Source organism: Primorskyibacter flagellatus (assembly GCF_048268605.1).
Classification (GTDB): Bacteria; Pseudomonadota; Alphaproteobacteria; order Rhodobacterales; family Rhodobacteraceae; genus Primorskyibacter; species Primorskyibacter flagellatus.
Window position 1 is genome coordinate 1 of sequence record NZ_JBLWVF010000025.1, and the last position, 40,567, is coordinate 40,567.

Annotated in this window: 42 protein-coding genes and 1 pseudogene; 20 read left to right on the forward strand and 23 right to left on the reverse strand. The window is 61.0% G+C overall.

The features are described 5' to 3' along the window. Positions 1 to 187: 187 nt before the first annotated feature. Together ACN0WV_RS17655 and ACN0WV_RS17660 are read left to right on the forward strand one after the other, a co-directional pair. A pseudogene (locus ACN0WV_RS17655) lies at positions 188 to 1,136 on the forward strand (IS5 family transposase). A gap of 178 nt (positions 1,137 to 1,314) precedes the next feature. Next, positions 1,315 to 1,638 carry a DUF2269 family protein gene (locus tag ACN0WV_RS17660; RefSeq protein WP_417607600.1) on the forward strand — a complete coding sequence of 108 codons (324 nt, stop codon included), beginning with the start codon at positions 1,315 to 1,317 and terminating at the stop codon, positions 1,636 to 1,638. Positions 1,639 to 2,449: 811 nt separating this feature from the next. On the opposite strand, the gene ACN0WV_RS17665 is transcribed toward ACN0WV_RS17660, so the two are convergent. From ACN0WV_RS17665 to ACN0WV_RS17710, 10 genes are all read right to left on the reverse strand, one after another. Beyond that, the gene (locus tag ACN0WV_RS17665; protein ID WP_417607537.1) at positions 2,450 to 3,421 is read right to left on the reverse strand and encodes an NAD(P)-dependent oxidoreductase; all 972 of its coding nucleotides are present in this window, start codon (positions 3,419 to 3,421) and stop codon (positions 2,450 to 2,452) included. Between the two features lie 102 nt (positions 3,422 to 3,523). Continuing rightward, complete coding sequence (lhgO, locus tag ACN0WV_RS17670) at positions 3,524 to 4,747, reverse strand: L-2-hydroxyglutarate oxidase (RefSeq protein WP_417607539.1); 1,224 nt, start codon at positions 4,745 to 4,747, stop codon at positions 3,524 to 3,526. 111 nt (positions 4,748 to 4,858) lie between these two features. Further along, positions 4,859 to 4,981 (reverse strand): hypothetical protein, encoded by a 123-nt coding sequence (locus ACN0WV_RS17675; RefSeq protein ID WP_417607541.1) that lies wholly within the window; start codon positions 4,979 to 4,981, stop codon positions 4,859 to 4,861. Between the two features lie 9 nt (positions 4,982 to 4,990). Further along, positions 4,991 to 7,033 carry a TRAP transporter large permease subunit gene (locus tag ACN0WV_RS17680; protein ID WP_417607543.1) on the reverse strand — a complete coding sequence of 681 codons (2,043 nt, stop codon included), beginning with the start codon at positions 7,031 to 7,033 and terminating at the stop codon, positions 4,991 to 4,993. Positions 7,034 to 7,140: 107 nt separating this feature from the next. Next, entirely contained in the window at positions 7,141 to 8,169 is a 1,029-nt protein-coding gene (dctP, locus tag ACN0WV_RS17685) for a TRAP transporter substrate-binding protein DctP (protein ID WP_417607545.1), read from the reverse strand. Positions 8,170 to 8,221: 52 nt separating this feature from the next. Continuing rightward, entirely contained in the window at positions 8,222 to 8,605 is a 384-nt protein-coding gene (locus ACN0WV_RS17690; RefSeq protein WP_417607547.1) for an AtuA-related protein, read from the reverse strand. Next, entirely contained in the window at positions 8,602 to 9,975 is a 1,374-nt protein-coding gene (locus tag ACN0WV_RS17695) for an acyclic terpene utilization AtuA family protein (RefSeq protein WP_417607549.1), read from the reverse strand. The genes ACN0WV_RS17690 and ACN0WV_RS17695 overlap by 4 nt, the downstream gene beginning before the upstream one ends. A 186-nt stretch (positions 9,976 to 10,161) precedes the next feature. Beyond that, positions 10,162 to 10,809, reverse strand: coding sequence for a GntR family transcriptional regulator (locus ACN0WV_RS17700; RefSeq protein WP_417607551.1), 648 nt, complete (start codon positions 10,807 to 10,809; stop codon positions 10,162 to 10,164). 31 nt (positions 10,810 to 10,840) lie between these two features. Continuing rightward, positions 10,841 to 11,632 (reverse strand): HpcH/HpaI aldolase family protein, encoded by a 792-nt coding sequence (locus tag ACN0WV_RS17705; RefSeq protein WP_417607552.1) that lies wholly within the window; start codon positions 11,630 to 11,632, stop codon positions 10,841 to 10,843. A gap of 55 nt (positions 11,633 to 11,687) precedes the next feature. After that, on the reverse strand, positions 11,688 to 12,785 hold the full coding sequence (locus tag ACN0WV_RS17710) for an Ldh family oxidoreductase (protein ID WP_417607554.1): 1,098 nt from the start codon (positions 12,783 to 12,785) through the stop codon (positions 11,688 to 11,690). 486 nt (positions 12,786 to 13,271) lie between these two features. Here ACN0WV_RS17710 and nrdR point away from each other — a divergent pair, with 486 nt between their 5' ends. After that, on the forward strand, positions 13,272 to 13,739 hold the full coding sequence (gene nrdR, locus ACN0WV_RS17715; RefSeq protein WP_084354205.1) for a transcriptional regulator NrdR: 468 nt from the start codon (positions 13,272 to 13,274) through the stop codon (positions 13,737 to 13,739). Then, positions 13,736 to 14,842, forward strand: coding sequence for a bifunctional diaminohydroxyphosphoribosylaminopyrimidine deaminase/5-amino-6-(5-phosphoribosylamino)uracil reductase RibD (gene ribD, locus ACN0WV_RS17720; RefSeq protein WP_417607558.1), 1,107 nt, complete (start codon positions 13,736 to 13,738; stop codon positions 14,840 to 14,842). The genes nrdR and ribD overlap by 4 nt, the downstream gene beginning before the upstream one ends. A gap of 74 nt (positions 14,843 to 14,916) precedes the next feature. Here ribD and ACN0WV_RS17725 read toward each other — a convergent pair whose 3' ends face one another. From ACN0WV_RS17725 to ACN0WV_RS17735, 3 genes are all read right to left on the reverse strand, one after another. Continuing rightward, complete coding sequence (locus ACN0WV_RS17725) at positions 14,917 to 16,932, reverse strand: capsular polysaccharide biosynthesis protein (protein WP_417607560.1); 2,016 nt, start codon at positions 16,930 to 16,932, stop codon at positions 14,917 to 14,919. Between the two features lie 10 nt (positions 16,933 to 16,942). Then, positions 16,943 to 18,088: a polysaccharide biosynthesis/export family protein gene (locus ACN0WV_RS17730; RefSeq protein WP_084354208.1), complete on the reverse strand. Its 1,146-nt coding sequence runs from the start codon at positions 18,086 to 18,088 to the stop codon at positions 16,943 to 16,945. Positions 18,089 to 18,184: 96 nt separating this feature from the next. After that, the gene (locus ACN0WV_RS17735; protein WP_417607563.1) at positions 18,185 to 19,495 is read right to left on the reverse strand and encodes a capsule biosynthesis protein; all 1,311 of its coding nucleotides are present in this window, start codon (positions 19,493 to 19,495) and stop codon (positions 18,185 to 18,187) included. A gap of 90 nt (positions 19,496 to 19,585) precedes the next feature. On the opposite strand from ACN0WV_RS17735, the gene ACN0WV_RS17740 reads away from it, so the two are divergent. Further along, a complete protein-coding gene (locus ACN0WV_RS17740) occupies positions 19,586 to 20,173 on the forward strand; it encodes a riboflavin synthase (protein ID WP_417607565.1) in 588 nt (195 codons plus the stop codon). A gap of 79 nt (positions 20,174 to 20,252) precedes the next feature. Here the strand turns inward: ACN0WV_RS17740 and ACN0WV_RS17745 are convergent, their stop codons facing one another. The 3 genes from ACN0WV_RS17745 to ACN0WV_RS17755 all read right to left on the reverse strand — a co-directional run bounded on the left by ACN0WV_RS17745 (position 20,253) and on the right by ACN0WV_RS17755 (position 22,314). After that, entirely contained in the window at positions 20,253 to 21,311 is a 1,059-nt protein-coding gene (locus ACN0WV_RS17745; protein ID WP_417607567.1) for a YeeE/YedE family protein, read from the reverse strand. Positions 21,312 to 21,542: 231 nt separating this feature from the next. Further along, entirely contained in the window at positions 21,543 to 21,878 is a 336-nt protein-coding gene (locus ACN0WV_RS17750; protein ID WP_084354212.1) for an ArsR/SmtB family transcription factor, read from the reverse strand. Between the two features lie 61 nt (positions 21,879 to 21,939). Then, entirely contained in the window at positions 21,940 to 22,314 is a 375-nt protein-coding gene (locus ACN0WV_RS17755; protein WP_417607569.1) for a hypothetical protein, read from the reverse strand. A 71-nt stretch (positions 22,315 to 22,385) separates the two neighbouring features. Here ACN0WV_RS17755 and ACN0WV_RS17760 point away from each other — a divergent pair, with 71 nt between their 5' ends. The 7 genes from ACN0WV_RS17760 to soxB all read left to right on the forward strand — a co-directional run bounded on the left by ACN0WV_RS17760 (position 22,386) and on the right by soxB (position 27,843). After that, positions 22,386 to 23,123, forward strand: coding sequence for a cytochrome c biogenesis CcdA family protein (locus ACN0WV_RS17760; RefSeq protein WP_084354213.1), 738 nt, complete (start codon positions 22,386 to 22,388; stop codon positions 23,121 to 23,123). 21 nt (positions 23,124 to 23,144) lie between these two features. After that, positions 23,145 to 23,726: a thioredoxin family protein gene (locus tag ACN0WV_RS17765; RefSeq protein ID WP_417607572.1), complete on the forward strand. Its 582-nt coding sequence runs from the start codon at positions 23,145 to 23,147 to the stop codon at positions 23,724 to 23,726. 120 nt (positions 23,727 to 23,846) lie between these two features. Then, positions 23,847 to 24,326 carry a sulfur oxidation c-type cytochrome SoxX gene (gene soxX / locus ACN0WV_RS17770; RefSeq protein WP_417607574.1) on the forward strand — a complete coding sequence of 160 codons (480 nt, stop codon included), beginning with the start codon at positions 23,847 to 23,849 and terminating at the stop codon, positions 24,324 to 24,326. A gap of 27 nt (positions 24,327 to 24,353) precedes the next feature. Further along, positions 24,354 to 24,770: a thiosulfate oxidation carrier protein SoxY gene (soxY, locus tag ACN0WV_RS17775; RefSeq protein WP_084354216.1), complete on the forward strand. Its 417-nt coding sequence runs from the start codon at positions 24,354 to 24,356 to the stop codon at positions 24,768 to 24,770. An 18-nt stretch (positions 24,771 to 24,788) separates the two neighbouring features. Next, on the forward strand, positions 24,789 to 25,118 hold the full coding sequence (gene soxZ / locus ACN0WV_RS17780; RefSeq protein ID WP_084354217.1) for a thiosulfate oxidation carrier complex protein SoxZ: 330 nt from the start codon (positions 24,789 to 24,791) through the stop codon (positions 25,116 to 25,118). 59 nt (positions 25,119 to 25,177) lie between these two features. After that, the gene (gene soxA, locus ACN0WV_RS17785; protein ID WP_417607577.1) at positions 25,178 to 26,029 is read left to right on the forward strand and encodes a sulfur oxidation c-type cytochrome SoxA; all 852 of its coding nucleotides are present in this window, start codon (positions 25,178 to 25,180) and stop codon (positions 26,027 to 26,029) included. A gap of 116 nt (positions 26,030 to 26,145) precedes the next feature. Then, positions 26,146 to 27,843 carry a thiosulfohydrolase SoxB gene (gene soxB / locus ACN0WV_RS17790; protein WP_417607579.1) on the forward strand — a complete coding sequence of 566 codons (1,698 nt, stop codon included), beginning with the start codon at positions 26,146 to 26,148 and terminating at the stop codon, positions 27,841 to 27,843. A 221-nt stretch (positions 27,844 to 28,064) separates the two neighbouring features. On the opposite strand, the gene ACN0WV_RS17795 is transcribed toward soxB, so the two are convergent. From ACN0WV_RS17795 to ACN0WV_RS17805, 3 genes are all read right to left on the reverse strand, one after another. Next, positions 28,065 to 28,754: a hypothetical protein gene (locus ACN0WV_RS17795; protein WP_417607581.1), complete on the reverse strand. Its 690-nt coding sequence runs from the start codon at positions 28,752 to 28,754 to the stop codon at positions 28,065 to 28,067. Continuing rightward, on the reverse strand, positions 28,744 to 29,826 hold the full coding sequence (locus ACN0WV_RS17800) for a GSCFA domain-containing protein (protein ID WP_417607583.1): 1,083 nt from the start codon (positions 29,824 to 29,826) through the stop codon (positions 28,744 to 28,746). The genes ACN0WV_RS17795 and ACN0WV_RS17800 overlap by 11 nt, the downstream gene beginning before the upstream one ends. A 72-nt stretch (positions 29,827 to 29,898) precedes the next feature. Beyond that, positions 29,899 to 30,339, reverse strand: a complete 441-nt coding sequence (locus ACN0WV_RS17805; protein WP_417607585.1) for a PACE efflux transporter — start codon at positions 30,337 to 30,339, stop codon at positions 29,899 to 29,901. Between the two features lie 203 nt (positions 30,340 to 30,542). On the opposite strand from ACN0WV_RS17805, the gene soxC reads away from it, so the two are divergent. From soxC to ACN0WV_RS17845, 8 genes are all read left to right on the forward strand, one after another. After that, the gene (soxC, locus tag ACN0WV_RS17810; protein ID WP_417607587.1) at positions 30,543 to 31,811 is read left to right on the forward strand and encodes a sulfite dehydrogenase; all 1,269 of its coding nucleotides are present in this window, start codon (positions 30,543 to 30,545) and stop codon (positions 31,809 to 31,811) included. After that, positions 31,795 to 32,976 (forward strand): c-type cytochrome, encoded by a 1,182-nt coding sequence (locus tag ACN0WV_RS17815; protein WP_417607589.1) that lies wholly within the window; start codon positions 31,795 to 31,797, stop codon positions 32,974 to 32,976. The genes soxC and ACN0WV_RS17815 overlap by 17 nt, the downstream gene beginning before the upstream one ends. A 392-nt stretch (positions 32,977 to 33,368) precedes the next feature. Next, positions 33,369 to 34,007, forward strand: a complete 639-nt coding sequence (locus ACN0WV_RS17820; protein ID WP_084354225.1) for an ATP-dependent Clp protease proteolytic subunit — start codon at positions 33,369 to 33,371, stop codon at positions 34,005 to 34,007. A 153-nt stretch (positions 34,008 to 34,160) separates the two neighbouring features. After that, entirely contained in the window at positions 34,161 to 35,426 is a 1,266-nt protein-coding gene (gene clpX / locus ACN0WV_RS17825; protein WP_084354227.1) for an ATP-dependent Clp protease ATP-binding subunit ClpX, read from the forward strand. Positions 35,427 to 35,500: 74 nt separating this feature from the next. Continuing rightward, positions 35,501 to 35,857 carry a RidA family protein gene (locus ACN0WV_RS17830; protein ID WP_417607591.1) on the forward strand — a complete coding sequence of 119 codons (357 nt, stop codon included), beginning with the start codon at positions 35,501 to 35,503 and terminating at the stop codon, positions 35,855 to 35,857. A gap of 88 nt (positions 35,858 to 35,945) precedes the next feature. Beyond that, on the forward strand, positions 35,946 to 36,329 hold the full coding sequence (locus ACN0WV_RS17835) for an NADH:ubiquinone oxidoreductase subunit NDUFA12 (RefSeq protein ID WP_084354231.1): 384 nt from the start codon (positions 35,946 to 35,948) through the stop codon (positions 36,327 to 36,329). Positions 36,330 to 36,333: 4 nt separating this feature from the next. Next, entirely contained in the window at positions 36,334 to 36,786 is a 453-nt protein-coding gene (gene mlaD / locus ACN0WV_RS17840) for an outer membrane lipid asymmetry maintenance protein MlaD (protein ID WP_417607592.1), read from the forward strand. After that, complete coding sequence (locus ACN0WV_RS17845; RefSeq protein ID WP_084354235.1) at positions 36,783 to 37,139, forward strand: DUF2155 domain-containing protein; 357 nt, start codon at positions 36,783 to 36,785, stop codon at positions 37,137 to 37,139. Before mlaD ends, ACN0WV_RS17845 begins: the two co-directional genes overlap by 4 nt. Here the strand turns inward: ACN0WV_RS17845 and aat are convergent. From aat to ACN0WV_RS17865, 4 genes are all read right to left on the reverse strand, one after another. Next, positions 37,103 to 37,738, reverse strand: coding sequence for a leucyl/phenylalanyl-tRNA--protein transferase (gene aat, locus ACN0WV_RS17850; RefSeq protein WP_417607601.1), 636 nt, complete (start codon positions 37,736 to 37,738; stop codon positions 37,103 to 37,105). The two genes, ACN0WV_RS17845 and aat, sit on opposite strands and share 37 nt — an antisense overlap. A gap of 29 nt (positions 37,739 to 37,767) precedes the next feature. Further along, complete coding sequence (gene accC / locus ACN0WV_RS17855; protein WP_417607594.1) at positions 37,768 to 39,120, reverse strand: acetyl-CoA carboxylase biotin carboxylase subunit; 1,353 nt, start codon at positions 39,118 to 39,120, stop codon at positions 37,768 to 37,770. Positions 39,121 to 39,129: 9 nt separating this feature from the next. Then, positions 39,130 to 39,615 (reverse strand): acetyl-CoA carboxylase biotin carboxyl carrier protein, encoded by a 486-nt coding sequence (accB, locus tag ACN0WV_RS17860; RefSeq protein WP_417607596.1) that lies wholly within the window; start codon positions 39,613 to 39,615, stop codon positions 39,130 to 39,132. A gap of 162 nt (positions 39,616 to 39,777) precedes the next feature. Further along, entirely contained in the window at positions 39,778 to 40,311 is a 534-nt protein-coding gene (locus tag ACN0WV_RS17865) for a hypothetical protein (protein WP_417607598.1), read from the reverse strand. Between the last annotated feature and the right edge of the window lie 256 nt (positions 40,312 to 40,567).

The following is a 40,567-nucleotide window of genomic DNA, read 5'->3' on the forward strand; positions in this document are numbered from 1 at the left end:
ACATGTCAGCACCCGATGACGCGCCAAAATCAGCTCTGAAGAATCCTCTTGCGCAAGGGGCGGTTATACATGTTGCACAAGGAGCCTCTGGGATTCACTGTGTGAATTCAGTGTGGTAGCTGACGTGCATGACATATCCGCAAAGACGATCTACAAGACGACGAACTGGCATGACTAAAATCGGGCGCTGCGACAGCGCGGATCGCTAACTGTTTGGTTTGATCCTGCGATGGTGTGGGAGGCTGCGCCATCCGGGAAACGCGGTCGCCAACAGAGCTACAGCGATGCTGCCATACAGGCCTGCCTTACACTGAAGGTTCTCTTTGGCATGGCGCTTCGGCAGACGACCGGTTTTGTTGCGAGCCTTCTGAAGCTGGCCGGGCTCGATTGGTCCGTGCGTGACTTCAGCACCCTCAGTCCTCGGCAAAAGACTCTGGATGTGACGATCCCGTATCGCGGCTCCAAAGGACAGTTGCATCTGCTGATCCCCTCTCGTGACATCACGTTGTGATGCACTGCCGGGCAGTGGACAGCGCCGGGATCAAGGTGGAGCATGAAGGCGAGTGGCATGCCCGCAAGCATGATGGTTCGAAACGACGGGTCGGGCGCAAGATCCATCTCGGAATTGACGAGGAAACACTGGAAATCCGCGCCGTCGAGGTCACCACAAGCAATATCGGCGACGCGCCGATGCTGCCAGAATTTCTGAGCCAGATCGACCCAAGAGATCGCGACCGTCACCGCAGACGGTGCCTATGACACACGGAATTGTCACGACGCCATTGCCGACCGCGGTGCTGCCGCAATCATCCCGCCTCGCCGCAATGCCAGCCCATGGAGCACGACCACCGCCGTTGCCAGGGCACGAAACGAGGCGCTGCGCACCTCGACATATCTCGGTCGGGCGCTCTGGTGGCGCTGGAGTGAATATCACCGGCGAAGCCGTGCCGAAACAAAACCTTTCGGGACATCGCAGCGCGATACCCTGCCGGTCAGCGGATGAATTCCGTGAAAGGATTCGGTCAGCGCCTCATGGCCCGCGACTTGATCGTCAGGTCGCCGAGGTACAGTTCCGTGCGGCAGTGCTGAACCGGTTCACTGCACTCGGGATCACCGTCACAATCGCTGCAGGATAGGTGTGTCTGGGGAAGGGGGCATTGCGCCCATCCAAAACGCCGGAAACAACGGTGTCTTGTGGGGCGGCTTCCAGATGGATCAGGAGCCGGGGCGTGTCCCCATAAGCGCAAGAAGACACCGGTAGAACAGCTGGGCAAAACTGCCTGAACAGGCAACTCGCACCTCCCCCACGTCGAGATCACTGCATTCACCGCGACCGCAGCACTTGTCCAACCGATCACCGGCTACCTTCTTGCTCGAAACGTCGGCTGGTCTTTGCTTGAAGGCTGGGTCGTCCTGTCGCTCGGGCTATACGTCTTTGTCGGGATGTTTTGGCTTCCCGTGGTCTGGATGCAGATACGAATGCGGGATCTGGCGCGCGAGGCGCATGAGGCAGGCAAGGCGCTGCCCGATGAATATCACCGTCTATTCCAGTGGTGGCTCGCCTTTGGGTTCCGGGCATTTGCCGCGGTTCTGGTGGTCGTCTGGCTGATGCTCACGAAGCCCAACATCGGCCAGTGATCTTCGCATCGTTTCGACAAAATCCAAAATAATTGATTTGGGCGCTGCTTTCGTTGGTGGATAAGCGGATCCTCGAATTTAAGAGAGAGATCAGAATCCTTTACAGAAGAGCGGCGTGACACCCACGTCATTCAAACTTGATTTTCAATCTGGGAAATGAGAACAACTTCTTTAAGTTGTTAAGGATCTGATATTATGACAATAAATCCTACCACCCCAGCCAACCCCCTTAAAGCACGTTAGTTTTCACTGGGATAGGCATAGGTCAAGCCGCCGTCCTTGCGTCTCTACCTCGAAGTGGTACACAAACTGGTTCACATCGCGCGCGGTGTAGGGCGTGGGAACCATCGAGAGGGTGGGGGTCCATTTCGTCCGTAGAACCGGAGTCTTCCATTTTCGGTGCCGCTGGCCCGAAATAACAGGCGTCTCGGCGCGCCGGAATTTCTGTCGGCTTCTCTACGCACCCGTGTCCTTTCCGAAGCGGTAAAGCGGTCGTCCGCCCTGCTGCGCGCATCGCCAGTGGCAGGGCTCGCAACTGCTGGGTGGCTTATTGGCCAAGCCTCATCAGGAAGGCCCTGACGGTCCGGCATTGCCGGATTGTGGCTTCGCGATCGGGAAAGATCATATCCGATACGTTGTGAGCGGCGAACCAATTGTACGCTTGGTCAAGTCTTCGCGACATGGCCGACCCGCACCATGGGTCGCAGGACCCTCAACTTGCGTTGAAGCATCTGTTGGACTCCGGGCGTGGTCATCCACTTCTTTCCAAACTTGAGAGGCTCAACGGTTCTTTCTGCGGTGTACGTTCTATCTACCCGTCCACGCCCCTGCCAACAGGAAGCACCACCATCTCGGGGGAAAGTGTTCCGTCCAGATGGTCGAGGATGTTCTGCGCCGACCGCATCGCCATACGCCGCACGCTCTCGGTCGTCATTGCAGCGGAATGCGGGGTCACGATCACACCGGGGTGTTTGAGAAGCGGGTCATCGCGCGCGGGCGGTTCCTTTGCGAAAACGTCGGTCGCGTAGATCGACGGCGTTCCGGTTTCCAGCGCCGCCACCACGGCAGCTTCATCGACCACGCCGCCGCGCCCGGTATTCACCACGATCGCCCCCGGCTTGAGCTGCGCCAGGAGCGTGGCATCGAAGAGGTTGGCGGTTTCGGTTGAAAGCGGCATATGGAGGCTGATCACGTCGGCGTCAGCAACCTCCAAAATATCGGTCGCGCGCCGGTAGCCGTCGGGCAGAGCAGCGTCCTCGGGAAGATACGGATCGAAGATCCGGATCCGCGCTCCGAAGGCCGCTGCGCGCTGTGCATAGGCCCGACCGATCCGGCCGAAGCCGAACACCATCGTCTCGGCGTCGCAGAGCTCCCGCGCGCCGCGATTTTCAGGCACCGTCCAATCGCCGTTCCGCGCCACATGTTGCGCCTGACCAAGATTCTTGCAGGCGGCGAGCGTGAGCATCATCGCGTGTTCGGCCACCGCGACATAGTTGGCATCGGCGGTGATTGCGACGCCGATGCCGAGACTGCGGAGCTGATCGGAGTTAAGGTTGTCGCAGCCGACGCCATGGCGCGAAACCATGCGCAGGCGCGGGGCATTGCAGTAAAGCGCCTCGGCCACGGTGCGGCCGCGCAGCAAGAGGTAATCGGCCTGCGGCATCTGCGCGGCGATTTTCTGCTCGGTCGGCGTTTCAAGATGCACGATCTCGATGTCGTCGCGCGCTTGCAAGAGCGCCATGCCATCGGGGTGGATCGGGTCGAGAACCAAAACGCGGGCCATCATGCGACCTCCCGCTCCGGTATGGGGCGAAAGCCCGGCCGGCCTGGGGCTTGTGGTCGGGTTCTGACCGGGAACGTGGTCGTATTCATGGGGCGATCCTCCTCAATGGGTCAAGACGGGGCGTGCGGCCCCCGGGCGTTCGAGCAGCCGCTGGGCGATGTGTGTTCCGATCGGCAGCGCCGATGTGGCCGCGGGCGACGGCGCATTGCAGACGAAAACGGCCCGTGGCGTGTCGAGAAACAGGAAGTCGTGGATCAGGCTGCCGTCGCGACCCACGGCCTGGGCGCGAATGCCGGCCTCTATCGGCTCCAGATCGTCAAGCTCTAGCGTCGGGCAATACTTGCGGCATTGCGCCAGGTAGCGGCGGCGGAACAGGCTGTTGCGCAGCTCTTCGAGGCCGGGGCGGAGGTTGGCGGCGAGCAACTTCCAGAAGCCCGGGAAAAGCAGCGCATCGCCCATGTCGCGCAGGTTCACCGCGAACCTGTCATAGCCCTCGCGGGCCATGCCCAGCATGGCATTGGGTCCGACGGTGATGGAGCCGTCGATCATGTTGGTCAGGTGAATGCCGAGGAAGGGCAGGTCGGGGTCGGGCACCGGGTAGATCAGGTGGCGCAGTCTGCCCTCCCAGCGCTTTGCCAGGCGAAAATACTCGCCGCGGAACGGCACGATGCGGAAATCGGGGGCAAGACCGGCCATGCGCGCCAGCCGGTCGGCCTGCACGCCGGAACAGACCACGAGGTTGTGCGCGTGCAGCGTGTCCTGTCCGCTGACCCCAACCGTTACCTCCCCGTCACCTTCGCTGAGGCCCGTCACCTCGGCTTGCAGGCGGATTTCGCCGCCCGCAGCGCGGATGTCGGCGGCCATCGCCTCGCAGACGCGGGCATAGTCGACGATGCCGGTGGCGCGCACCAGCAGAGCGCCGAGGCCCGAGATGTCTGGCTCCATCGCCGCCAGCCGTTCGCGGTCGATCCGCTCCACCTCGACCGTGTTCTCGATGGAGCGGCGGTAGAGCGCGTCCATCCGCTCCATCTCGAGCGCATCAGTGGCGACGATCAGCTTGCCGCAGGTCTTGAACGGAATGTCATGCGCGCGGCAGAAGGCCTTGGTAGCCTCGGCACCGTCGCGGCACAGTTCGGCCTTCAGAGAACCGGGTGCGTAGTAGATGCCGGAGTGGATGACGCCGCTGTTGTGGCCGGTCTGATGGGTCGCCAGCCAGGTCTCTTTTTCGAGCACGACCAGCCTTGCGCCGGGCCGCCGCTCCAGCAGTGCCCTCGCCGTCGCCAGCCCGACGATGCCGCCGCCGATCACGCAATAATTAAAGGTCATGAGCGCCCTCGTTCAGGGATGCACCCGGTGGCGAGACCGAGAGAATTTCCCGGTGATCGGCCACCGGGCAGTTGCGGCAGAGCTGGGGGAGGGTCGCCCTGCCGTAAGGTTTCAGCCGATCTGGAGGGACAGCTCGAACATCAACCAGACCACCACCGCGGCCAGGATGAAGCCGGCAATCCAGCTCCAGGGGCGATAGTTCGGGTCTGTGGCTTCGCGTTCGTCAGGTGCCATGGTTCGCTCCTATTGCGAGAGGTATTCCGGAAGGAAAAGGGCGATCTGCGGGAACATGATAACCATCGCGAGACCGATGATCTGCAACACGATGAACGGCAGCATCGCCACGAAGATCTCTTGCAGCTTCACGTCGCTGGGGGCCACGCTCTTCAGCCAGAAGGCGGCGGGGCCGAAGGGGGGCGACAGGAAGTAGATCTGCATGTTCATCACGAAGAGCACCCCGAACCACAGCGCCGCTTGCTCTGGTTCAAGCCCGAGCGCCGGGCCGAGATCCATCACCACCGGCGCAAAGATCGGCACGGTGATGAAGACGATCGCAATCCACTCCATGAACGTGCCCAGCACCATCAACACCGCCATCATCAGCAGGATGATCAGCATCGGGTGCATGTCGAGCCCGGTGAACAGCTCGCGCATGAAGGCGGCACCACCGATGACGTTGTAGATGCCCACGAGGCTAACCGCGCCGAGCACCAGCCAGATGATGGTGCCCACGGTGGTGGTGGTGCGCATCAGCGCGTCGAGCAGCATCTTCCAGTTCAGTTCCATGCGGATCGCGGCGACGATGCAGGCACCGATCACGCCGACGCCCGCGGCCTCGGTGACCGAGGCGATGCCGGCATAGATGCTGCCCATCACCATGCCGATGACCAGCAGCGCCATGATCACCGCGATCAGGCGGTGGCGCGCCAGGGTCTGCTCTTCTCCGGCGCGTTCAGCGATCTCCGAGGAGGTCGGCGCCATTTGCGGCCGGAGCCGGCAGATCACCAGGATGTAGAGGATGTAGAGCGAGGCATAGAGCATGCCCGGTAACGCGCCGGCCATGAACAGGTCGCCGATGCCGACCTGGGCCGCAAGGCCATAGACGATCATGATGATCGAGGGCGGGATCAGCGTGGCCAGAGAGCCGGCGGCGCAGATCACCCCCATCGCCAGCTTGCGATCGTAGCCCAGCCGCAGCATCTGCGGCAGCGCGACGAGCCCCAGCATCACGATCTCGCCGCCCATAATGCCGGTCATGGCGGCCAGCACCACGGCGACGACAGTGGTTTGCACCGCCACGCCGCCGCGCAGATTGCCCGCGAAGATGCTCATCGCGTCGAACAGGTCCTTGGCGACGCCGGAGCGTTCGAGAATGCAGCTCATCAGGACAAAGAGCGGCACCGCGACCAGGGTGTAATGCTCCAGCAGCCCGGTGACGTTGGACGACACCAGGAACAGACCGCGCGGACCGAAGTAGAGCAGCGCGCAGAAAATCGACACCGTCAGTGTCGCCACGCCCAGCGGCATGCCCGTCATCATCAACACCAGCAAGGCAGCAACGATGAAGACGGTAACCCAGCTCAGCGGGAGCGATCGGATATCCATCTCGCGGCCCAGATTGCTCAGCGGCTCCAGCGGCGAGAACAGCGACCAGAAGAAATCGGTAAGGGCGCTGCTGCCGAGATAATGATCGAGCAGGAGCGCCAGGATGCGCAGCGCCAGCACGATGCCGGCAATCGTGACGACCTTACGCCACAGGCGGCTCTTGACATCTTCCAACAGGTTGCCGAACAACTGCACCACATAAAGCACGGTGCCAGCGACCAGGCCGATCTTCAGCATCATCGGCATCGGCGAGTTGAAGCCGCTGCCGGTTCGCTGGACCAGGTCGACAGCCTTCAGCATCGGCGTCAGCGAGGCTTCAAGCAGAATGTAAATCGCGACCGCGCTGACGATGGTGGAGACCATGCCAAGCGCCCGGCGGGTCTGTTCGCTGGCCATGTCGGTGATGACGGTGATGGCGATATGGCGACGATAGAGCGTGACGTAGCCGGCCGAAAGCACCCAGGCCAGGGCGCAGAGCGTCATCACGACTTCAAAGGCCCATTGGGTGGGCGAAGCCAGCACATAGCGGGTGAACACCTCGAAGACGGTGATCGCCGCGCAAACCAGATAAAGCGGGGGGATGGCGTGGCCGATGAAACGGCTCAAATGCGCGATCACGGACGGCATCCGGCCCGGATGGCGGGCGGTGTCGAAATCGAGTATTTCGGTATCGGTCGGCATTCGGTTCTCTCAGCCTCGTCTGCAATGCGGAAAAATCGAGGCGGCGTTCGCCGCCGCCCCGCTGTGGCTCCCCCGCGCCCGAACCCGGACGCAAGGGAGTTGCGGAGTTATTCGAGCAGGCCGGCGTCGCGCAGGTACTGCACCTGTACCTCATAGGCCTCCTGCGCCAGCGGCGAGAGCTTGGCGTAGTCTTCCCAGACCGACTTTGCGATCTCGCGGAATTTGGCCCGGTCCTCGGGCGACCAGTCGATGATTTCCTTTACGTTGGTCCCGCCGGCGCGATCCTTGGCGATGATCTTGTAGTCTTCCAGGTTGGAATAGCGGCGCAGGTCGGGCAACGCGGCCATGTACCAGGTGTTGATCATTTCCTGCTGGGCGGGCGTAAAGGCATCCCATACGTCCTTATTGAAGGTGAGGTACAGGATCGCCTGGCTGTGGATGCCGGGCTGGATCGGGTAGGGGGCCACCTTGTGCAGGCCGGTCGCATGGTTGTTGACATAGGCGCTGGCATCCGCGGCGTCGATAATGCCCTTCTCCAGAGAGGTATAGACCTCGGAGAACGGGATCGGCACCGATGTGGCCCCTGCGCGGCTGAAAAGCTCGGCAGGCAGGCCCTCGGGCGCGCGGATCTTCAGGCCCTTCAGGTCATCGACGCCACGGATCGGCACCGCAGCGGGCAGCGATTCACGGGTGTAGGGGGCGCAGCCGACCACATGCACCATGTTGTCGGAATACTTGTCGACCAGCTTTTGCAGGAACGCCTTGCCGCCGGCATTCATGCACATGGTTTGGCCCTGGTCGGGGGTGTCATAGGCCGCCACCATGTCGGCGAACATGCCGAAGGCCGGGTCTTTGCCGGTCGAACGGCTGACGGCGTCGTGGAACCCGTCGAGAATGCCCATCGACACGGCATCAAGCCCTTCGGCGGCGGGCACCACGGAATTGATCGGCAAAAGCTCCAGCTCGATTTCGCCACCGCTCATCGCGGTCAGGCGCGGCACCCAGACATTCTGCAAATATTGCAGGGTGAAATCGCCTGCATTCTGACTGGTTTGCAGCCGGTAAATCTCGGCCCCGGCCCCGGTGGCCAGACCCGCGGCGAGCGCGGCCGCGCATAGTGTTTTCATGAGTTTCATGTCTCTCTCCTCTCTAAATCTACGTTTTCTGTGCCTGTGCCTGTGCCTGTGCCTATGCCTGTGCGACATCGCCTGGCGAAGCGTCTTCAGCCCAGGGGCTGGCGTCGGCGAGCATGGTTCGGTCGACCCGGACCGGCAGCGCCAGCAGGCGGAACGACATCGTCTTGCCGTGGCCGTCGAGGTTGAGCGCGGTGTTCACGCCGCCTTCCAGCACATCGTCGATGACAAAGTTGAAGGCGTTGATCCGGGGCATCTCGTAGCGGCGAACGGCGGTGGCTCCGCGGTGGCGGAAGACCTCGAGCACCCGCGCCTCGGTGAGCTGCTCGGCCAAAAGCGGCCAGGCCTCGGGCTTGTAGGGGATCACGCTAATATTCAGCCGGTTACCCTTGTCTCCGGCGCGGCCATGCGCGACCTCGTGCAGCGGAACTTCGATCATGCCTGCTCCTCCAGAAAACGCGCCTGCGCCGGAACATCGCGGCGAGGCACCAGGCAGGAGCGCGTGGCGACCCGACGGGTCGTGTGCCAGCGCGCCCCTCCGGTACCGGCCGGCCCGCAGCACAGCATCGCCAGCGCCTCCCGCGCGGCCTGGTCAACATCTTCCTGATGCGGCCCGGCAGCAGCGATCCGCACCCGCACCTCGACGGGCTCGGGCCCGGCGTGGGCGCGCGTCAGGTCGCCTGCGTCATTGTCATGCACCGCGCCCATGCCGATCAGGTCGATCCGGCTGCGCACCGCAAGCTGTCGGATGCGCAGCCGTTCGCGCAGCGCATCCGCCATCGCCATTGCTCGCGCGCGGCAGTTGGGGCCGGCCACGCTGACCTCTCCCTCGCCCAGCCAGCCGCCGTCGTGGCTGATCGTCACCTTCAGGTCCTCGGGCCGCGGCTGCCCGGCGATGCCATCCACCCGCACCCGGTCGGGCGCGATCTCCTCCAGGGTGATGGCGGTCATGTCGACGGTGACATCCGGCGTGACGTAGCGCGACGGGTCGTGCACCTCGTAGAGCAGTTGCTCGGTCACGCTGGCCACGCTGACGCGCCCGCCGGTATCGTCGGCCTTGGTCACCACCAGGCCGCCGTCGGCCTCCACCTCGGCGATCGGAAAGCCGATGTTGGCGGGGTCCGGAATGTCCTTGTAGCCGGGATCGAAGAACACGCCGCCGGCAAGCTGCGCGCCGCATTCCAGCAGATGCCCGGCCACCGCGCCCACGGCCAGCTTGTCCCAGTCCTCGGCGGACCAGCCGAAATGCCAGATCAGCGGGGCAAGCGCCAGCGACGGATCGCCGGTGCGGCCGGTCACCACCACGTCGGCACCGCCACGCAGGGCTGCAACGATGGGCTGCGCATCGAGATAGGCGTTGGCGGCGATGATGTCGCCGCCATGGGTGTCGATCCCGGCATCGGCCTCGAACACCGGGTATGTTTCCAGCGGCAGGCCGCGCACATCATCGCCCTCGACAATGCCGACCTTGACCGGACGCAGACCCAGCTCTCTGGCGAGCGCCGCGATCCGGCGCGCCGCACCCTGCGGGTTGGCACCTCCGAAATTGCCAATGATCGGGATGCCATGCTCAAGGCAGAGGCCCAACACCGGTGCCAGCAGCCGGTCGAGCATGGGCTCGAAACCCTTGTCGGCGTCGGCGTTGCGGGCCATCTGCGCCAGCGCCACGGTGCGTTCGCCAAGCACTTCGAAGAACAACGCCGAGGGCAGGCCGCGAGAGATGAGCGTGCGCACTACCGGCAGCGCCGCATCGACCCGGTCGCCGGAAAACCCCGCGGCATTGCCGATCAGGAATCGTTTGCTGTTCATGTCTTCTTCCTCATCCACTTGCGGGAAGTGAGCCAGATTGCCGCCATGATTGTCAACAACTTTATTGACACAAATGTCCACCTACTCATCACGCAGCCGGGCGCACCCCGCGGCACGAGGCGCAAGCACGATTTCAAAGGATATGCTGCTTAATCCGCCGGTGCTGTCAGCAGCGGCGCGGGGCGTTCAGCCCACCTGTTCGCTGCGGCCATGTTTCAGCTCCCAGGCGCGGCGGTATGCGATGCTGGAATCGGGCAGATGCACCCGCACCGCCTCGACATATCGCGCGGTGTCGCATTGCCGCATCGCCTCGACGATCTCGCGGTGCTGGGCCACCACCACGTCGAGATGCCCCGGATCGTTGTATTTTACCGCCCGGATGCTGTGCACGCGGCGCGAGTATTCCTCGATCACCCGTTGCAGCATCTCGTTGGGGCAGAACGAATACTGGTGTCGGTGCAGCTCGACATTAAGCCGGAATACCCGGCGCAGGTCGCGCGCGGCGGCCGCCTCGGCATGGGTTTCCACCAGTTCCTCCATCTGCCCCAGCCCGGCCGGCGGGATCGGAAACGGCGTGCGTTCGGCGGCCCGCAACTCGAGGATCTCGCGCACCTCGTAGAGGTCGTCGATCTCGTCAGGCGTCGGCTCCACCACCAGCGCACCGCGATTGGGAACACGGGTCACCAATCCGCGGTTCTCTAGCTCGCCGAGGATGCTGCGCAGCAGGTAGCGGCTGAGACCAAATCGCTTTTGCAGCGCATCCTCCACGATCCGGGATCCCGGTGGATATAGGCCGAAGACGATGTCTTCCTCGATCTGGTCAATCACTTCCATGAACTGCGCATGCCTCCCGCTCCACTCTGGTTCAATAAAGTGCCTTCACCGTCTTGTCACCCGCGTCTGGCCGCGCATTGCGAAGCATGTCGGCCACGGCGGCCGAGAAGATCTTGGTGTCGGTTGACAGCGACGCAAGGTTGAACCCGTCTTTCAGCTTGGCCGCGGCGACGGCGGAATTTCCGGTGTGGATGCCGGCAAAGCGCCCGGCGGCCTGGGCCTTTTCACGGATCGTCACGATCGCCTCTTCGACCTCGGGCGCGATGTTCTCGAGCGAGGGCGGGTAGCCCATCGAAATCGCCAGGTCGGACGGTCCGATATACACTGCGTCGAGCCCTTCGACGGTGAGAATATCATCGAGGTTGTCCAGCGCCTCGCGGGTTTCGATCATCGCCAGGGTGGCGATGCGGGTCTTGGCCTGTTCCTGGTAGTCGGCGCCGTAGGCGATGGAGGCGCGCGTCGGCCCGAAAGAGCGAGACCCGCGCGGCGCGTAGTGGCAGGCCGACACGAAGGCCTCGGCTTCGGCGCGGGTGTTGATCATCGGGCAGATGATGCCGGTAAACCCTGCGTCGAGCAGCGCCATGATGAAGCCGGGGTCATTCCAGCGCACGCGGGCCAGCTTTGGCACGTCGCTCACGCCCATCGCCTGGAGCATCGTCAGGGCCATCTGGTAATCCACCAGCCCATGCTGAAGGTCGATCGTCAGCGTGTCGAACGGCTGCCGCGCGATGATCTCGGCGGTCACCGTCGAAGGCATGGCGCACCAGCCGTTGATGCATTTGTCGCCGTTCTCCCAGATCTCGCGTACGCTCGGAATCGACATGCTTTTTCCTTTCGTGGTTCAAATCCTGTCACAGAGCACAGTGCCGCGCTCGCAGTTAGGCCATGGCCTCGTGTTCCAACCCTTGGGCGTCAAGGCCCATCTCTTCGGCCAGGTCGAGTATGGCCCGCATCACGCCGGGGGGCACCGTAAGCCCGTTCAACCGGGTGTGGTGCTGCCGCGCGCGTTCCGGGTCGCCGGGGATCTGCACGCGCTCGAGTCCAGCTTCGGGTCGCAGTCCGCGGACGAAATCGATGTAGTCGCGCACCTCGGCCGCGAAGCCGCCGGTGTCGTCGAGCCGTGCCGGATCAATGACGATGGCGACATAGCCATTGCCGAAGATCCCGTCGCCCTGCTTGTTGGTGCCGTTCCCGGTGAGCGCCCCGGCCAGAAGTTCGCAGGCCAGCGCCAGGCCCGAACCCTTGTGGTCCCCCATGGTGCGCAGTGCACCGGTGCCGGCCCGCGGGTCTGGCACCGGCGCATTCAGCGTGTCGCCATAAAGGACCTGCGGGTCCGAGGTCCGCTGACCGTCGCCGCCCACCAGGGCCTCGGGCGGCAGCGGCGGTCCACCGCGCGCGGCGACCAGCGCCTTGCCTTCGGCGACCATGGAGGTGGCGAAATCGAGGATGAAATCATCGCCGCCCGGATTGGGCACGCCAATGGCGATGGGCGCGGTGGAACAGGCCGCTTCGGCCGAACCGAAGGGCGCCACGATCCGCGAGCCGCCGACATTGACGAAATGCAGCGAGACAAAGCCGGCCCGCGCGGCTTGTTCGGCATAGGCACCCAGCCGGCCGATATGGCCGGCGTGGCGCATCGCGATGATTGCGGTTCCGTGGCTGCGGGCGCGCTCGATACCTATGGAAATGGCCTCCCCGGCAAGCCGCTGGCCCATGCCGGACTGCCCGTCGAGCTGCACCAGCGCGCCGATATCGGCGATCACCTTTGCCGCGCGGTTGGCCTTGATCTTGCCCGATCGCAGCCATTGCACATAGCGTGAAATCCGGACGACACCGTGACTGTCATGCCCGCGTGCGCTTGCCTCGACCAGATGATCGGCGACGATCCGCGCCTCTTCTGGCGCGCAGCCTTCGTGTTCCAACATGGCACACAGAAGGTCGGACAGATTGCCGGTATCCACGGGGTATGCAGTCATCCGCTTGTCGCTCCTTCTCGGTGCCGGCAATCCCCGGCTGTCCGCACTGTTGTTAAAGCTACCAAGAATATTGTCAACAGAATTGTCGATAATAAATCACCCAGATAGGCAAGACGGTGAGTGCGCCAGCCAAAGACAGGGCTACGACTGTTTGGCCAAGGCTGTAGCGTCATGAAAAAGCGCGAGGGACCGGACCGCAGGCACCCACCCCTACGGCTGGATGGGCGGGAATAACGGATCTCGCCGGAAGCCGGCCGCTGTCCCGCGCGCCACGATGTGGTGCAGACCTTCAACGGCGGTTGCCCCCATAGCGGCGATAGTCCCGGTCTGGCGTTGGTCGTCGACTGACGCGGATACGCCGCGTTTTCGCGCTTATCTAGCGTGCGTAAAACACATCTACCCAAACCCTAGCGGCTGTCCTATAGTACTGCCCAAGTGGGCCCATAGACCTACAAACAGAGGCGGATCAACATAGGGGGATGGCCCATGCGCTGCCCGTTTTGCGGAAATATCGACACTCAGGTCAAGGATTCACGTCCCGCAGAGGACCATGTCTCGATCCGACGGCGACGTTTCTGTCCGGCATGTGGCGGCCGTTTTACCACCTATGAACGCGTGCAGCTGCGCGATCTGGTGGTGATCAAGACCAATGGCCGACGCGAAGATTTCGACCGCGACAAGCTGGAACGCTCGATCCGCATTTCCATGCAGAAACGCCCGGTAGAGCCGGAACGGATCGACCAGATGATCTCCGGCATCGTGCGGCGGCTGGAAAGCATGGGCGAAACCGACATCCCGTCCAAGCAGATCGGCGAGATCGTGATGGAGGCGCTGGCCCGGATCGACACCGTGGCCTATGTGCGCTTTGCCAGCGTCTACAAGAATTTTCAGGCCGCCGATGACTTCGACAAGTTCGTCAGCGAGCTGCGCCCGGACCCCGCCCCGGAAAAGTGACAAAGGCCGATACCCGTCATATGGCCCACGCGCTGACCCTTGGTCGGCGCGGGCAGGGCAGGTGCTGGCCAAACCCGGCGGTGGGCTGCGTGATCGTGCAAGCGGGTCGCATCGTCGGACGCGGCTGGACCCAACCCGGCGGGCGCCCGCATGCCGAAACCGTGGCGCTGGCGCAGGCCGGACAGGCCGCACGCGGGGCCACGGCCTATGTCACGCTGGAACCCTGTGCCCATCATGGCCAGACACCCCCCTGCGCCGAGGCGCTGATTGAGGCCGGTATCGCCCGCGTTGTCGCCCCGTTCGAGGATAACGATCCGCGCGTTTCGGGGCGTGGTTTTGCGATGCTGCGTGCGGCGGGCATCGCCGTCACAACCGGCATTCTTGCGGGGCAGGCCGCCGAGGATCACGCCGGTTTCTTCCGCCGCGTGGAACAGGGGCGGCCCTGGCTGACCCTGAAACTCGCCACCAGTTTTGATGGCCGCATCGCCACCGCCAGCGGCGAAAGCCAGTGGATCACCGGCCCCGATGCCCGGCGTCTGGTCCATGCGCAACGCAACCAGCACGATGCGGTGATGGTGGGCGGTGGCACTGCGCGGGCCGACGATCCATCGCTCACCGTGCGCGGTCTGGGCGTTGCGCATCAACCCGTGCGGGTCGTGGTGTCGCGCCTGCTCGACCTGCCGCTGATGGGTCAGCTTGCCCGCACCGCGTCACAGGTTCCGGTCTGGATCTGCCATGGTCCGGATGCCGATGCGACGCTTCACAAGGCGTGGGAGGGGTTGGGCGCACGCTTGCTGCCCTGCACGTTGCTGGGCCGACAGTTGAATCCCACGTCGGTGCTGCAAGCGTTGGGGCAAGCCGGGCTGACACGCGTCTTCTGCGAGGGCGGCGGAACGCTGGCCGCCTCCCTGTTCGAGGCACGTTTGGTGGATGAACTGATCGGCTTTACCGCTGGCGTCACTCTGGGTGCCGAGGGGCGGCCTTCGATCGGCGCGCTCGGGCTGGAGCATCTCGCCGATGCGCCGCGGTTTGATCTGGTCGAAACGCGCGCAATCGGTCCGGATGTGATGCACCGCTGGACCCGTCGCACAGCGCCGGAGTAGCCGCGCCACTTGCCTGTCCTTGCCGTCACACGCGGCGCGAACTCTGCGCTTTGAAGACCCACCCAAATCCAGAGCTACCTTCGCCAAAGATGCGCCTGACTGGCGAACAACCCCTGCAATTTGGACAGGCTTCGGTTGAACGGTCCGGGCCTTGGCACCTGTTCTTTGGCCAGCCGGTCCACGATCACCTCGACCGGGCAGGGCAGGCCGGTCACCGGATCGCGGTAGCGCGGATAGGCGATCAATGTGGCATGCACCAGCCCGGCAAGTGTCACCCGTGCCCGGCGCCGACCGGGCACCTCGCCCAGATCGGTCGTCAGCCCCCAGCCTGCGTAAAACGGCGCGCCCAGCGTTACCACCCGGCAACCGCGCAGCAAGGCCTCGAACCCGGTCAGCGAGGTCAGGGTCCAGACCTCATCTACCGCCTCAAGCAACCCCGCCATATCGGTCTGTTCCAGCACCCTGTCAGCGATCTGACCTGCCTCGGGAACCGCGCCGCTGCGCAGCCCCGCCTCGACATCCGGATGCGGTTTATAAAGCAGAACCGCGTCGGGATTGGCCTGTCTGGCCGCCTTCAAAAGCGCAAGATTGGTCCGAAGCGCGCCGCATCCGGTCAGGATGGACGCGTCATCCTCGACCTGTCCGGGCGCAAGTATCCGGTGGCCGGGTGGAAGCTCCGGGCAGCGTTGCGACAGGTTGTATTTCGATAGCCCACCGGCCGTGATCGCGCCGATCAGGCGCTCGGCGCGCAGGATCTGGTCAGCGGGCAGGTCCGGACTTTGCGCGATCAACTGTTCCAGATCCGAGGCTTTCGAAGGATCGTAATAGATGCCTGTCGTGTCGCAAACCAGCGACAGCGGCGGGATCAGGTCCGCCCCCAAGCCGCGCGAGCGCAGAAACCCGTCCTCGACCCGCACCGCATCCGATCCGGGCGTGGCCTTGCCCGCCCAGACCATATGGCGCAGGCCATTCGTTCGGGCGGTTTCCGCCGGGGTGTCATTCTCGAACCGGACCTTGCGCTCATTGCCGAAAAACCGTTGCAACGGCGCGCGTTTCCACAGACGCATGCCCTCGGCCACCCATCCCCGACGGTCGTCGCGAAAGGCCCGTACCTGCGCCTCCAGCGTCTCGACGGCCTGTTCAAAGTCGCAAAGCGTATCCCGGTACGGATCATACCAGCGCGGATACAGGATCATCGCGGCCGCAAAAAGCTGTTCCGGCGTCAGGTGACGCTGGCGGCGGGCAACGGGTCTTTCGTCATCGCTTTGCCCCCAACCGGCATAGAAGGGCTGGCCAAAAACCCGCGGGCGATGTCCGGCAAGGATCGCCTCGAACCCCAATTGCGACGACAGCGTGTAGACCGCAACAGCTCCCCGCAACAGCGTCCAGGGCGAGGCCGCGCCGTCGTACAAAACCACGTTGCCACCGGCATCCTCTGACCGAAAGTAGCCCACCCGATGCCCCGCTTGCGTCTCCGGATGGGTTTTCAGCAAGATGCGCCGCGCCGGATGCTCTGCCCGAGCGGCGTCCAGCATCGCGCGAAACTGCGCCGCATCACCGTTGCTGGCCGTCACCGAAGCATCGCCGCGTGTCTGGTCAATAACCAGCACATAGCCCGGCTCCGGCGCGCGCAGACCGGCATCAAAACTGTTGTATTTGCTCAGATCGGCTGTCTGAAGCCGCGCCATGCCCGTCCGGGCCCGCGCCAACAGCGCAGGATCGTCAAGCGGGTGATCCAGCAGCAGCTTTTCCAGATCAGAGGGCTGGCTGGCGTCAAAATGCACGCCCGAGTGGTCGATCAACAGGCCAAGCGGCGGATCACCATCACGCCCGGTGCGGACAGAGCGCAAAAACGCGTCCTCGACCCGGACCAGTGACGTCCCACGGCGTTGCGCAATCGCCTCGCCCCGGTGGGCCGTCGGGCTACGGCCCCAGACCCCGATCAGGTCATCCGGCCCCGGCAGGCCCAGCGAGACGCGATACCCGGCAAGGGCAAGGATGCGGCGGACACGGCTTTGGGTCAGAAAACCGCCATTGTAGACGTAGAAACGCCGGGAAGATGGCTTCCCGGCGGTTTCGTTCCCATGCATGTCGCGCCCGTTAGCCGCCCGTCAACGCCGTGGCGGCGGTATCTGCCGTTGTGATCGACGTCAGAGAACCGGTGAGCGCGGCAACAACCTTGTTCCATTGCGTGAAAGGGGCCTCGGTCACATACAGCGTGTCGCCGTCGCGAATGGTGAAATCACGGGCGATGAAAATGCCGTTGGGCTGGGTCAGATCCAGCACATAGACCATGCGCTGATCGCCTTGCAGGTCATTGCGGCCCAGAACCTGATTGGCGACGCTCGCAGATTCGTCGCGCATCACGAACACCCCGGTCGGGTCCGACGCAGAGGGCGTCAGGCCGCCGACCTGCGCGATCGCCTCGATCGCGGTAAGCGACTGATGTTCAAACTTCATCCGGGCCTGCTGGCCGGTCGCACCCAGCGCGGTAAAGGCGCGGCTGTCCTGTTCGATCACGATGCGGTCGCCACCGCGCAGGGCGATGTCCATCTGGGGATTTTCGTACAGATCCTTGAACCAGATCTTGCCGGTCTGGCCACCACGCAGCACGCGGACCTGGGCAACTTCGGGATCTATTGTCACGCCACCAGCACGGGCCAGCATCGCCGAAAGCGTGCGGGTCGGGCGTTCGATCGGATAGACCCCCTGACCGCCCACGGCACCCATCAGGCTGACAGCCGCCCCGTCCCCGGCCAAGCGGCGCACCTGCACCTGCGGATCGGGGGTCTGGTCGGCCAGCTTGTTGGTGATGATACGGCGAATCGCCTCGGGGGTATTGCCCGCAGCCTTGATGCGTCCTGCATAGGGCACAAAGACAAAGCCGTTGCCATCGACCTGAACCTCTTCCAGCACGGTGGCATTCAGACCTTCGTTTGACAGAAGCCCGTCATCGACGTTTTCCCAGACCGTCAGACCCAGCGTGTCTCCGGCGCGAATCGTGTCGCTGCCCAAGGCTGCCGCATGCCGGAAACTGTCGGAAAACCCGAAGGATGGCACAACAGAAATGGCGCGGGTGACATGATCATCGACGGAAACGACAAAGGCGTTGCCGTCTTTCTGGACCGATCCGGCGTAGATTTCGCGCTTGTTCGGCCCGACACGCGGAAGACCGCAAGACGCTAGAATCGACACGACGGCCAGAAGAGCCACGGATTTTGCCCAGCGGGTGGCGGTTGGTTTCACTGTCTGGCTTCCTTGGACTATTCTTGTTTTGCCTCGGCTGTCCGCCGGAAGCTACCGGAAACCAATCCATATTGCCAGCGCAGGCGATAGCCGTGGTCAGGTCACCAGCCGCAACTGTTGCCGCGGTGCCGCGGTGCCCGACAGCAGCGCATCATAAGGATCCTCGTGGGACAGCATCATGTCGACCACATGCCGCAGCAATTGCCTGCGCCCGCGCGCGGAATAGAACCCCCCGGCCACCTGACTGGTTTCCAGAAGGTAACGCCGATAATCCTTGTAGGCGCGTCGGTCTGGGCGCGAGGCACCCGCGAAGAAATCCCTCAAGGGTTGGTCCGAGACGAATTCCGGCTGGTTGTAAACCGCTTTTCCAAACACTTTCAGCGGCAATCCCCGCCACAGCACCTGCTGTGCGGCGGTCGAATTGACGGTGACCGCGCTGCGCGCCTCGTTCAGCATCTGTGCCAGCTTGCCGCCATGGACATAGTGAATGCGGCCGCTGATCCCGTAACGCTCTGCCAGTTGGGCGATGACCCTGCGGAACGGGACGCGGCCATCGTCCAGCGGATGCGCCTTGACCACCAGATGATGATGCTTCGGGGCGCCCTCGGCGAACCCGCTGATCACCAGTTCCAGAAATTCGCTCATCGAGGTGAAGGGCGAGTGCTGCTGAAAGCTGGAATCATGTTCCAGTTGCAAAAGCGCCAGATGGTAGGGGTAGCCGCCATGCCGGATACGCGCGGTGGCAATTCGTCGTCGTGCCGCGATCGCGGGCATCAGCAGAAGCTGTTTGAGATGCAGGCGGAATTCCTGGGACACGCTTAGTTTGCGATGCGGCTCAAAGTTCTTGTACTTGCCGGTCCGGAACATGACAAACCAGTGATACAGCGCGCCGTAAAGAACATGCGCACGCATGTCGCCCCAATGGGACGGGGGCAGGGGGGCCTCCATATCCGACTGGCGCAACGCCTCGACCATTTGCGGCACAGTCATGTCCATCAGGCGTGAATTGCCGTTGCATCCGTTCCGTTCGTAGGTCACCCACCAGGGCCGCAGATAGCCTTCCTCGAAGATATGGACGGTCAGTCCGCGGCGATGCGCCTCTTTCACCGCGAGGGCGTGTATCGGCCGCGTATCGCCGTAAAGCACGATGTCGGTGACGGATTTTTCATCCACCAGCTCGCCAAACCGATCTGGCCATTGGTCCACGGTGCCGGTGTAGGGGATGTAGCTTTGCGGATCGGTCCAGTAGGCTTGATCGCCTGCGTTGAAACCGACACGCCAGACATCTGCCCCCGCGTGGTGCAGCATCACACCCAGCCGGTTGAAAAATGGTCCATGTGGTCCCTGAAGAAACAGGAACACGCGCCTATCTGGAGACTCGTTGCTCAACTTGTTCAAATACCTCATACAAAGGCTACATATACACAGCTACAGTCTTGCGGATGACTATGGCCGATCCAGAAGCTTCGGTCAAACTAACAGAATGGGGAAAAGATCGTGTTTACGGGCATAATTACGGATGTGGGCGAAATCCTTCAGTTGGAGCAGCGCGGCGATCTGCGCGCCCGGATCGGCACGTCCTATGACACGAGCGGCGTCGACATCGGGGCCTCCATCGCCTGTGACGGTGTTTGCCTCACCGTGATTGACCTGGGTGCCAATTGGTTCGATGTCGAAATCAGTGCCGAAAGCGTGTCCAGGACCAATCTGGATACATGGGCCAAAGGGCGGGACGTCAATCTTGAACGGGCGCTCAAGGTCGGCGACGAACTGGGCGGTCACATCGTGTCGGGCCATGTCGATGGCGTGGCCGAGGTTATCTCCGTCCGGGATGAAGGCGACAGCACGCGCGTTGTCTTGCGCGCCCCCGTCTCGCTGTCGCGGTTCATCGCGCCGAAAGGATCCGTGGCGCTGAACGGCACGTCACTGACCGTGAACGAGGTCGAGGGCGCGGAATTCGGTATCAACTTCATCCCGCATACCAAAGAGGTCACGACATGGGGCCGGGTGGCCGTCGGGGACCGCGTGAACCTCGAAATCGACACGCTGGCGCGCTATGTCGCGCGCCTGGCCGAGACGGGGTGATCGCCGCATACTAACCTTCTGGGGCATTTGTACAATTCCAGCGTACAAATGCCCCCTTTTACCCCATTCCGGTCGCGTATCACTCTGCGGGCTGAAAGCCTTCGATCAATTGCCGCAGACCAAAGGCCGCGCCCGCAAAAATCGCCGCAAAGGTCACGGGCGCTGAAATCGCCAGCACGGAAAACGCCGTGATGCCCTGGCCAACAGTGCAGCCAAGCGCGATCACCGCGCCGGCCCCCATGAGGATCGCCCCCAGAATCTGACGCCGCAATTCACGCGGATCTTCGCAGGCTTCCCAGCGGAAATGCCCCTTGAGAAGCGAGCCGATGAACGCCCCGGCCCAGACGCCTGCAACCGACCCGACGGCAAAGGAAACCGGCCGCGCGCTGCCGGTCATCGCAAACAGAATGCTCTCGCCCATCGGTGCCGAGAAACTATGCGAGACCACGGGCAAGCCTGCAAAGCCGCGCGCCGCAACCCAGGCCGTTCCCGCCCAGCCAGAGATCACCGCGACCCCGACCGCCCCCGCCCAGAATATGGCCGCCGGTTCGCGCCACATGGCGCGGCTGCTCAATGATGCTGCCAACAAGGTTAAACCAATGCCAAGGCCCCAGAAAATAACGGAAATTCCGGTCGCCCCCGCCAGCATATGCGCGATGCCCGGCACCCCCTCATCGGTCACAGGCACCGGCGGGAACAGCGCCGCACGCAAAGGCGCAAGCGGGCCGCTCAACACGACATAGGCCGAGACGCCCATCACCAGCACGATAACAAAGCTGCGCAGATCGCCGCCGCCCAGACGTGCAATCGCGCCGTAGCCGCAATTGCCCGACAGCGCCATGCCATAGCCAAACATCAGCCCACCGATGATCGACGCGGCAGGCATCCAGCGCAATGACAGGTACATTGTCTCTCCCGCAGGCAAGACACCGCTGCCAATCAGGACGAAACTGCCAAGGATCGCCGTGCCAATAGCCACCCCCCACATCCGCAAGCGAATGTCCGAGCCGCCGTAAAGCCAGTCCTCAATGGCGCCCAGCGTACAGAACCGGCCCAACCGCGCCGCCAAGCCCAGCAGAACCCCGCCACCAAGGCCGATCAGCGCGACCAGGTGGGCCTCTGTCATGATGTCGAGCATCTTGCGGAACTTCCTTCTGTCCACGCGACCGGGTAAAGGCCTGTCCTCATATTACCGACAAATTGTTGTCCTGCCGATCAAACGCCACAAGTCTGTCCCAAAGCCTCTGTGTCCCCTGCTTCTTCTTGGTAAAAATACTCTGGGGAGCGCGAGGGGCTGGCCCCTCGCTCCGATCCTCGCTGCGCAGCCGACCCTCTGACGCACTCTCACCCAACTCGGCTGCGCGCCGCATCAATCCTCCGCGCAGAACAGCTCGTAGACGCGCTCCAGCATCAGGCGCGGGCGATCATCCGCCAAACGGTAGTAGATCGCCTTGCCGTCCCGGCGGGGCACGACCAGACCTTCCAGTCGCAAACGCGAAAGCTGTTGCGATACGGCAGCCTGGCGCGCCGACAACAGGTCTTCCAGCTCGGTCACCGATTTCTCACCAGAGACCAGATGGCACAGGATCATAAGTCGACCCTCATGGCTGATCGCCTTCAGAAACGCCGATGCCGCAGTGGCATTTTCAACGATCTTGTCAAGTTCGCCTTCCGACATGTCGGGGCTAAGAACCGGCAGGGGCATCACTAATGTCCTCGTCGATGGGTTGCAGGGGCTACGCGGTCTTGAATCAAATCCTGTGGTCTCAAGAGCCTGCCTCGTAACTTGTAGTGTCGGTCAATAGTTTCTCCAGCAATACCCAGAAAAACTCTTCTCCGGGATAGCCTTCGATCCGGCCGAGTTCGCGCCCGTCATCGACAAGGATGAAGGTTGGCGTAAAACTGACGGGCCGGTCAAAACGCACGCCCTCGGGCGGTTCCTCGTACAGGTCCGCACGCAGAAGCGGCGCAAACGCTCCTGCGTCGGTTTTGGGATAGATCGGCGCGATGACCTCGTTCCAAGCTTCGCACCAATGACAGCCGTCACGTTCTACCATGACAAGCTGCGGCGCAGCACTTGCCGACAGGGCAGCCCCGAAAAATACCGCGCATGCGGCAAGAAGATTTCTGATCTGTGCCATCAGGACCTGATTGACGAAACCATGATCCACAACTTAATTTGAATATGTGAATTATTCAAGGAGCGACACGCGTGTTCGACATATCCTATCTGGGCGCGGCGCTGGCGGGTTTGCTCAGTTTCTTTACCCCCTGCATCCTGCCGATGGTACCATTCTACCTGTGCTATATGGCGGGCATCTCGATGAGCGAGCTGCGCGAGGATGGCGCGGTGGCGCATGGCGCGCAGTCCCGGCTGGTGCTGTCCTCGGTCGCTTTCGCATTGGGTGTGACCTCGATCTTCGTGTTGCTGGGTATGGGTGCCACGGTGGTGGGGCAGGCTTTCGCACAGTGGAAGCAACCGCTCAGCTATGTCGCGGCAGCGGTGCTGTTCGTCTTCGGTCTGCATTTTCTGGGCGTGATCCGCATCGGTCTGCTCTACCGCGAGGCCCGCATCGAAAGCACGGCAGAGCCGACAACGGTGCTTGGTGCCTATGTCATGGGATTGGCCTTCGGGTTTGGCTGGACGCCTTGTGTGGGTCCGGCGTTGGCCTCTATCCTGATGATCGCCAGCGGGATGGGCGACATCTGGCGCGGCGGCCTGTTGCTGCTGGTCTACGGGCTGGCGATGACAGCGCCATTCATCATCGCGGCGCTGTTTGCCCGGCCTTTCCTTGCCTGGGCGGCGCGAAACCGCAAATATCTTGGATATGTGGAAAAAGTGATGGGGGCGATGCTCATCCTCTTTGCTATCCTGATCGCAACGGACACGGTAAGCGTGATCGGCAACTGGATGCTGGCGACGTTTCCGTCCTTCGGCTCACTCGGCTGAATCTATCTGGGAGGATATGACATGAAACGACTTCTAGGCGCAGTGCTGCTGATCTGCGGCCTTGCCACCGCGGGTGTCGCGTTGGAAATGGGTGATGACGGGCTGTATGACGAGCCCTTCTTTCGCGACACGTTCAAGGACATGCGCGAGGATTTGGCCGAGGCCAATGCCGAAGGCAAGCGCATGGTCATTTTCTTTGAGCAGCGCGGCTGTGTCTACTGTCACAAGATGCATGAGGAGATCTATTCACGCGACGACGTGCGCGCCTTTATCGACGAGAATTTCTATGTCGTCCGGCTGAACCTGCACAGCGACACTGAGATGACCGATTTCGACGGCGAGGTGATGTCCGAAAAGGCGGCGGCCCGGAAATGGGGGATTCTGTTCACGCCCACCGTCCTGTTTCTGCCGGAAGATGTGCCCGAAGGTGTGAGTGCACCGCAAGCGGCAGTGGCGATGATGCCGGGCGCATTTGCGCGTGGCACGACGATGGATATGTACACCTGGGTGTTAGAGAAAAGATACCTGCTTGATAGTGATGAGGATTTCCAGCGGTATCACGCCCGGATGATCCGGGAAAGAAATGATGGCAACACCGACTGATCCGCGTGACAACGATGAAGGCATTCACTTTTGTGAATTTGTTGTTGCGTCGGATGCGTACAGTGGCATACGGTGTACATAGCTATCCGCGAGGACAGAACAGATAGCATGGGAGGACACATGAAGATCACGATGATCGCACTGGCGGCGGTGATGGCAGCGGGGGCGGCGCAAGCCGACGACGTTGCACCCGGAGACGTCCAGTTTGATGAATATGGTGCCGTTGCGGCGTCGCTCAGCGGCGCGGACGGTGATCCTGAGAACGGTATCAAGATCATGACATCGCGTGCCAAAGGCAACTGCATTGCCTGCCACGAGGTGACAGCGTTGCAGGATACGCCCTTCCATGGAGAAGTCGGCCCAGTTCTGGACGGCATCGGGGATTACCGCAGTGCAGAAGAGCTGCGCGGCATCGTCGCCAACGCAAAAATGACCTTCGAGGGGTCGGTGATGCCCGCCTTCTACAAGACTAGCGGCTTTATCCGTCCCGGCAATGCCTATACCGGCAAGGCCGCAAAGGAAGAAGAACTGACGCCGATCCTTTCGGCGCAGGAGATCGAGGACGTCGTGGCCTATCTGCTGACCCTGAAGGAAAGCTGACCGCGCCGCGGCAATGAGGAGAAAGAGATGCACTTCACACGACGTGAAACGCTGGCAATGGGGGCCGGAGCGGCCCTGTTGACGGTTCTGCCGTTCCGCGCCAATGCTGCCGTGGATGACCTGATCGCGGAATTCACCGGTGGCGCAGAGCTTGCCGATGCCGGGGTCGAACTGACGGCACCCGAGATCGCGGAAAACGGCAACACCGTCCCGATCGAGGTTTCGGCCCCCGGTGCCACAGCCATCATGGTGCTGGCAGCAGGCAACCCGACGCCCCCGGTGGCAACGTTCAATTTCGGCCCGTTGGCAGCGTCGCAATCCGCCAGCACGCGAATTCGACTGGCCGGGACGCAGGACGTGATCGCGGTTGCCCAGCTGGCCGATGGCAGCTTTGCCCGCCAGTCCAAGACCGTAAAAGTGACCATCGGCGGCTGCGGCGGCTGATCAGAGGAGTACGAGACTATGGCATCCGGAGTTAAACCCCGCGTCAAGGTTCCCGGCAAGGCGTCGGCAGGCGAAGCGGTCACCATCAAGACCCTCATCAGCCATCCGATGGAATCGGGCCAGCGCAAGGACAGCAGCGGCAACACCATTCCGCGGTCGATCATCAACCGGTTCACCTGCGACTTCAACGGTGAGAACGTGGTTGATGTCACGATGGAACCGGCGATTTCCACCAACCCCTATTTCCAGTTCGAGGCGACCGTGCCCGAGACCGGTGATTTCAAGTTCACCTGGTATGACGATGACGGATCTGTCTACGAGGAAACCAAAAGCGTTACCGTCGCCTGATTTCGCGATAGCCCTGTCCGGACATCCGGGCAGGGCGCAATAACGGGAGGGAATAATAAATGAAATTCAAGGCAATGACGGCAATCGCCGGACTGCTGATCGCGACGGGCCCAATGGCATTCGCTGGCGGTGCCGACGATGATACGTTGATCATCAACGGCGAGATCGAGATGATCTCCAAGACCGCCGCGCCCGCGCATCTGGATGGCGTTTTCGACGAGATTGTCTCAGGCTGGCATTTCCGCACCGACGAGACACAGGCGCTGGAAATCGACGACTTTGACAATCCGGCGATGCTGTTCGTGGATCAGGCCATCGACGCCTATGACGTGGTCGAAGGCGAGGCGGGCGAAAGCTGTGCCTCTTGTCACGAGGGCGTCGAAAACTTCGCTGGTCTGGCGACAGCAATGCCCAAAGTCGATGCGGACGGCAAGCTGGTGGTCATGGAAGACTTGATCAACGAGTGCCGGACAGAGCGTATGCAGGCCGATGAATGGAAATGGTCGGGCAATGACATGCAGTCAATGGTGGCACTGATCTCGCTTCAGTCGCGAGGTATGCCGATGGACGTTGCAATCGATGGTGACGCCGCCCCCTATTGGGAGCAAGGCAAGGAAATGTACTACACGCGGTACGGCCAGCTTGAATTGTCCTGTGCCAATTGCCACGAACAGAACTACGGCAATTACATTCGTGCCGATCACCTGAGCCAGGGCCAGACCAACGGGTTTCCGACATACCGTCTGAAACAGGCCAAGCTGATCTCCAAACACAACCGTTTCCGTGGATGCATCCGCGACACCCGCGCCGAGACTTTTGCCGAAGGGTCTGACGAGTTCCGCGCGCTGGAACTGTATGTCGCCTCGCGTGGCAACGGTCTTTCGGTCGAAACCCCGGCGGTTCGTCAGTAATCCAGATAGGCCCGCGCCGGATTTTCCCGTCGCGGGTTTCGTTTCCTAATGATATTCACACATGCGAATGTGATGCCGAATTGAATGCCCCCGTCTGACAACAGGAATCCCCTCTCATGATCTCCCGCCGCGATTTTCTTCAGGTCTCCATGGCTGCGTCCGCCCTTGTCGGGGCAAGTGGTTTCGGCAATTGGGGGCGCCTTGCCGCGCAGCAGGCGCTGACGCAGGACCAGCTCTTGCAGTTTGACACGTTCGGGAATGTCTCGCTGATCCATATCACCGACATCCACGCGCAGATGAAGCCGATCTTTTTCCGCGAGCCGGAAATCAATCTGGGCGTTGGCGAGAATAAGGGCGAGGTGCCGCATGTCACCGGTGCCGACTTCCGCCGCCTTTACGGGATCGAGGATGGATCGCCGTCGCATTACGCGCTGACTTACAACGATTTTTCATCGCTTGCGCGGGGCTATGGCAAGGTTGGCGGGCTGGACCGCGTGGCGACCGTGGTCAATGCGATCCGGGCAGACCGGCCTGACGCGATCCTGCTGGATGGCGGCGATACCTGGCATGGGTCGTACACCTGCCTGAAAACCCAAGGTCAGGACATGGTCAACGTGATGAACGCGCTGAAACCGGACGCGATGACCTTTCACTGGGAATTCACGCTGGGGTCCGAGCGGGTGAACGAGATCGTCGAGGGGTTGCCTTTCGCGGCACTTGGCCAGAACATTTTCGATGCCGAATGGGACGAGCCGGCAGAGATGTTCAAACCCTACAAGTTCTTCGAGCGTGGGGGCGTGAAGGTTGCGGTGATCGGGCAGGCTTTTCCGTATATGCCGATCGCCAACCCAGGATGGATGTTCCCGGAATACAGCTTTGGCATCCGCGACGAACATATGCAGGAAATGGTCGACGAGGTGCGCGGCATGGGCGCAGAGCTTGTCGTCTGCCTGTCCCATAACGGGTTCGACGTCGACAAGAAGATGGCAGGGATCGTCAAAGGGATAGACGTGATCCTGTCCGGCCACACCCATGATGCGCTGCCCGAGCCTGTGCTGGTGGGCGAGACGATCATCGTTGCCTCCGGCTCTAACGGAAAGTTCGTGTCGCGCGTCGATCTGGATGTGCGGGACGGTCGGATGATGGGATTCCGCCACAAGTTGATCCCGATCTTCTCGGATGTGATCACGCCGGACGCGCAGGTTTCTGCTTTGATTGATGAGCAGCGCGCACCCTTCAAGGCCGAGCTGGAAGAGGTGATCGGCCAGACGGATTCGCTGTTGTACCGGCGCGGCAATTTCAACGGCTCCTGGGATGATCTGATCTGCGATGCGCTGCTGTCGGAACGCGAGGCGGATATCGCCATGTCGCCGGGCGTGCGCTGGGGGCCGTCGATCCTGCCCGGACAGGACATCACGCGTGAGGACATCTACAATGTCACGTCGATGACCTATGGCAAAGCCTACAGGTCCGAGATGACGGGCGAGTTCATCAAGGTGATTCTTGAAGACGTCGCCGATAATATCTTCAATCCTGACCCTTACTATCAGCAGGGCGGCGATATGGTGCGGATCGGCGGCATGGCCTACCGCATCGACATTACAAAACCGCAGGGTGAGCGGATTTCGGACATGACATTGATCAAGTCTGGCGAGGTGCTTGATCCTGCAAAGAACTACGTCGTCGCTGGCTGGGCAAGCGTCAACGAAGGCACGGAAGGCCCGCAGATCTGGGATGTCGTGGAAAACCACATCCGCAAAGAAGGTACAATTCGGCTGGAGCCCAACACATCCGTCGAGGTGGTGGGCGCATGATCTTGAACGTGCATGCGTCGCAATATGGGGCGGGTCCGGTGGTTTGATCCAGCGGTGCGCGCCTGTCGGCGCGCTCAGGTTTCATTTTGCGTTGGCACGCAGCAGGGGCGCTGCCCCGGCCATGCTGGCGCATGACCTCCCCCTGAGGCGAGGTGTTGGTTGGCATACATGTGTTGGTTTGGACGCGTTTTGCGGATTCGGGTCATTCGATTTGGCGCAGGTCAGGCCGCGTCCGAAGCGCCTGATTTTTGGATTGCGCCTGCCGCGATCATGTGGCCGACCAGCCATGTGCCGTAAGCATCGTTGCCGTGCCGACCGTCCTCGTGAATATGTTCGGGCGGCAGGGACACCGTGCCGTCCTCCATGAAATCCAGCGGGTCCACCAGAGGCAGTTTCATGTCGCGGACGGACTCGCACAGGATCCGACGCATGGCGCGGCTTGCCGGGGACGGGTTGATTGGCGGCGGAGCCACGATACAGACCTTGGACCGGACCGATATGCGTTTCATCAGACCAAGCTGAAACCGGCGCTGTTCCAGCACATAGTCGCGCAGAAAAGCCGGCGAGACGTGCAGTGCGTCGGCGTCCCTGTCATCCTCTTCGGGGACGTGATGATTGTGCCACGAGAAGCCGCCCGACAGACGCCCCAGATTGAACAGGCTGATAAGCGCAGGCGCGCCAGTGTCGAAGATGTTTTCAACCCCGACGGCTTCCGCGATCTTGTCAAAGCGCCGGTTCATGCTGCGGTTTGTGGTAGAACGCAGGCCACGTTTGCGGTCAAAGCGGAGGGTTTGGTCTATCCAGTTTGTACCACTCGCCGAGAACCCCTGAATCTTCAGCCCATTGGCGTTGCAACCACTGCGCAGCGCGCGGCTGTGGCTGTCGCCGATGACCAGCGCGTCAATGGGCATTCTCGTCCTCCAGAAGCAGCTCTTCGCAGGCAAGATCCTCGGCGTCCATCTCCTTCTCTGCGGAGATGCGACGTTCGACGGAAGGATCGGGGCTGTGATCCTTTGCAGGTTCAGACAGATCCAGGCCGCGAAAGAAATGCTCCATCACCAGCGACACGCCGTAGGGTGACACAGAGCGCATGTTGGGCTCGAAGAATTGCCCGCGTGTGGGCGGTGCCGAGATGATTTCATATGACGGGAAGTAGTCGATGCTCGGGTCGTTTCGCGCCAGTTCTCCGGCGACGGCGCGAAGCACTGACTTGGAGTAGGTCGTGGCCACCAGAACATGGTCTTGGGATGCGGTCGCGGTCAGCGGCACGGGCGAAACTGTCAGCAGCAGTTTTATTTCCGGATTGATGCGGCGCATGCCTGTTATCGCCGCGTTCATCGAGGCAAGAATCTCGGCAAAACCGTAATTACGAAATACATGAAGATCCACGTCGAACTGGCCCGCCACGGTGCCCGGACACAGCGCGTATGGCTGGCCGGTCTCGGCGTGCTCGAACCCCTCTGTCAGACCCATGGTAAACACTAAAACCTCGGCGTCTTCGATAGAGCGGCGACAAGCCTTGGCGGTGGAGCGCAGCATGGTGTGCGCCTCTTCGCGGCTGGCGAAACCGTCAGGTTCTATAAGCGGTCGCAGGCTGTCGCGAAATCGGGTGCCGTCCTGCCAGATTTCGATGGATTTGGTCAGTTTGGGATCTTCGGCCAGTTCGATCCAGGTTTCCAATGCGCGGGCGGTATAGATATTGGCGGTGCGGGCCGAATAGACGCCGTAGTTGTATTTTGCGGCCAGCGCGGCCGAGGTCTTTCCGGGGGCGGGCTCTGCGTTCACCCATTGCAATCCGCGCGTTTGAAGGGCGCGGCTGATATGCTGGGCAAAACAGGATCCATAGGTCGCGAAACGCGCGTTGGCGGGAAGGCTGAACGCGGGTGTCCACAGGTCGGACATGCGGTAAAGCCCGGGTTCCGCAACGGCGCTGCGCCAAAAGGATTTGGGCGGTTGCGAGGAATAGGGATTGGCATCGGTCATCGCGCAGACAACCCTTGTATCGGTCTCTGTAACGTCAAGGCACCATGAGGGTCACAGGATCGCAGAACCTTGTCAAGAAACCGAAGCCCGCGTTTCTGACCATTCGGGAAGCGGAAAAAGACGGTCGTAAGCCCAATTGAAGACAAACGTATATACCAGATAGAATATCGCGAAGGACAGATCCATCACGAAGGCTTCCCACAGGCCGATCTGAAGGTACCAGGCAAAGAAGGGCAGCAAAAGCGCCAGCATGCCTGTCTCGAATATCAATGCGTGCACGATACGGGCGGGCAGCGTTTTCAAAGTGGTGCCGGTCAGCCGGTTGAGGATGATGTCGAAGGCCAGATTGTAGGCGTAATTCCACAATGTCGCGACCGTGGCACCGACAAGGGCCACGACCCCCACATCAGAGATCGGCTTGTCAAAGACCAGGGCACCAAGTGGTGTGACAATGACCAGCGCGATGATTTCAAAGCTGAGTGCGTGACGGACGCGGTCTGCTGTCTTGCGCATTCTATCCTCCGTTTACTGATCCGGGCCGTCCCGGGTTCTGTCCCAACATGGGGGGAGGTCGTCCTCGCTTCTGCCTGAGCTAGGACATTTGACTGTTCCGTTCAAGTCCCGGCGCAAAAAACCAGGCTGAACGGTCGGCGGAGGTAGACTCACATAAAGTAATTCATTAACATGAATGTGATGATATGAGTGGAGGAGAAAGCATGTCAGCCTCGGACAAGAGCGGGACGGCATCGCGCAGGACATTTCTGAAAGGGGCCCTGGCCGCAGGTGGGGCCGTTGCAGGCGCCGGTGCGGCGCGGGCGGCAGGTGACCCGGCGATCACGCAGATCCAGCCATGGATGCAGGAATTGGGCGACGGAGTCGATGTTGCCCCTTATGGCAAGCCTTCGGAATATGAAGATCAGGTGATCCGGCGCACGGTGGAATGGCTGACGGCTGATCCTGTCAGTTCGATCAATTTCACGCCGCTGCATGATCTGGACGGCATTATCACCCCCAACGGTCTGTGCTTTGAGCGTCACCACGGCGGTGCCGCGCATATTGATCCCGCCGAGCACCGGCTGATGATAAACGGGTTGGTGGACACGCCGCTTGTGTTCACGATGGAAGATATCATGCGGTTTCCGCGTGAGAATCACGTCTACTTTCTGGAATGCGCGGCGAACTCGGGGATGGAGTGGCGAGGTGCGCAGCTGAACGGCTGCCAGTTCACTCATGGCATGATCCACAATGTCATGTATACCGGCGTGCCTTTGCGGTTGCTGCTGAACGAGGCAGGTATCAAGACCGAGGGCAAATGGATTTTGCCCGAGGGCGCGGATGCGGCTGCCATGACCCGGTCGATCCCGATGGAAAAGGCACTGGACGATTGCCTTGTCGCGTTCAAGATGAATGGCGAGGCGCTGCGCGTCGAGCAGGGCTATCCTTTGCGACTGGTCGTTCCCGGTTGGGAAGGGAATATGTGGATCAAGTGGTTGCGCCGCATCGAAGTGGGCGACAAGCCTTGGCACCACCGTGAAGAGACGTCGAAATACACCGACCTTTTCCCAGACGGCAAGGCGCGCCGCTTTACATGGGAGATGGACGCGAAATCCGTCATCACCAGCCCCAGCCCGCAAGCGCCCATTGCCCACGGACCCGGACCGCTGGTCATCAAGGGGCTGGCCTGGTCGGGGCGGGGCACCATTCCGCGCGTGGATGTCACCATTGATGGCGGCAAGACCTGGGCGCAGGCCCGGATGTCGGGGCCAAGCCTCGATAAGTCGATGCACGCCTTCTATCTGGACATCAAATGGGACGGGCAGCCGCTCTATCTGCAAAGCCGTGCGCATGATTCCACGGGCTATGTGCAGCCCACCAAACAGGCGCTTCGCGAGATCCGGGGCGTGAACTCAATCTATCACAATAACGGCATCCAGACCTGGTATGTCAACGAACAGGGGGACGCCGAGAATGTCGAAATCTCTTAAGCTGTTTGGCGGCGCTTTTATCGGGACCGCAGCGGTTCTGGTCGCCGCTGCCAATTTCGCTGATCGCATGATTGCGCCTTTGCCCGAACAGGCCCGCCGTATGACCGTGGATGCACCGGCTGATATGGATGGCATGTTCATTGCCGCTGCCCAGGCAGATGAGGTGCCCGCCGACGCCAAGCTGGGGCTTGGCCGCGAAGCACTGGCCGAGGAAATTGCTGTCTGGGATATTGACGTGCGCCCTGATGGCACCGGTTTGCCCGAAGGCTCCGGCGATGTCATGACCGGCGAGGAGATCTTCGTCGAGAGCTGCGCGGTTTGCCATGGCGATTTCGGCGAGGGCGTGGGCCGTTGGCCGGTGCTGACCGGAGGCTTCAATTCGCTGACCAAGGATCGCCCGGTCAAGACGACAGGTTCGTATTGGCCCTATCTGTCAACCGTTTACGATTACATCAACCGGGCGATGCCGTTCGGGAATGCGCAGTCCCTCCAGCCCGACGACGTGTATGCGATCACCGCCTATCTGCTTTATATGAACGATCTTGTGGAAGAGGATTTTACGCTGAGCCGTGAAAACTTTGCCGGGGTCGAGATGCCCAATGCGGAGGGTTTCTACATGGATGACCGGGCCGAGACGGAAATCCCGGTCTTCACCGGCGAGCCGTGCATGGAGGCCTGCAAGGACACGGTGGAAATCACCATGCGTGCGGCGGTTCTGGACGTGACGCCAGACGAAACCGCCGCCGCCGAGGCTGCGGCCGATACGGCTGAAGATGAAGCAGCCGCGCCCGAGTCTGAAGCCGCGCCCGACGCCGCTCCGGCGTCGGAAAGTGACGGGCATGCCGCAATTGATCCCGCACTCGTTAAGGCCGGCGAGAAGGTGTTCAAGAAGTGCAAAGCCTGTCATCAGATCGGAGATGGAGCCAAAAACCGCACCGGACCGCAGTTGAATAACGTGGTCGGGCGTGAGGTCGCTGCGGTCGATGGGTTCAAATACTCCAAAACGCTGGATGCGATGGAAGGTGTCTGGGACGAAGAGGCGCTGTCTGCTTTCCTTGCCAACCCGAAGGTCTATGCAAAGGGCACCAGGATGTCTTTTGCAGGGCTGCGCAAACCCGAGGATCTGGCCGCGATCATCGCCTATATGAAAGCCGCGGGACAATAGTCATGCGCTTGCTGTACGCGACTGGTGCTGACGCCGCCTGTTGGTCGTGTCGCGACGAAGAAAAGGCCCGAACAACAACCTCAATGGGTGACTGTCTTGGCAGCCAGACAGGCAAAAACGCCGCATTGCGACGGGCACCCCATGAGGAACGGCTGGTTTGGTATGCGGGCAACCCTGTCATATGTTTGGCCGAAATCCGGGTAAGTTAAAATATGCGGGGCGTTTTGTAATGGGTGCCCCGTATGCATGAAAACACAACCGCGCGGATATTTCGTCCACGCCAGACGCTTGAGCAATTTCACCCGGCCCCTTGCAGCCCCTCTTGGCCGACACTAAGACTCTGTTAGCTAATCGAGCTTACGGATAACCAAACTCTAGAAGTCAGGGGCGACATGACAGACCCGTACGAACACTACATGAACACGCTCGTCCCCATGGTGGTCGAGCAGACCAGCCGGGGTGAACGCGCCTACGACATTTTCTCGCGCCTCCTGAAGGAACGGATCATCTTCCTGTCCGGTCCGGTGCATGATGGCATGTCTTCGCTGATCGTGGCGCAATTGCTGCATCTTGAGGCGGAAAACCCGTCCAAGGAAATCAGCATGTATATCAACAGCCCCGGTGGTGTCGTCACCTCCGGTCTGTCGATCTATGACACGATGCAGTACATCAAGCCGAAGGTCTCGACGCTGGTGATCGGTCAGGCGGCCTCTATGGGGTCACTGTTGCTGACAGCGGGCGAAAAGGGCATGCGGTTCTCCCTGCCCAACAGCCGCATCATGGTGCACCAGCCGTCCGGTGGCTATCAGGGGCAGGCGACGGACATCATGATTCACGCCGAAGAGACGCTGAAACTGAAGCAGCGACTCAATGAAATCTACGTCAAACACACTGGCCAGACCCTGAAAAAGGTCGAGGCCGCATTGGAGCGTGACAACTTCATGTCGCCCGAGGATGCGAAGGATTGGGGGCTGATCGACGAGATCGTCGAGAACCGGATCAAGCCGGGCGAAGAAGACGAGTCCAAGTAATCGCGACCCGCGGTCTTTGCCGGGCCGCGGGAAATTTGCGATTGTAGACCGGAAATGGCTGGCTTAAGCTGTTTCGGACACGCGACGAAAAGATGGTCTGGACACTGGTCGGGTTGACCGGTAGGCGCGCGAAACAGACCTGAGAGGTGGAAAATGGCGACGAATTCTGGCGGCGACAGCAAGAACACACTCTACTGCTCCTTCTGCGGCAAAAGTCAGCACGAGGTGCGCAAGCTGATCGCCGGCCCCACGGTGTTCATTTGCGATGAATGCGTAGAACTGTGCATGGATATCATCCGCGAAGAAACCAAGGGTGCCGGGCTGAAATCATCCGAAGGCGTCCCAACACCGCGCGAGATTTGCGATGTGCTGGACGACTATGTGATCGGTCAGGCGGTGGCGAAGCGTGTATTGTCGGTGGCCGTGCACAATCACTACAAGCGACTTAACCATTCTGCAAAGTCGTCGGATATCGAACTGGCAAAGTCCAACATCCTGCTGATCGGGCCAACCGGCTGCGGCAAGACGTTGCTGGCGCAAACGCTGGCGCGCATCCTGGACGTGCCTTTCACAATGGCCGACGCCACGACTCTGACAGAGGCGGGCTATGTCGGCGAGGATGTGGAAAACATCATTCTCAAATTGTTGCAGTCGTCTGAATACAATGTCGAGCGTGCACAGCGCGGCATTGTCTACATCGACGAGGTCGACAAGATTACGCGCAAGTCGGAAAATCCTTCGATCACCCGTGACGTCTCGGGCGAGGGGGTGCAGCAAGCCCTGTTGAAGCTGATGGAAGGCACGGTTGCCTCCGTGCCGCCGCAAGGGGGGCGCAAGCATCCGCAACAGGAATTCCTGCAGGTCGACACGACCAACATCCTGTTCATTTGCGGCGGGGCGTTTGCGGGTCTTGACCGGATCATCGCACAGCGTGGCAAGGGGTCCGCGATGGGCTTCGGTGCCGATGTGCGCGACAATGACGACCGTGGCGTGGGTGAGGTGTTCAAGGAACTCGAACCCGAAGATCTGTTAAAATTTGGCCTGATTCCTGAATTTGTCGGCCGTCTGCCTGTGATCGCCACGCTGGAAGATCTTGACGAAGATGCGCTGGTCACCATCCTGACTTTGCCCAAGAACGCGTTGGTCAAGCAGTATCAGCGCCTGTTCGAGATCGAAGGCGCGAAGCTGAACTTCACCGACGAAGCGCTTTCCGCAATCGCCAAGCGCGCCATTGCACGCAAGACAGGCGCGCGCGGTTTGCGGTCGATCCTGGAGGACATCCTGCTCGACACCATGTTCGACCTGCCGGGTCTGGAAGGTATCGAAGAGGTGGTCGTGAACGAAGAAGCCGTGAATTCTGATGCCACGCCGCTGATGATCTATGCCGATAAGAAGAAAGAAGGTACCAGCGCGGGCTGATTGCTCGCGATGGGATATTGATACGGGGCGGTGCGGGACGGCACCGCCCTTTTCTGTTCAGCGGAGAAGAAAGCATGATCCGGCGTATTCATTCAGGAGGCCCTTTCGAGGAGAAGATCGGCTATTGTCGCGCGGTCGTGGTCGACGGTTGGGTCTATGTCTCGGGCACCGTCGGGCAGGGCGATACGGTCATTGCTCAATGCCGCAGCGCGCTGGACGTGATCGGCAAGGCCCTGAAGGAGGCCGGGGCGGGGTTCGATGATGTGGTCAGAGTTCACTATTACCTGCCTGACGCCTCGGAGTTCGAAGCCTGCTGGCCGGTCCTGTCGGAAACCTTTGGCGCGCATCCCCCGGCAGCCACGATGGTCCAGGCAGCGTTGATCGATCCAAAGTTCCGGATCGAGATTGAAGTCACTGCCAAACTGCCCTGACCTGCCGGAGTTTGCGCAGATGCAGGCTTGGCGCTGGACCTCTGGCGTCGTTTGGTTCATATGGGAAAGGAATTGTGCGGAGACATCCATGGGCATTCTGAACTCCCTTCTGCGTAGCGTGACCTGGTGGAACGGCCAGACCCTGAACACTCAGTTCTACACTTGGCGATATGGCCAAAAGGTAGGCGAAGATGAGCAGGGCAACATCTTCTATCAGACAAAGGACGGCAAGCGCCGCTGGGTCATTTTCAACGGCGAGGCTGAGGCAAGCCGCGTCAATGCCGATTGGCACGGCTGGCTGCACCATACTTTCAAAGATGCGCCCACTGAAAGCCCGCTGCCCCAGCAATCATGGCAAAAACCGCATCGCGAAAACCTGACGGGGACTGCGTTGGCCTATGCACCGTCCGGGTCGATCCGCCGCACGAACCCTGCGGATCGCAGCGATTACGAGGCCTGGACGCCGGAATAATCACATGGCCGAGAATACCACCGAAGTTCTGGTTGGCGGCGCGGTTCTCGCGGTTGCTGTGGGGTTTGCGTTTTACGCGGCTCAGGCGACGGGGCTTTCTGCGTCAAATTCCGGTTATCCGCTGACAGCCAGCTTTCGTTCGCTGGAAGGTGTCAGCGTTGGCACCGATGTGCGGTTGGCGGGCGTGAAGGTTGGCACGGTCACCGATGTCGCCCTTAACGCCGACACCTATCGAGCAGAGACCACCGTCGCTATCCGCGACGGCATCCGAATCCCCGATGACAGTGCTATCGTGATCTCTTCCGAAGGGTTGCTTGGCGGCAATTTTGTGGAAATTTCTCCCGGTGGCTCGCCATTCTACTATGCTGAGGGCGACGAGATACTTGACACACAAGGGGCGGTCAGCCTGATCTCGCTTCTGATGAAATACGTCGGATCTGGCGGGGGCGCGGAATGATTCGTGCCGCCATGCTCTGCTTGCTGATTGCCAGCCCGGCTGCGGCGCAGGAGGCCGTTGTGCGCGCGCCAGGTGCGGTTTTGCGTGGCTTGGACAAGGTGTCTGGCGCAGTCAGTGATCTGGACATGCGCAATGGCGAACGTGGCGGCTTGGGCCGATTGACCATCACATTACGAGAATGTCGCTATCCGGCGGGAGACCCGGCAGGAAACGCCTATGCTTTTCTCGACATCGTAGAAGAGGGCCGTCAGGATCCGGTATTTTCTGGCTGGATGATCGCGTCGGCACCTGCACTGAATCCCCTGGACCACGCGCGCTATGACGTCTGGGTGCTGCGCTGCAAGACTTCCTGACCTGATCGAGGAAGCGCCGGAGCCGTGAAAACGGCTTTTCCTTCCAGCGCATTTTTCAGTTGAGCACGGTAATTCTGTCTCGAAATTTCTTTTGCACCCAAGGATGCCAGATGTGATGTCAGGAATTGCACGTCAAAAAGGGTGAAACCGGCGCGGTTAAGCCGATCGACCAACCAAGCGAGCGCCACCTTCGATGCATCCGTGCGGCGCGAGAACATGCTTTCTCCGCAAAAGGCGCGGCCCAAGCTCAGCCCGTAAACGCCGCCCGATAACACGCCATCTTGCCAGACCTCCAGCGAATGGGCGTCGCCACGCGCGTGCAAATCCAGGCAAGTCTGGCGAATTTGCGCGTTTATCCATGTTTCGGCCCTGTCCGCGCAAGCGTCAAGAACGTCAGGAAAAGCGGTGTTCACGGTGACAGTGTAGTCGTCACGTCTTAGCCGTCGCGCCAGTGATCGTGAAATCCGGAAGCCATCCAGTGGCATGACGCCGCGCCGCCGCGGATCGACCCAGAAAACGTCCGGGTCGTCGCGATGTTCGGCCATTGGGAAGATTCCGCTACGGTATCCTTGCATGACCAGATCCGCGCTCAGGGGCATAGGCTCAGCCATTCTGGATTATCCGCTGGTCAGGGTGCGACCAGAGCCTTCTCCAACCACTTTTCCAGCCAATGGATATTGTAGTTGCCTGTGTGAATGTCGGGTTCCTGCAATAATTCGCTGAAAAGAGGAACCGTTGTGTCGACGCCATCCACGATCAACTCTCCCAGCGCGCGGTTCAGGCGCGCCAAGGCTTCTGGCCGGTCTCGTCCGTGTACGATCAGCTTGCCGATCAAGCTGTCGTAGTAAGGTGGAATCCGGTAGCCGTCATAAAGTGCGGAATCCATGCGCACGCCGTATCCACCTGGCGCGTGGTATTGCGTGATCCTTCCGGGAGATGGCGAGAAGTTCGGCAGCTTCTCGGCGTTGATTCGGACCTCGATGGCGTGACCGTTGATCTTTAGGTCCTCCTGCGCGAAGGATAGCGGCAGGCCCGCAGCTACGCGGATCTGTTCTCTCACCAGATCTACGCCGAAAATGGCTTCTGTCACCGGATGTTCGACCTGAAGCCGGGTGTTCATCTCGATGAAGTAAAATTCGCCGTTTTCGTACAGAAATTCCACCGTACCGGCACCGGCATAATTGATCTTGGCCACTGCATCCGCGCAGGTACGACCGATCGCCGCGCGTTCTTCCGGGGATATTGTGGGGCCGGGGGCTTCTTCAAAAACCTTCTGGTGGCGGCGTTGCAGGGAGCAATCACGCTCGCCAAGGTGAACCGCTTTGCCCTTGCCATCACCAAAGACCTGGATTTCGATATGGCGGGGGGTGGTCAAGTATTTTTCGATATAAACTTCGTCATTGCCAAAAGCTGCCTTGCCTTCAGCGCGGGCCGAGTGAAAGGCGCGCTCCATTTCGGATGCATTGCGCGCAACTTTCATGCCGCGTCCACCACCGCCTGCCGTTGCCTTGATGATAACCGGATAGCCGATTTCTTCACCGATGCGTTGCGCCGATTCCAGGTCCGGAACGCCGCCTTCAGAGCCGGGCACACATGGCACGCCAAGCGCTCGCATCGTATCCTTGGCAGCAATTTTGTCGCCCATCACGTTGATGTGTTCTGACGTCGGACCGATAAATGTCAGCCCGTGTTCCTCGACGACCTGCACGAAGCGGGCATTTTCCGACAAGAAACCGTAACCGGGATGAATCGCCTGCGCGCCCGTTACTTCGCAGGCCGAGATAATCGCAGGGATGGACAGGTAGCTTTCAGTGCCCGGTGGTGGTCCGATGCAGATGGTCTCATCCGCCATGCGCACATGCATCGCGTCACTGTCGGCGGTGGAATGGACTGCGACTGAAGCGATGCCCATTTCACGGCAGGCACGGATGACACGCAGGGCTATTTCGCCTCGATTGGCGATCAGGATCTTGTCGAACATGGTTCGCCCTTATTCCAAAATCACAAGCGGAGCGCCGTATTCAACTGGCGCGCCATCCTCAACAAGGATGCGTTTGATTGTGCCAGCGCGTGGGGCCGGGATGTGGTTCATTGTTTTCATCGCTTCAACGATCAAAAGCGTATCGCCTTCAGTGACTTGCTGACCAACTGCGATAAATGGTGGCGAGCCGGGTTCGGCCTGCATGTATACCGTGCCGACCATCGGCGAGGACACCGCGCCGGGATGCGCGGCCGGATCGTCAGTTACCGCAGCCGGAGCCGAGGCGGACACCGCAGCACTTGCGGCGGGGGCGGGGGCCGCAGCAGGTGCGGCGGCGACTGGCGCTGCCTGCACCATTCGACTGACACGAACATTCAGACAGTCCGAGTCTCCGTATTCCCGCTTAACCTGCAACTCTGTCAGATCGTTTTCGCGCAATAGGGCTGCGAGCGCCTCGATAAACGCTACATCTGCATCGTGGTTGTTGTTTGTCATCTGTTCCTCGACCGGTTCATGATCTCGCGCGGGTCTGCGCGGGGCCTGCGCCTATGGCTGTACGCCTTATAGGCGAAGCATAGAGCCATGAAAAGCGACGCTCTGCAACTCGGTCGCAGGCGTTGCAGCCGAACAAGGTTCATAACATACCCGAAGTCGGTTCTAGCGGCCCAACTCTAGGCGCAGGTCGTGCTTGGCGAGAGGCGCAGTTTCTTTAAGATGCCATCGTTGTTGATCGGCTCCCACGGTGTTTTGAGTGAGAGCATCCGGTGACATGGTCGGGATCATGAAACCGACCGACATAGTCATTGCCGGATCGGTTGCAGTGTTGGAGAACGACATCGGTGACTCATCGAGCGGGTTGGAAGCCGTGCTGTCGGCGCTTCCTTCTCCTTCATCGACGCGCTGGTTCACCTTGTTTTCGGCTGTTTCTTCGGCGCTGTCACGCAGTAGCTTGGCTTCCTCTTGCTCTTTCAGCAGCGCTAGTATCTTGATCTGCAAAACAGAGGGTGGCGCGGCGTGCGGCTGTTCTGTGCAGTTTGTTAAACCCTTGGCACTGATGACGGGTGCTGCATCACCTTTTGTGGAGGTATGTCGTCCGCTTGAATTGTCGTGGTCCGGTACTGTTTTCGGTACCTTCAGTGGCTGGGCGGAAATCGCCGGGACAATATATTGAGTTACGCCGATGATCGACATGATTCGGCTCCTGTTTTGAGCGGCGGACATCGCGTCTTTATCAAAACTACATTGTTAATAACGAAACCGAAAATTGAAACGTTGATGATGCTTAACGAAACGTTAGGTATGCGGTGCAGCAAGAGCAATGCCGCCCCGGAAGGGCGGCATTGCTTGTTTGCGAAGGCATAGCAATCTTACCGGTTCATTCTGTTATCGATGAGGTCGTTGACGACTGTTGGGTCTGCGAGTGTTGATGTGTCGCCGAGGGCTGCGT

Coding starts and splice junctions, on each gene's coding strand:
- ACN0WV_RS17665 (WP_417607537.1), bottom strand. CDS start 3,421: ATGGCCCGCGTTTTGGTTCTCGACCCGATCCACCCCGATGGCATGGCG.
- lhgO (WP_417607539.1), bottom strand. CDS start 4,747: ATGACCTTTAATTATTGCGTGATCGGCGGCGGCATCGTCGGGCTGGCG.
- ACN0WV_RS17675 (WP_417607541.1), bottom strand. CDS start 4,981: ATGGCACCTGACGAACGCGAAGCCACAGACCCGAACTATCGCCCCTGG.
- ACN0WV_RS17680 (WP_417607543.1), bottom strand. CDS start 7,033: ATGCCGACCGATACCGAAATACTCGATTTCGACACCGCCCGCCATCCG.
- dctP (WP_417607545.1), bottom strand. CDS start 8,169: ATGAAACTCATGAAAACACTATGCGCGGCCGCGCTCGCCGCGGGTCTG.
- ACN0WV_RS17690 (WP_417607547.1), bottom strand. CDS start 8,605: ATGATCGAAGTTCCGCTGCACGAGGTCGCGCATGGCCGCGCCGGAGAC.
- ACN0WV_RS17695 (WP_417607549.1), bottom strand. CDS start 9,975: ATGAACAGCAAACGATTCCTGATCGGCAATGCCGCGGGGTTTTCCGGC.
- ACN0WV_RS17700 (WP_417607551.1), bottom strand. CDS start 10,809: ATGGAAGTGATTGACCAGATCGAGGAAGACATCGTCTTCGGCCTATAT.
- ACN0WV_RS17705 (WP_417607552.1), bottom strand. CDS start 11,632: ATGTCGATTCCGAGCGTACGCGAGATCTGGGAGAACGGCGACAAATGC.
- ACN0WV_RS17710 (WP_417607554.1), bottom strand. CDS start 12,785: ATGACTGCATACCCCGTGGATACCGGCAATCTGTCCGACCTTCTGTGT.
- nrdR (WP_084354205.1), top strand. CDS start 13,272: ATGCGCTGCCCGTTTTGCGGAAATATCGACACTCAGGTCAAGGATTCA.
- ACN0WV_RS17725 (WP_417607560.1), bottom strand. CDS start 16,932: ATGCATGGGAACGAAACCGCCGGGAAGCCATCTTCCCGGCGTTTCTAC.
- ACN0WV_RS17735 (WP_417607563.1), bottom strand. CDS start 19,495: ATGAGGTATTTGAACAAGTTGAGCAACGAGTCTCCAGATAGGCGCGTG.
- ACN0WV_RS17745 (WP_417607567.1), bottom strand. CDS start 21,311: ATGCTCGACATCATGACAGAGGCCCACCTGGTCGCGCTGATCGGCCTT.
- ACN0WV_RS17750 (WP_084354212.1), bottom strand. CDS start 21,878: ATGCCCCTGCCGGTTCTTAGCCCCGACATGTCGGAAGGCGAACTTGAC.
- ACN0WV_RS17755 (WP_417607569.1), bottom strand. CDS start 22,314: ATGGCACAGATCAGAAATCTTCTTGCCGCATGCGCGGTATTTTTCGGG.
- ACN0WV_RS17765 (WP_417607572.1), top strand. CDS start 23,145: ATGAAACGACTTCTAGGCGCAGTGCTGCTGATCTGCGGCCTTGCCACC.
- soxX (WP_417607574.1), top strand. CDS start 23,847: ATGAAGATCACGATGATCGCACTGGCGGCGGTGATGGCAGCGGGGGCG.
- soxY (WP_084354216.1), top strand. CDS start 24,354: ATGCACTTCACACGACGTGAAACGCTGGCAATGGGGGCCGGAGCGGCC.
- soxZ (WP_084354217.1), top strand. CDS start 24,789: ATGGCATCCGGAGTTAAACCCCGCGTCAAGGTTCCCGGCAAGGCGTCG.
- soxA (WP_417607577.1), top strand. CDS start 25,178: ATGAAATTCAAGGCAATGACGGCAATCGCCGGACTGCTGATCGCGACG.
- soxB (WP_417607579.1), top strand. CDS start 26,146: ATGATCTCCCGCCGCGATTTTCTTCAGGTCTCCATGGCTGCGTCCGCC.
- ACN0WV_RS17795 (WP_417607581.1), bottom strand. CDS start 28,754: ATGCCCATTGACGCGCTGGTCATCGGCGACAGCCACAGCCGCGCGCTG.
- ACN0WV_RS17800 (WP_417607583.1), bottom strand. CDS start 29,826: ATGACCGATGCCAATCCCTATTCCTCGCAACCGCCCAAATCCTTTTGG.
- ACN0WV_RS17805 (WP_417607585.1), bottom strand. CDS start 30,339: ATGCGCAAGACAGCAGACCGCGTCCGTCACGCACTCAGCTTTGAAATC.
- soxC (WP_417607587.1), top strand. CDS start 30,543: ATGTCAGCCTCGGACAAGAGCGGGACGGCATCGCGCAGGACATTTCTG.
- ACN0WV_RS17815 (WP_417607589.1), top strand. CDS start 31,795: ATGTCGAAATCTCTTAAGCTGTTTGGCGGCGCTTTTATCGGGACCGCA.
- ACN0WV_RS17820 (WP_084354225.1), top strand. CDS start 33,369: ATGACAGACCCGTACGAACACTACATGAACACGCTCGTCCCCATGGTG.
- clpX (WP_084354227.1), top strand. CDS start 34,161: ATGGCGACGAATTCTGGCGGCGACAGCAAGAACACACTCTACTGCTCC.
- ACN0WV_RS17830 (WP_417607591.1), top strand. CDS start 35,501: ATGATCCGGCGTATTCATTCAGGAGGCCCTTTCGAGGAGAAGATCGGC.
- ACN0WV_RS17835 (WP_084354231.1), top strand. CDS start 35,946: ATGGGCATTCTGAACTCCCTTCTGCGTAGCGTGACCTGGTGGAACGGC.
- mlaD (WP_417607592.1), top strand. CDS start 36,334: ATGGCCGAGAATACCACCGAAGTTCTGGTTGGCGGCGCGGTTCTCGCG.
- ACN0WV_RS17845 (WP_084354235.1), top strand. CDS start 36,783: ATGATTCGTGCCGCCATGCTCTGCTTGCTGATTGCCAGCCCGGCTGCG.
- aat (WP_417607601.1), bottom strand. CDS start 37,738: ATGCCCCTGAGCGCGGATCTGGTCATGCAAGGATACCGTAGCGGAATC.
- accC (WP_417607594.1), bottom strand. CDS start 39,120: ATGTTCGACAAGATCCTGATCGCCAATCGAGGCGAAATAGCCCTGCGT.
- accB (WP_417607596.1), bottom strand. CDS start 39,615: ATGACAAACAACAACCACGATGCAGATGTAGCGTTTATCGAGGCGCTC.
- ACN0WV_RS17865 (WP_417607598.1), bottom strand. CDS start 40,311: ATGTCGATCATCGGCGTAACTCAATATATTGTCCCGGCGATTTCCGCC.